Genomic DNA, 57,671 nt, shown 5'->3' with positions numbered 1-57,671 from the left:
AGAGAAAGTGCCGTTCTTTCTGAAGATATAAAAGAAAACCTTCTCGTGGAAATCATGAAGGGGAACATCAACGAATTAAGGAGATAACTGATCTTATCTGTGATTGTACTGTCGTGATTTCTTGTCTGGGGCACAATGTTACCTTCAGAGGCATGTTTGGTAAACCACATCATTTAGTATTTGATGCGATAAAAAGAATTAGTGAGTTGATTAAAGAGATTGATAGCAAAAAGGTTAAACTCATACTTATGAGTACAACAGGTTATACGAACTCTTTGAGCAGAGAGAAAAATGCTTTAGGAGAAAAAATAATCCTTTCATCACTGAAACTTTTGCTTCCTCCACATCGTGATAATATCAAAGCTGCAGATTATCTAATTACCATGTTTGATAAAGAAGACAAGAATATCGCATGGGTTGCAGTTCGACCGGATACATTAGTCAATGATGAAAAAGAAAGTGCATATGACGTTTATGAATCTCCGGTAAGAAGTCCACTATTTAATGCTGGTAAAACTAGTAGAATTAACGTTGCTCATTTTATGGCTGAACTAGCGACAAATGACTCAACATGGAACGAGTGGAAATGTAAAACTCCGGTTATATATAATAAATAAAGGTAGAATATGGATTTTCCATGAATTTCAACCATTTGGAGAGCTGCAGTACAAGAAGCACCAGACTTTTAAGATACACAGATGCAAAAGATAGAGCTCACTCTTTATTGAATGAGCCCCTTCTAACTTACACGTTAAAAATTAGTTATTCAGTTTCCTTTTTAATTGATTGTACTCTTCTTATGTTATTTCACCTGTAGCAAATTGTTGTTTTAGCGTTACTGTTGAATCTTTTGTTGATTTATTACTCTCTGGTGTTCGCATCTAGAAGGCAACAACAATTGCTATAATAATAAGAATAAAGAGGATGCTGAAACCAAGAAAACGCCCCACCGTTCATCATTTTAATTAACTTTCTTAAAGTTCTTAACGCTCTACTCCTCTTCTTGTCTGTATTTCAAGAAAAAATGTTCTCCAACAAAAATAAATACGATAAAAATAATTGATACGACTACAATCAACCAGTCAGTAGTAGCTTTCATCCACATGAAAGCGAGCAATACAATGGCATCGAGGATCAAAGCAGTCCAGACAATACCAGCTTTCGCATTTACCTTTTCACGAAGATGTTTTAAGACTCCCCAGTGAACAATCATATCCATCACGAGATATAGAATAGCCCCGACTGAAGCAATTCTACTTAGGTCAAATACGACTGCTAACACCATTGCGAGTACGACTGTATAGACCAGAGTGTGCTTTTGAATACGTCCTGGCATTCCGAAATGCTTATGTGGAATAAGCTTCATGTCTGTTAACATCGCCAGCATTCGAGAGACTGCAAAAACGCTTGCGATAATACCAGAAATCGTTGCAATAATGGCGATTGCAACTGTAAACCAAACACCATATTCCCCAAAAGCTGGTCTCGCTGCTTCTGCTAAGGAGTAGTCTTTCGCTTTAATAATGTCACTCAACGGAAGGTTGCTCGATACAGCCCATGCAATGATCAGATAAACTAGTAAACTGATCAGGATTGAAGCGATGATTGCTCGTCCCACGTTTTTCTTAGGCTTTACGATTTCAGACCCACTATTGGTAATAGTAGTAAAGCCTTTAAAAGAAAGAATTGTTAAGGCCACGGCAGCGATTAAGCTTGCAATCGTTGAATCGGGAGTACTGGTTCCGCCCTCTGCTGGAGTGATTGAAAACCCCGCGACCCATAATCCACCCATCGCAAAAATAACTAAACCAATGATCTTAAGTAGAGAAACGATCGATGTAAATGTTTGAATAAAGCTATTCCCTAAAATGTTCACAAGGAAAGCGGAAAGCAATAATCCGACACCTAGCAATGGTACGAGATAACTTGATTGATCAACGTTAAAAATTTGTAGCGTATACGTACCAAATGTTCGTGCAACAAGGCTCTGATTAATAACCATAGAAACAGCCATCAGCATAGCAGCCGATGCAGTTAACGTTCCTTTTCCGTAGGCTTTAACGAGAAACATTCCTATTCCACCTGCTGAAGGGTACTCATTACTCATCTTGACGTAAGAGTAAGCGCTGAATCCCGTCACAATTCCTCCTGCGATAAAGATTAAAGGGAACCACATACCAGCAAGTTCAGCAACTTGACCAAGCAATGCAAATATACCGGCACTAATCATCACGCCAGTACCTAAACCAATTGCTCCAATTAAGGAAAGACTATTTTCTTTGTAATCACTCATATCAACTCACCTCTGCAACATGTTATTAACACTGTCCCCGTACTTTATGCAGATTTCATGCATTTCCTTAAGAACATATAAGAACAATTTATTCCAAACACAAATCGGTACTAAAAACCGCTACCTTTTTCTAAAAAGAAAGGGTAGCGGTATGAGTATTTCACCAGTTATTATCCTAAAAGCTCTACCCAAATTTTAATAGCAGTACCTAATATCAATAGGGCTAATATAATTTGGAGAACCTTCGTATTTACTTTCTTCCCGAAGTTCGCTCCTAGTGGTGATGCGATTAAACTTGCGACGATCATCACGACTGCCGGGATAAACAGGACCTGTCCTGTAAAAACCTTACCTGCCGTCGAACCTATGGAAGAAATAAATGTAATCGCAAGAGATGATGCAATTGTCATTCGAGTTGGGATCTTTAAAACCAACAACATGATCGGTACAAGAATAAACGCACCGGCTGCACCGACGATTCCAGCTCCAATACCAACTAGAAATGCAAAGGTAGCAGCTAACCATTTGTTAAAAGTCACTTGATCCATCGGTATATCATCGATATCTTTTTTCGGAATGAACATCATAATAGCAGCAATTGTAGCCAATATCCCATATACGAGATTTACTCCGCCATCTGTCATGAATTTGGAGCCAAATCCACCGATAAAGCTACCGATCAGAATACTAACACCCATATAGAGTATTAATGTTTTGTTTAAATAACCGCCTTTTCGATATGCCCATACACCACCGATTGTAGCGAATAGGACTTGCACCGCACTAATACCTGCAACTTCATGGGCAGTGAACGCTGATAATCCTAGGAAAGCTGGAATATAGAGGAGCATTGGATATTTGATGATCGATCCGCCAATTCCCACCATTCCTGAGACGAATGAACCGACGAAACCGATTAGAAAGATGACGGTTAAGAAATAAATACTATAGTCCATTTCCATCATTTTCACCTTCTTATCATTTAAATAAGGACCCTGTGGGCCCTTATTTTTTATTTATTTATGCTTTTTTAATCCAGAATTTTAGTACGCCATCTTCTTCTGTATCTTGAAGAAGTTCATGACCACCAGATTTCACCCAAGCTGCGATGTCACTTTTTGCACCTTTATCTGTTGCATGCACCTCAAGTACTTCTCCTGAGTTTAATTCCTGAATTGATTTCTTTGTTTTCACGATTGGCATCGGGCATGCCAGACCTTTTGCGTCTAATACTTTAGTTGATTCCATGATTATCCTCCTTATTATCCGTGAACCGCACAGCGGTTTGGTCCAATTTCCATCTCACGTTGTTCTTCATTATCAGGGGTAACTTTCCCCATGTTCGTTTTTCTAATTTCTTCATAAGCATTTGGCTGTGGCGGAAGATTGTCTGTTACCATGCTTCTAAATTCCTCTTCATCATCTACTTGAAGACCTGAATTTTTCTCATAAAGATCTCCTAATCGCGCAGATACTTGTCCACCTTCACCTAACTCACTAGAAAATGAGAAGTGAGCAGGTAATACGATTAAGTCATTTGAAAGCTCTTTGTAACAATTGTATAACGTATTGCGCAAATCTCCAACCCAGTCTTCAGCCTTACCAGCAAGGTCAGGACGTCCAATTGATTCTACAAATAGAATATCGCCAGTTAGAAGATACTGATCATCGATAATGAGTGACGTGCTCCCAATTGTGTGACCTGGTGAATAGATCGGCTGTACTTTCACAGTTGTATTGCCAACGACAATATCGTTTCCTTCTTCAAGCGGTGTGTAGTCGAACGTAACCTCTGTTGCATCTTTTGGAGGAAGGTTGTACGTTCCATCAACTTTTTCTGCAAGACTACGCCCACCAGAAATATGATCAGCATGTAGGTGGGTATCGATTAAGTGCTTAATCTGCACACCCTTTTCTTCTGCAAATTTTTCATAAATATCAATCATTCTATTTGTATCAACAATCGCGGCTTCGCCATCAGACTCAATAAAGTATGATAGACACCCTTTTCCTAGACGGACGAATTGATAAAGGCTTCCATCACCATTTAGATCTGCAATCTTCGTTGGCTCTAAGTGTTCACTCCAAGCTTTCATTCCGCCCTCAAGAGAATAAACATCTGTAAAGCCAGCTTCATCAAACATTTCCGCCACCATTTGCGATGAACCGCCTTTAGCACAAATTACGATGATTTCCTGATCCTTACCAAGTTTATCTTCTACATCTTCAATACCATCTAGTAAGTTAAAGTATGGTTCGTTAATGACGTGCACATTTCCGCCTTCAATTTTCCAATCATCAAATTCATCGGTGTTTCGAACATCAAGGATTGTGGTCTCTTTGTTATTCACAATTTTATTTGCTATTTCGTTAGTTGTAATCGTCTTTACAGACAAGATAGAATCCTCCTTATACTTAGAATGTTAATGAGATATTAGCATCCTTCGCATAATCGATATACGATGCTGCGCCACCAACTTCAATTCCATCAACGAAGTCTTCTTTTTCAAGATTCATAACGTCCATTGTCATTTGGCAAGCAATTAATTTAATATCTAATTCTTGCGCGATACCAATAAGCTCTTCGATTGATGGTACATTCGTTCTCTCAAAGCCTTCTTGGAAATGCTCTTTTCCTTCAGGAATTGCTAAATTCTTGTGACCTTCTTTATGGATCAAATTAAGACCTTCAAAAGTAAAGAAGATACCTACCTCTGCATCAGACGCTGCAGCGGCTGTTGCCACATTCAATACTTTATATGCGTCAAAAAGACTTCCATTCGCTGCGATAATTGCTACTTTTGTATTAGCCATCTTAAATTCCTCCATTTAAATAAAGTGTAATTAATTACTTTTCTCTGTTGGGCCCTGCCAGTCGGACATGCCCGGTACAACGTTCTTCACATTTTTGTAACCTTTTTCACTTAGTTTTTGAGCAGCTAAATCACTACGGTTACCAGTACGGCATATGACGTGAATATCCCCATCCTGGTTAAGTTCGTTGAAACGTTCTTCTAGTTCCCCCAGGGGTATGTTCACCGCGCCTGGAATGTGTCCGAACGCATATTCAGCAGGTTCACGTACATCCAAGATCGATATATTTTCTTCACCATCTAATTTGCTACGAAGACCGTCTAGATCAAGAACATTTTCATGCTTCTTTTCCTCAGATGTTTCTTCTTCACTTGCTTTTCTTATATAGTGCTTCAGAACTTCTCCGTCTTCTACAGTGCCTAAATACTGATGTCCTGTAGATTCTGACCAAGCTTTAATATCAGCAGTTGATCCTTTATCTGTTGCTTGTACTTCGATGACGTGACCTGGATCCAGATTCTTTATTGCTTTCTTGGTTTTAACGATCGGCATCGGACACGCTAATCCTTTTGCGTCCAAGGTTTCATTTGCTACTAAGCTCATCATGAATCCTCCTTTATTTCTCTACATCGTCTTTCCATTCAAGCATGCCGCCTGTCATATTTCGTACGTTGTAGCCTTTCTCATCTAACAATTGATAAGCCTTACCGCTTCGTCCGCCTGAACGGCATACCATGATATGTTCTTTGGATTGATCAATTTCATCTAATCTGTCTGGCAATTCACCTAAAGGAATATGAGTTGCACCTGAAATCTTACCTTGTGCTACCTCTTCGTCCTCACGCACATCAATAATGCTTAGATTTTCATTATTTTTTACTTTTTTTGCTACATCTTCTGGTTTAATTTCCTTCATGTTCATTACCTCCTTGAGTATTACTTATTCCCCAAATCAATCCATCTCATCATTACCCATGTGGGTATGAGATGAAATAAAAAAATATAATATTTCTTTGTTAACCACATCGTCATTTTATACCCATGGGGGTATCTTGTCAAATAAAGCGTAAAAGGATGAACCATTCATAAACAATCATTTTTTCAATCCTTTTCATAAGTACTATTACCAGTTAACATGAAAAGTTAAACATACTATTCATAAGAAAATTAATATATTTTATTAATTTTTATTAATTCAGCGTTGATTTGCTGCCTTTATGTCCACCAAATAAATTTTTAATTTATTGATAACTCAGAACCGCTAAAACCCGGTAACGAAGCTCTCCAAGTATACTCACCATTTCATATCTCTCAAAACAAATGCAACCTAAACAAAAAACCCCTATTCCTTAAACGTTTAGGAATAGAGGTTCTCTCTCACTCTAGAAAAAGTCCATAAAATTCGTTTCCCTCTCAGGCACAATCTTCTTCAAAAGCTCCAAGTCTTTCTCAGAACCTTCCAACAACCCTGCTTCATATAGAAACTCAGCTTTCTGATACCCAGTTAAAATAGCTGTAAGTGTATTGATTGAACAGCGGAGTCCACGTTTTGGTGGATGTTCACATGACGCGTTAACTTTATCGCCACGGTAAATATCCACTCCATCACTCTTAATATGAAAGCTTCCGTTGTTCCACTCTGCATGGTCATCATTAATATGTAAGAAGAGTGATTCATTTTGATCAAGTGTAAAGGGATAGTCAGTTAGGAAAGATTCTACATCTACGATTCGAGCCATGAAATAGGCTTCTACCTTTGTTTTCACTTTTGGATTGGCAAGGAGAAAAGGGAAAGGATCACCTTCATGCGTAAGGAGCGTACCGTTATCAATCATGGAGTCATGCTGACAAAAGTAATTCCAGAGACCACGTCTAGCTTCGCCGTCTAGACAGACGAATTCCTCTATTTCAAGCGAATGGTCTTTTATTTGATAATATGCGTAGCCAGTTATCTCTCCACTTCTATTTGTATAGCTTGCAAATAAGAAACCTTCAGAATAGACGCGTTCTTTCCACCAGTCCTCCGTTCGAGCGAGCATTCCGTTAAAGCGATTGGCGAACGTTTCGTATACTGGGTTAAGCGTCTCATACACTTGCTCTAGCGGAATTCGGCGCACTTTTCCACTTACGCAAGGTAATGGCTTAAAGTCTTCTTTTTTCAATTTGAGCTTTTTCCAACTACTCAGAACTTCAAAACCAAATTTGCGGTAAAACGAAATATCAAATGGGTGTAGGTAAGAAATGCTTTGTCCTTTGTTTTTCATCTTAGATAAAGCATGACGAAGAAGCTTCGCAACTCGTCCTCCCCTTCTATATTCGGGATATGTAGCAACTGAGGCAATTCCGCCCATTGCAAACTGTTTTCCGGCGATCCACGTCTTAAAGTTAATAAGGTGAAGTTTGGCTGCAAGATCATCGCCATCGAAGTCTCCCCACATCTCATGTTTTAGGTAAGCTGCTTTCCGTTTTTCTAAATCCTTTTCAGGGACATGATATTGAAATGCATATTCGGAAAGTCGAATGGCATCCATTACTTCATGTTTTTCAAGTTTACGCATGGTAGTCCTCCTGTATCGTTTGTTGTTTTTTCATAGTAACAATGAGTGGTCCTATAATTGGAAGGATGCCTGCAAGTCCTGATACTTGATCTCGATCGCGTAACGCGATGATCGAAAGTACTGTTAACACTGCGAAATCAATTGTCATAACATGAACAAAGTTCGATTCAAGAAATGCTTTTTCATAAACACCGGGCTCTCTTGCTACAAGGCCATACACCATTAGTACGATCGTTAGTAGCATAAGAATTACGGCAAGCACTTTGGATGAAAGAAGTCGCTGTACCTTCTCAGGTATTCGATTTGCTCGTTCTACTTTCCTGTTTAGAATAAAATAAGGCAGTAAGCTAAAAGCTCCTAGAGCAAATGAACCAAGAACGAAAGGCCATGCTGGTACAGAGCCTTGATCAGACCGAAGAAGCAGAATACAAAATACAGCTGGCCAAACCCCAAGCAATGAAAACATAGCAAGCAAGCCTGGATCTGGTTCATTCATCGTTAGTAAGTCAGATAAATAGCTACCACTCCCATCTGGTGCTATAAATGCTGAATAGAAAATAAATCCAACCCATATAATAAGTAATATGATCCTTTTCATTGTTCGTCCCACTTTCTATTACATCTACTTACAGCATAAAGTTAGGACGAATAAATCTCAAATATGTGTACAATTTTCAAACAATTGTGGTATACTAATTGTAACAAAACATTCACAAATTATTCTTAGTTTCGACACATAAATAATTTGTAAGCGGTATCAATTAAAGGAGTTGTTCACTTATGGATGTCTATATGGTTTATCTTTTCGTCATTACAGCTACACCGTTGTTTCTGTGGCAGGATTATAGAAAGCTTGCACTTGCTCACATTCCATTCATTGTAACGATTTGGGCTCTGCTAATCTTCTATATCGGTGGCGGTATGACTCCAGCAGCACATACACTCTTTATCTCACTATTTGTCATTAATGTTCTGTTCGCTCACCTTGCTGCATATCTCATCTTTGCACGTCCTTTCCTTAAGGAACGTTCACTTGCGAAGAAGATGTCACCAACTAAAGAATAATACAAAAAAGCTGTCCACCATTTCCAGGTGAACAGCTTTATTTATTTGGCTTTTTTCTAAAAGTTTGTTGTTTTTAATAGATGTATTAAAAGAAACACTTAGCTGATTGGAGCGAAAGGATGCTCGACTCCTGCAGGATTAGCGGGACAGGTTAGACCCCACAGGCGCGCCTTACGCGCCGAGGAGGCTCACCGCCCGCCCCGCGGAAAGCGAGGATCCTGGAGCGAAAATCAGCTACCACTTTTAAAACAGCATATCTTTTGAATAAAGCTTTTTTATTTACATATAATGCATGCCGAATGACATAACCCAGATCGTTCCTGCCACAACCGCAACAGCGATAAAAACGGCGTATAGAATCGTACCAACTTGAACAGTACTATCTTCACTCTCAGTAATGTGCATAAACATTAAGAGTTGAATGGTTGCTTGCACTAGTGCAAGTCCTACGACAATCACCATGATTGTTGTGAGACTAAAACCTGAGTAGAAACCAATCCAGAGAGCTAATAACGTTAATACGATCGATAGACCGAATCCTACGACGTGGCTCCATGGAAAGTGACTATGACTGTTTGTCTGCTCGTTGTTAGAGGCCATCTTACATCACCATCCCATACAAGTAGACTGCCGTGAAGATGAAGATCCACACAACGTCAAGAAAGTGCCAATAAAGACTTGAAATAAAGACCTTTCTTGATGTATCTGGTGTTAATCCACGCTGTTTTAATTGAATGAGAATCAAGATAATCCATCCAATTCCCAATGTCACGTGGGCACCGTGAGTTCCAACAAGAACAAAGAATGCTGACCAGTACGCGCTTGTTGTCAGTGCAGCACCTTCATGGATATAATGCACGAACTCATATATTTCAAAGCCTAGGAATCCTAGACCAAGTGCTAGTGTAATCCCAATCCAGACAAACACGCCTTTAAGCGAGTGGTTTCTCATATAATGAATCGCTAGTCCACAAGTAAAACTACTTGTTAGTAGCAAGAATGTTTCAATTAACACACCTGAGATTTCAAAAAGCTCTGCTGGGCCAGGACCGTCTGCAGTACGTCCTACTAATACTAGGTAGGTCGCAAACAGTGTTGAAAAGAGCGCGATCTCTGCACCGAGGAAAATCCAGAACCCTAGAATATTCAGACGGCCTGTTTCCGTCTGATATTCTAAAGGCGTGTTAGGAGAATGTTCGACTGCTTCCATGCTTCACGCCTCCTTTATTAGGTAGTCTTTTCATGTTCTTCTATCTCTTCTACGCTAACGTAGAATCCTTTATCGTAATCAAATGAGCGAATAACCATTGTTGCAAGAACACCAATTAATCCGAGAATTGACATCCAATTCCATGAGAAGACCATTCCGAACCCTGCGATGAAGAAGAACACACTCATCACAACCGGCACGCCTGAATAGCTTGGCATATGGATCGGTTTATATGGTTTCTTTTCTGGCTTCTTACCTTGTTTAATCTCTTCTTTCATAATCCAGAATGCATCATGACCCTTTGCTTCAGGAAGATGAGCAAAGTTGTAATGCGGTACTGGAGCTGGAGTTGACCATTCAAGTGTTCTAGCATCCCACGGGTCTCCCGTTGTTTCGCGTGGAGAGTAACGGAAGCTGTAGTAGATGTTGTAAACAAGAATCAAGAATCCGATTCCCATTAACAAACCACCGAATGTAGCAAGTACGTTCATGCTCATCCAGCCATCTGCGACACCGTACGTGTAAACACGACGAGGCATTCCTGCAAGACCTAGGAAATACATCGGGAAGAAACATAAGTTGAATCCAGCTACGAAGATCCAGAAACTCCATTTTCCTAGACGCTCGTTCAAACGGTGATTGAACATCTTAGGGTACCAGAAGTATAGACCTGCGAAACAAGCATATACCGTACCTGAGATCAACACGTAGTGGAAGTGAGCGACAAGGAAGTACGTATTGTGATATTGATAGTCAGCTGCAGCCATTGCTAGCATTACACCGGTTACCCCACCGATAACGAAGTTCGGGATAAACGCAAGTGCCCATAGCATCGCTGTCGTAAACCGTATTCGCCCTTTGTAGAGTGTGAAAAGCCAGTTGAAGATTTTCACACCGGTCGGTACGGCTATCAGCATCGTTGTGATGGAGAAGAATGAGTTAACTGCTCCACCTGCACCCATTGTAAAGAAGTGGTGAACCCATACAAGGAAGCTTAATCCAGCAATAATAACCATAGAGTATACCATTGCTTTATAACCGAAAATTGTTTTACGTGCAAAAGTACTAATAATTTCTGAGAACATACCAAATGCCGGAAGAATAACAATGTATACTTCAGGGTGTCCCCAAATCCAGAATAGGTTTGCCCATAGCATCGGCATACCGCCATCCATCATTGTGAAGAAGTGACTTCCGAACAAACGGTCAAATGTCATAAGTGCAAGTGCCACGGTAAGAACCGGGAATGCAAAAATGATAATAACCATTGTAATTAATGAAGACCATGTGAAGATCGGCATTTGCATGAGCTTCATTGATGGTACTCTCATTTTCAAGATTGTAACGAGGAAGTTAATACCCGTTAGCAATGTACCGATACCGGCAATTTGCAAGCCAAGGAGGTAGTAGTTCTGCCCTACTCCAGGGCTCAATTCGAGTCCAGCTAGAGGAACATAGCTTGTCCACCCTGCTGAAGGAGATCCACCAATAACAAATGAAATGTTAAAGAGCATAGCCCCCATGAAGAATGTCCAAAAACTTACTGCGTTTAAGAACGGATATGCAACGTCTCGCGCACCAATTTGTAGTGGTACAACAACGTTTATTAAACCAATTAAAAACGGCATGGCCATGAAAATAATCATGATTGTTCCGTGTGTTGTAAAGATTTCGTTGTAGTGTTTCGCATCCAAGAAGCCTGCATCTGGAACCGTTAACTGCGCTCTCATGAGCATGGCGTCTACACCACCGCGGAATAGCATAAGAACTGCTGCGATGATATACATAATACCGAGTTTCTTGTGGTCAACTGTTGTTAACCATTCAGACCACAACCATTTCCACTTCTTGAAATAGGTTAAGGCGAAGATTGCACCGATCAGTGTTAGCGCAATCGAAACGTCAGCGCCGTATATAAGTGGATCACCGGTAACAAAAAATTCATCCAATCTCATGGTGTCTTCCTCCTTTCTTAATGCGAATGTTCCTCAGATTCTTTGTCATCGTCATCATGGTTCATTTCTGAGTGATCCATTTCTGAAGACTCATCATCAGTTGGTTCGCCGTTACGTACTTTTGTTGCGTATTCGGCATCCATTCCATGGTCAACCCATTGAAGGTGCGTTTCTGAGAATGTCATCTCTTCCACATGACCTTTCATCATGAGTTCATTGTATTTTTCTTGAGTAAGTTCAGGCGCATCTTGTGCTTCTTCTACCCACTCTTCGTAATCTTCTTCTGATTCAGCCGTTACCGTGAACGTCTGCTCTGTAAATCCTTCACCCGTAAAGTTGGCATTACGTCCTCGATATTCACCAGGAACATCTGCTTGTAAGAAGAGCTCATTCATCATACCGGACATTGTATATTCCTGCCCGCCAAGTGATGGGATCCAGAATGAACCCATTGAGTCTGCAGAAGCCAATTTAAATAGAATAGGGTGATCTTCTGGAATATGAAGATAGTTAACCGTCTCAATATTTTCTTCTGGATAACTAAATACCCATTTCCAATCGACTGATGTCGCATGAATGACGATCGGATCTTTGTGTGAAGTTGCTTCTGGAGCTTCCTCTAAAGCAAAGATCGTTTGAACAGTTGGAATTGCTAGAACAACTAGAATTATGATCGGAATAACAGTCCATACGATTTCAAGGAATACATTACCCTCAATATGTGGAGGCTCGTATTCAGGACCGCTTTTACGCTCGCGATATTTTACTAGAATTAGAGTAAATAGAACAAATACGACAACAACAATAAAAAGCATAAACCCAATCGAGAATAGAATTAGATTTGCTTGTTGTTCCGCTACAGGTCCTTTTGGATCAAGCACTGTTAAGTTACTACAGCCACTCAGCACCATAACCGCAAAAAACATACTAAGTGCAAGCATCGACTTCATTCGCTTCACCGCCAGGCCACCTTCCTTTCTTTCTCTATATTAGATAACTAGATTTAAACAAAAAATGACAGTAAACACCTGTTAACACTGGTTATTGTAGCAGGTTCTTACATAGAATGTGACATATGTCACAAAGTGTCAAAAGTTGCTCATGTTTTTATCACTTTTTCGACACAATTCATACATAAATTGTTCATATTTGTGGAATCTTTTAACCTTAATGGATAAAAAAGCGTTTGCTTCTAAGTCGTTTCTATTATTAAGGCAGGTTTATTGTAATACTAATCTTTTATTTGCTACAGTTTGAATGTGCTAAAAATGTCGAAGGAGTGATTTTGATGGACTTACAATTGTCAAATAAATTAGCCCTTGTTACTGGTTCCACTTCTGGAATTGGTAAAGGAATTGCTGAAACACTACTAAAAGAAGGTGCAGAAGTTATCGTTAATGGACGCACTGAGGAACGAGTTAACAATCTAGTCGAAGAGCTTTCTTCTCTCGGTAAAGTTCATGGTATTGTTGCTGACCTTTCGAAAGCTGATGAAAGTGAGAAACTTGTCGACGAAGTTAAGAACCTAGGAAATTTAGATATTCTCATTAACAATATGGGCATGTTTGAAGTAAAAGCATTTGAAGAAGTAACGGACGAGGAATGGATGACGTATTTCCAAACAAATGTTGTTAGTGCAGTTCGCCTTTCACGTCAATTCCTACCAGAAATGCTAGCTCGTGACACAGGACGCGTCTTAAACATCGCGAGTGAAGCTGGAGTTAAACCACTTGCTCAGATGATTCCGTACTCAGTAACAAAAAGCTCGCTCATCAGTTTGTCACGCGGACTGGCTGAAATGACAAAAGGAACGAATGTGACAGTAAACTCTGTTCTACCAGGACCTACATGGACTGACGGTGTAGCAGCATTTATGAAAGGTGCTGCAGCTGAAGAAGGTAAAGATCTAGAGAAGTTCACGGAAGATTACTTTAAAGACAACGAACCTACTTCTCTTATTCAACGCTTTGCGACAGTTGAGGAAGTTGCTAGCACAGTCACTTTCCTTGCATCACCACTATCATCAGCCATTAATGGTTCTGCACAGCGTGTAGAAGGCGGAATTATTCGCTCTATTTAACTATGAAATCCCCGGCAATGGATGCCGGGGATTTACTATATAACATTTTAATGGAGGTTCCATTTGATTGCTTCGAATTGAACTTCACCAACTGCCTTGAAAACAAGACTCTCCTCATTTTCACTTGGGAAAATTCTTGACGTGAAGACTTCTTCTCCACCATTTACAAACACTTCGATTGAGGATGCATCTACATAGAATCGAAGCTCCCTTACTTCTGCAATTGAACAACTACGAGATTCCTCTTTGCCATCAATAAAGCTCACTCGCTTAAATGTGAGTTTCTGTTCTTCTGAATCAAAAATCATCGAGGCATGATTTCGGAAATGAATAGAGAAAGATCCATCTATTTTTTTAAGGTGTAAAAGTAATTCATAAACAGTACCGTTCATTTCTGTCCATTCTATTTTTTCATTTGAAAGACTCGCCGTTTTCTCTACTCTTTCATGACGCAATGCTTGTAATTCTGGCACAGGGCGTTGAATTAGCTTGTCATTCACATAGTGCAACTCACGTGGAATGGTTAACATATGAATCCACTTGTGCTCTCTTGTTGGATGATGGTCTTCTCCCTGCTCAGGCACGCCCATCCAGCCGATTAACAAGCGTCGTCCATTTTCATCAAGCGTCGTTTGAGGAGCATAGAATTCAAATCCACGATCAAGTTCCCTAAACGAACCGTGAGATAACTTGCCTTCTTTATAATCAAGCTGACCCGTTAGGTAGCCGGTTTGGTAAACATTCTGATACAAGTCACCCTCAGGCTCAAGTCCTTGCGGAGAAAAGAGTAGAACGTCTGTCCCATCTAATTCAAATAAATCAGGGCACTCCCACATATAACCGAACGATCCTACTTCTTGATGACCTGAGGCAGTTACATCCCCTTTTAGTTCCCAGTTCTTTAGATCACTCGATTCAAGAAGGACAACTCTACCTTCTTCAGCAAGATTCTGCGTTCCGATTACCATATACCATTTATCTAAATGCTGCCATACTTTCGGATCTCGAAAATGTGCCGTATATCCTTCAGGTAGATCAAGTATAACGCCTTTCTTGTCGAAATGAATGCCATCCGTTGACTCCGCAAGACACTGATACGTTTCACGATTGCCCGCCTCATCTTTCACATTACCTGTGTAGAAAAGGAGCATTTTATCTTCATGGCTAATCGCACTACCAGAATAACAGCCGTTCTTATCGTACCAATCTCCTGGAGTTAATGCGGTAGGAGCGAGCTCCCAATGAACTAAGTCAGTTGACGTATAGTGACCCCAGAATTTGGCGCCGTGTTCAGTACTGAATGGCATCCACTGGAAGAATACATGATAGACACCTTTCCACTGAATGAATCCATTTGGATCATTTAATAGACCTACAGGTGGCATAAGGTGATAACGAGAACGGTAATGATCACCCTCCACGGTCTCACGGTGTGCTTCCATTTCTTTTATCGCTAATTCTTTTAATTCCTCATTTCGCTCAAGCATCATTCTCACCCTTTTCCTCTCTATTTTGAAAAGGGGCCCGCTCGATGAGGCCCCCTTTGTTTATTTCTATTTATCAAGCATGCCGTCTTTGTAACCGAACGCCCATGTTAAACCAAACGCGATACCAATTGAGATGATATTTACGAGAAGGTACAAGAAAATCTGGCTATTTAAGAATAGAAGTGTTCCTGGTATAACCGTTACAGCAAGACCCGTTGCTTTCAATTTGAATAAAGAGGCAAGGAATCCACCAACCGCGCCACCGATAAGTCCCATAACAAATGGCTTCATGTAGCGAAGGTTAACACCAAAGATCGCTGGCTCTGTAATTCCAAGGAATGCAGAAAGTGATGACGGAAGCGCAAGTGCCTTTAGCTTTTTCGACTTCGTTTTGAGACCTACAGCAAGTGCAGCTCCACCCTGTGCAGCGATTGCAGCAGAGATGATCGGGTTAAACGGGTTGAAACCTAGGTTTTCAAATAACTGAATCTCAAGGAAATTGAAGATATGGTGTACACCAGTAATAACGATAATCTGGTGGAAGAATCCGATAATCAATCCACTTAAGCCGAATGGAAGATCAAGAATGTAGATTGTTCCTGCCATAATATACTCTTCAACCGTATGGAAAATTGGTCCGATTGCAAATAGAGACAGTGTAATCATAATAAGCAGTACTAGAAATGGAGTAAGAATCAGATCGAGCGACTCTGGAACCATTTTACGAATCCGCTTCTCAAGCTTGGCACCTAAGAAACCTGCGACGAAGGCTGGAATAACGGAGCCCTGATACCCAACAACCGGTATAAATCCTAGAAATTTAAGCGGCTCTGCATTTCCTGCAGCTACTTCCCATGCGTTTGGAAGTGCTGGGGTAACAAGCATTAAACCGAGCACTAACCCTATGGTTGGATTTCCTCCGAATACTCGGAATGTTGACCACGCTACAAGTGCTGGTAGAAAGATAAACGCTGTATCTGTTAATACTTGTGTAAACAGAATGAAGTTATCTGAGATATCTCCTGGTGTTAGTCCGAAGAACGCTAGGATCTGCTCTTGAAGAACAAGACCACGTAGCCCCATAAATAGTCCAGTTGCAACTAAGGCCGGTATAATTGGAACAAATACGTCACCAAACGAACGGACCGCACGTTGGAAGGCATTGCCTTGTTTAGCGGACTCTTCTTTTTGATCTGCTTTCGTTGAACCTGTTGCACCTAGTGCTGTTACCTCATCATAAATGCGGTTAACCGTCCCTGTTCCAAAGATCACTTGATACTGACCAGAGTTATAGAAAGCACCTTTTACTTTCTCAACTCCTTCTACTCTTTCTTGATCGATCTTCTCTTTATCATGAACCATAATGCGAAGCCTTGTTGCACAGTGTGCAACTGATTGAATATTCTCTTGTCCACCAATTGCTTCAATGACTTCTTGTGCAATTTCACGATTTGTCGCCATTTTGATTTCTCCCTCCGATATGTTTCTTCGTGTGGTATCGATTCCACATTACTTAAAAGAATGAATGCGAGCGTTTACATTTCCTGAAATCTATTCCCTGTTTTGACGATTAAAACGTTTACTATTTTGTGTGAACGATTCCACATCGTGTAAAAAAGAAGTGATATCGCTTTCAGAAGCTACTATACACTATCTCTTTTTATAAGTCTATAGTTAAGTTTGATTTTTTCTTTTTCTATTATTTTTCCTGTTAACTGTTCCAAAATAAGTTGAGCTGTTTTTTGGCCTGCATCTTCATTGAAATAGTCAACGGTGGATAGCGGTGGTGTTACATGCTTTGACAAATCAGATGCTCCTATACCAAACAAGGCTACCTCACTAGGAACGTTAATTTGGTTTTCTTTTAGATAACCTAATGCACCAATAGCCATTCGATCAGTTACAGCAAAAACAGCTGTCGGCTTGACCTGTGCTTGTTCCATTAACTGCTTCGCTGCTTGATACCCTGATTCAAAACTGAAATTCCCATCCTGAATCCACTCTTCTTTAACAGGAAGATTGTGCTTTGCCATTGCATCTAGATATCCTTGCTTACGAAGGAATCCAACGGCATGATCGGTTTCAGGTACCCCGATAAACCCTATCTGTTGATGTCCCTCCGAAATGAAAGACTCCGTTACGTCAAACGCTGAATGATAATCATCATAAACAACAGATGTGACACCCGTAAGTTCTTGGCCAAGTGCTACAAAAGGGATTGATAGATCAGCAATTGTTTCAAGCAAATCCTGGTTTCGATTTGTAGCAAGTAAAATAATGCCGTCTACCTGACGACTTTTCAATAGTTTAATATTTTGAATTTCCTTCTCAGGTTTCAATTGAGTATTTGTTAGAAGAATTTGATAGCCGTTAGCTGCCAATTCCTCTTCAATTCCATTTACAACTCTACTAGCTGTTTCAGTGCTAATTCTTGGTAGAATAACACCGATAACGCCCGATCGCTTCGTTCGCATCGTTTTGGCATGAGCACTAGGAATATACCCCATCTCTTTAACCGCTTCGACGACACGCGTTCTCGCCTCATGACTAACATAACCGTTGTCATTAAGTACTCGTGATACTGTTGTTCGTGAAACGCCTGCGCGCTTCGCAACATCTTTAATAGTTGGCATAGCCGTTCCTCCACTTAAGCAGTTTCTCCCACCTCATCATAATCGAAAAGCACACGGTTGTCTATAACTGGAAATAAGAGGCATCCTTTCAAAGCAACTTATTTTACATTACTTTTGTTAGCCTCTATGATAAATAGGTCTATGCATTATTTCGTGTTACTAAATAAAGAGACGCTAGAGAAAAATAACCTCTTCCGCCTTTATACAGGCGGCAGTATAAATTGAAAGAAGGGTAACAATGACTCCACCAAATAAACATGAACACGCAACATTAGACGCGTCTGACAAAAAGAGGCTTATTATCCTTGTTTGTACAATTCTAGCCTTCGCAGTTATGAATGGGACAATGTTTAATGTAGCTATTCCCGATATCGCAGCCTCGTTTAACCTAAGTCCTTCAGAAGTAAGCTGGGTGTTAACTTCATATATCTTAGTCTTTGCCATCGGCTCGTTAATGTACGGAAAGCTTGCTGATATCTATCCGATTAAGACGCTATTCACTATTGGAATTAGTATTTTCTCGCTTGGTGCTTTTATTGGGTTCCTATCACCCAACTATCCAACGCTGCTAGCAGCCCGCATTCTCCAAGCAGTTGGAGGAGCTACCATTCCAGCACTTGCTTTCATCGTCCCAATTCGTTTCCTTCCTAAAGAAAAAGGCCGGGTTTTTGGATTGATTTCTTCAACCGTTGCCTTTGCATCTGGTGTAGGGCCAATTATTGGTGGCGTAGTCGGCGGAACATTGAACTGGCGCTTCCTCTTTCTATTCTCAGTAGCAACAGCGCTCGCGATTCCACTGTTCCGAAAATGGCTTCCAGATGAAGAAAAACGTGAAGGTTCTATCGATTTACCCGGAGCGGCTCTCATGGCCATTTCCGTTGCCTCACTGCTGTTTTATATTACACTGTTGAGTTGGTATTTACTTGTAAGCTTTATCGTCTTCTTTATTCTCTTCCTATGGAGAACATTTACCATTAAGCAGCCGTTTATTGATCCAGTTATCCTAAAGAACACCAAATACACAATTACCGTTCTGACTAGTTTTCTCGGAACATCCGCATTGTTTGGACTAATCTTTGTTATCCCAATTATGCTTCGAGATCTGAATGAATTATCTACATTAAACATTGGACTTGTGCTCTTCCCCGGAGCAATGGCAGCTGGCTTAATTGGTCAGTTTGGCGGGAAGATTATCGAGCAAAAAGGTGCTACTGTTGTCGTTAAACTCGCTCTTATTCTTATTGCGAGTGGAACATTCTTTATTTCAACTTTCTCAGGCTACAACGCATGGGTCATCGCACCCTGTCTATTAATAGCTTATCTCGGCTTCCCACTTATCCAAAGTTCAACGGCAGACTTGCTTTCAACGATCCTGCCAGATAATCAGAACGGAGTTGGAATGGGGATTTTTAACTTACTGAACTTCATGGCAGGCGCATTTAGCTCAGCTATTTTTGGACGTCTTCTTGATATGAAAAACGTTTCCTTTGTTATGAACCCTTTGTCGAGAACAAACGATAATCTTATATATAGTAACCTCTATCTCGGATTATCTCTCATAGCGATTATTGCGTTGGTCATTTTCACACTAAAGTTTCTTTCCAAAAGGGAAAAGTCATTATCTGAGTCCCCTGTTTCATAAGGGTTTCAAACGAAAGATCGGCCATGAGCCGATCTTTTTTTCATATGCTCTTTTCTAAAGACTCTTTTCTAAAAGATTGTTGCTGTTGATACAGATGTTGAAAAAACCACACTTATTGATTGGAGCGGAAGGGTGCTCGACTCCTGCGGGATTAGCGGGACAGGTGAGACCCCGCAGGTACGCCCAAGCGTGCCGAGGAGGCTCACCGCCCGCCCCGCGGAAAGCGAGCATCCTGGAGCGGAAATTCACCCACTCAACTAGCAACAATGTATACGAAAAGAGTCTTTTCATATGCTCTCTCCCACGTATAGCCCGCTCGCAGCAGCTTGAGATAACGAATGAGTTTCTCCAGAACAATCCCCAATTAAATATAATCCTGGCACTTCCGTTTCGAATTGCTCACTCGTTTTGATTTTAGGTTCGTAGAATTTCCCATCCATTCCATATACTAACGTATCGTCATCGATCGACTCCCCCAGCACATTTTGAAGCGCATCTAGAAATTCAAGAAGAGCTTTCACAAATTTCTCAGGTACTTCATCTACTAAATTCCCGCCTTCAGCTTCTAAAGAGGATTGGATTGGATTTTCGGCAATGCTGGAATCGTTCGTGTGTCTTCCATTTCTTAAGTCCTGAAGGCGCTGAACTACGATCCGTCCCCTTTGCTGATTAATGTCACCAATCACTTTCTCAGCAAATTGATCGGCTTCTTTCTTCGTAGCAAAGAACGAAGGAACAAATAATGTGAAATTCAAATTACTCCCTGGTGAGTCTTCTTCACGTTTATTCTGGCCATCCGCCATAACTAAACCACGCTGATACTTTCGAATAATCCTTCCATTTGGATTCATGCAGTAGGTCGTTCCTTCATAACCTTCCCCTTCGATATGGAGCTTTGTCTCAAATGCTTCTTGCAGAATCTGATCAAGCTGATTTCCACGCATTTCAACTCGTAAACCCAAATCAACGCGCGAAGGACCTGGTTTGAGTCCTAATTGATTACACTGACTATGCAACCATTCGCCGCCGCTATTACCAGTAGAAATCACAACTTTTTTCGTTTTAACCGTTCCGTGGTTTGTATCGAGAATAAAGGATTCGTTCTTACTAATAGAGGAAACATCCGTTTCAAACCACATTTCAATTCGGTTTAAAAGATAGTCATATACGTTCTGTAAAACGGTTGTAGCGAGTGCTGTCCCAAGATGTCTTACAGAAGTTGATAAGACATCTAATCCGTGCCCTTTTGTTCGTTGTTGTAAGATCGGGCTATGAGTATGGTAAAGCTCTGCAGTACTACCCCCAAACGAGCAAATCACATCATCCACCTGAGACATGAGGTTCTCAGCTTTCTGATTGCCTATCTTCCTTCCAAGACTTCCACCAAAATCATTCGTGTAATTAAATTTACCTTCCGATTTACCAAGTCCGCCAAAGCCTATGTATTGATCACAAACCTCACACGTGCAGCTACTTTTGGACTCAGCTCCACACGTTCTTTCCGAAAGCTTTTTTCCTTTATCTATCATAATAATTTTGTATTCCGGATGCTGAAGCGTTAGTTTGTAAGCGAGGAAAATCCCACTTACTCCAGCGCCAATAATGGCTATATCATACATATAGAAGCCTCCATGAGTGTTATTGAATTGGTTATTGTAATGAACAATATGAGCTAACAAAGTCTTTGAATAAAGCTGTTCATAGACATTTTTGCTATATCGAGTTTATTTCCGCTCAAAAAACAACAATCTTTTAGAAAGGCTCTTTTACATTGTTGCTNCTATAAGCGTGGGTTAATTTCCGCTGCAGGATGCTCGCTTTCCGCGGGGCGGGCGGTGAGCCTCCTCGGCTTCGCCTGTGGGGTCTCACCTGTCCCGCTAGTCCCGCAGGAGTCGAGCATCCTTCCGCTCCAATTAGCGTAGTCAGGTTCTTTTACGAAAATACTTTCAAAAACAACAATCTTTTAGAAAAAAGCCTTGAATTAAGAATATCATAGTAACATGGTGCGTTAGTGCAAATAGAAATGACTTTCGCAAAAACAAAAAGCTCCCGAACTGGGAGCTTTACTCATCTTTCGTTTTGCCATTTTTATCACCATTACGTTGTTTCTCTAACTTTTCTCGAATTCGATTAAACTCTTTACTTGGTGGCATGAGACTAACGATTACATCTCCTGCTTCAGCTCTTGTTTGGGAATCATGCGCAAAGAATTCAAGACTTCCAGAAGGCTTCTTAAGAAAGAGCATAATTATTTCTTCGTCACTTTCATCAAGGTATTTATCAAACGTATATTGCTGTGTGATATTCGTCTTGCGGAAAACATACCCGCTCTCAACTTTACGATTAAGACTTTCCCATGTCGCTCCTTCTTTAAAGGCAACACGACCGCCGATTGTATGCACAAGCTCTTCTAAATCGTCTCCGCGATCGTTCCTGAGACTTAACTGAAACAGGTTATTACGACCTATTTCAGGAACAAATGTCGTACATACCAGAGCATTATAAGAATCTAGCTCCGTTGCTGCAAGCATGTATTCGTAAGGTGTTAAATCCAAGTGGTATTCCGTTTGTTCTGAAAGAATTTCACCTCTATAGAAAGGAACACCTGCTTTTCGGGTTGTTATTAACCTTTGCCATGATGAGTCGGTTACGAGAACTGGGATTTTCAGCTCTGTCAGTGTTTTAGATAGCGCTGTTGAGAAAGTGCTACCTCCTACAATAACAACCCCAGGTTGCCCTTCACTTGCAAGCCCAAGCTTTTCAGCAGTCCAGCGAATGGAGAACCCGTGAACAACTACCGTTGCGAATACGAGTGCAAAAGTTAGCGACATTAGAATCTTTGCATCTTCAAACCCTGCATCAAGTAATACGCTCGCAAAATAACTTGCTACAGTTAACGCAACAATTCCGCGAGGAGCAATCCACCCTACAAGCGTCTTCTCTTGCCAAGAAAGATCCGTTCCGATCGTAGAGAGCCAAATCGATAGTGGTCTAACTACAAATAGCATAAGGAGAACAAAGGCAAGAATTTGCCAATGGAATATTTCAAGCAACGTATCAACAGAAAGTGATGCTGTTAACATAATAAAGATCGTTGATATGAGCAGAACCGAAATGTTTTCTTTAAAGTGTCTCATGTCGTCAATAGATGAAATGTGCATATTCGCAAGAGTAATACCCATGGCAGTAACGGCTAATAGCCCTGTTTCATGAGTGATTTCATCTGCTACTGTGAAACACATAATGACGACAGCAAAAACAACTGGAGACTTTAGAAATTCTGGTACATAGCCCTTCTCGAACATCCAACCAATTCCTCGTCCACATAGGAAGCCAAAAAGTGTAGCAAAGAGTGAACCAAGGAAGAAGATGAGTAGTGCAGTTGAAGTTGCTTCCTCTACTTTTAAGAATTTGATAATTTCAAAAGCGAATACGGCAAGAAGCGCGCCTAAAGGATCAACTATAATCCCTTCCCACTTCAAAATTTTTGCTGGCCTTGGCTTTAGCTTAGCCTGTCTTAACAGTGGGAGAATAACCGTTGGCCCAGTTACGATAAATAGTCCGCCTATAACAAACGCTACGCCCCAGGAAAGACCTGCTACATAATGAGCTGATAGCGAACCAAGAAGCCATGCTAGAAAAGCTCCTATTGTTACAATTCTTCCGACGGGTCGTCCAAGTCCTTTAATCTCACGAAAATCAAGATTTAAACTTCCTTCAAAAAGAATAATAGCTACAGCGATTGATACAAATGGATCAAATAATCCTCCAAACACCTCTTCAGGGTGTATCAACCCAAAGACCGGACCGACCAAAAGCCCAATTATGGACATAACAACAATGGCGGGCAAATGGAAACGCCAGGCAATCCACTGCGAAAAGATGCCAAGAGCACCAACAAGCATAATATTGAATAAGATTGAATCGACCATGGACAGCCTCCTTTTTGAAACGAATCCTCGTTTCTTAAGTTTCTTCATATTTTTAGTTTAAGTATTACTTTACTATAATTGAAACAAACGGAAATGTTTGAAAATATGCTCAATACTACTAATATTAGTAAAATATGCTCCTATGACAATGACGCACAACCTGCTTAATTTTACATGGTTAGATACCCAAACGGCAACTTTAGACTCTCTTTATGCATTTTATTGAACAATTGGTATATTAGGATTTGTATGTATGAAGGGAGCAGGTTTCCCTGCTCCCTGTTACTTGTCCTGATCGAGTTTTAATTTAGCCAGAGCATCAGCTAGTGCAGTATTAACTGGTTCATCATTTCCCTGTTTTTTCATATAGCTTGATACGTCTCTTTTCGATGCTTTGTTATTCTTTTCCTTTTTTCGTCGCTCGTTAAACGATGAAAGCTTTTCTTTATGGCCACATTTGCAGACAAATGTTTGAGCGTCACCCTGACCATGAAGCTCAAGTTTCTTTTTACATTTCGGACAACGAGCATTTGTTACTTTGCTTTTCCCTTTGCGATAACCACACTCACGATCCTGACAGACAAGCATTTTGCCTTTTTTGTTTTTTACTTCTAACATTAAATTACCACAATCGGGACATTTCGTTCCTGTTAGGTTATCATGCTTATATTTCTTCGTACTCGATTTGATTTTCTTCACTGTTTCATCCGCATATGCTTTCATTTCTTCAATGAACGCCTGCTTCGTTAGACTACCTTTGCCTATTGCTTCAAGCTTTTGCTCCCACTCGGCTGTAAGGGCAGGTGATTGAAGTTCATCAGGAACAAGATCTAGCAACTGCTTGCCTTTAGATGTAATAGACAAATCCTTACCATTTTTTTCAATTAGAAAGCTGTTGAAAAGCTTTTCGATAATATCAGCACGAGTTGCGACGGTTCCGAGACCACCTGTTTCCCCTAACGTTTTGGCAAGCTTTCTATCCTCGTTACTAAGGAATTGAGCCGGCTTTTCCATGGCCGTTAAGAGCGTTCCTTCATTGAATCGTGCAGGTGGGTTCGTTGTACCTTCTGTTCTCGTTAATGATAAAACGCGAAGCTCCTGCCCCTCCGTAAGTTCAGGAAGTATCTCATCTGCTTCATCCGTTTGGTAAACCTCTTTCCATCCTGAAGACAAAACCCGCTTGCCTTTTGCGTCAAACCGCTCATCACCAATTGTTGCCGTAACCGTTACCTGCTCGTATTCAAACGGAGGATAAAGAGCTGCTACAAAACGCTTTACAATCAATTCATACACTTTGCGATCCTTATCACTTAACTCGCGAATAACCGGCGTTTGTTCCGTTGGAATGATGGCATGGTGATCTGATACTTTCGCATCATCGATTAAATGCTTACCAGTTTGTAGTGGCTTGCCAAGAACTTTTCTTGCCATTTTTTCATAAGGAGCGATTGCTTCGAGTCGTTCTTTCAACGTATCTTTCATATCAGAAGAAAGGAAACGAGAATCTGTTCTTGGGTAAGTCACTAGCTTATGCTGCTCGTAAAGTCGTTGCGTTGCAGAAAGCGTATCTTTAGCAGAAAAACCGAACCGCTTATGTGCATCCCTCTGAAGCTCGGTTAGATCATATAACCCCGGGGCGAACGTTTTCTTATTCGTTTTTTTCACTTCATCAATTCGCGCAGACTTCTCGGATAGGCTTTTCAAATAAGAATCTATTTTATCTTTATTAAAGACTCGTGATTCATTTGTTTTAGCATCTCGCCATGTTAGTTTAAAACCATCAACAACTGCCGCTAAACCATAATAATGCTCAGGCTTAAACGATTTAATCTCTTCTTCTCTCTTTGCAATCATCGCAAGAGTTGGTGTTTGAACCCTTCCACTCGAAAGCTGCGCATTGTATTTCGTCGTCAACGCTCGAGTAGCATTAAGCCCAACATACCAATCTGCTTCCGAACGTGCTGCTGCAGCATAGTATAAATTCTTGTATTGTGAAGCATCTTTTAATTGCTTAAATCCTTCCCGTATCGCTTTATCTGTCACGGAAGAAATCCAAAGACGCTTTAATGGTTTATTCGCTCGAGCCTTTTCAATAATCCAACGAGCTACAAGTTCCCCTTCTCGACCAGCATCCGTTGCAATGATAATTTCGCTCACGTCCTGGCGATTCATTTGCGTTTTGACAACACTGAATTGCTTTCCACTCCTCTTAATCACAACGAGCTTTAGCGGTGAGGGGAGCATCGGCAGTGCTTCTAGATCCCATGTTTTATATGCCGTATCATAAACCTCCGGATCAGCAAGCGTAACAAGATGTCCAAGCGCCCATGTTACGATGTACCGATCTCCTTCAAGAAATCCATTTCCACCTTTTGTACAATTTAAGACCCTCGCAATATCCCGTCCTACTGAAGGTTTTTCCGCAAGAATTAACTGTTTACCCACGTTACCAATCTCCTCATTTTCGTTACATTAGTTTGTTCAATCATACCAGTTTCCTTGTTGCACGTGAAACAATGCAAACAAAAAAGAAGATGTAGTCCATCTTCCTTGATTTGTTCCTTATTCAAGTACCCCGTCTTCTAATAAAACCTGCTCCAGGGCATGAACAACTTCTGGTTCATACAAAACGCCTGATAGTCGCTTTAACTCATCCATAGCATATTCAGGCGTATACGCTTTCCGATAAGAGCGGTCATCTGTCATTGCATCATAAGAATCACTTACACCGATAATCTTAGCACCGATCGTGATTTGATCACCTTTTAGTCCATTAGGATAACCAGAACCGTTAACACGCTCATGATGCTGATGAATGATTGTACTTATATCAGCGTAATATGTATCTTTCACCATCTCTGCCCCATCAGCAGGATGTTTTTTCATTAAGTCATATTCTTCATCTGAGAGACTCCCAGGTTTGTTTAAGATTTCCTCAGGAACATTTATTTTCCCTACATCGTGAAGGATGGAGGCAACAATGAGATTATCTAATTCTTCAACAGATAAGTTAAGTTCTTTCCCAATTTTAATACTCATTCTTTGAACCCGTTCACTATGTTCTTTCGTATAACGGTCTTTCTCACCAACACTTTTTACCTTGCCAATAAGTTTATTTACTTTTTCACTTATAAATCTAAATGTCGGTTCATTCGTTACCCATAATAGCTGAACTTCGGTTTCAGCTTGAAAAAACAAAAGATCTGAGATATCTTTTATAGAAAAATAATCTCCCTCACTAAGAGTTATATCATGATCATCGCACTTTATTACACCTTCAAATATGTGAAAAAATTCAAACGTACTAGAATTTGTGCTTGGGTAGATATAAAAAGCAGTACCCTTATGAATTGTGTGCTTCATTATCTCTATTCCGGAGCCTTTTGCAAGTAAACTCAATGAAGCAGATTCCTGATCAACGTTTTCAAGATAATCATTTTTTCTGCCTACTTTAAAGCCATGCATCTCCTAACCCCCCTTTACAAGAACAAAGATATATCTTATATATATTTTATTATATAGCACGCACAAAACGAAAAAAAGATACATCTATAAAATAGATGTATCTTTTTCAAGTCATGGTCCAATAATTTGAATCGGGTCAACCCAAACCCAACGATCTGCTATTTGAACATATACCCATGAGCATTCTGCTTTAATACCAGATTTAGCGGCTTCTTCAATCATGTCGGCCGTCATTTTGTTTGTTTTTTCAATAAGGTCACCAATTAATTTATCAAGCTCTTCATTGTATTTAGAAGTAAGCTCGACTTTCTTCGTTTTCACTTCTTTTTCAAGCTCTGCAAGTTCTGCATCTGATTTTCCATCTTGACGAGCTACTTCTAGCATTGCATCAAGCTTTGCAGTTTCAAGAGAAAGCTTAGCAAGAAGTTCATCACCTTTTTCTTGAGCAGATTGAATCTCTTCTTCAATTTTAACATTCGTTTCTTCAATTTTATGTAAAACCTCATCGTTAGTGCTTTCTGCTGCGAACGCTCCAGTACCCATGAACATGAATAGAGCCATTACAGAGAATAATGCTACGATTAACTTTTTCATCTTATATCCTCCTACCATTCTAGTATGTAGTGAGTAAATGTAATCAGGTCATTTCTCCCACCAATCAACACTATACGGTAAATTTTTCAAAAAATCTATTCTTTTTCCATTGTTTTCTACAATATTTGTATATTCTTTAGCCTTATTCTTTTAAGTGTGAAAGAAGCAGCCGGCATTCCGGCTGCTTCTTACTATGCGCGATTAAGTCGATAAACTCTCGCTTCATATGGTTTTAAAACAATTGATTCATTTGATACGTGATTCACTTCATAATTGTTTAATAGAAGCTGATCTTCGTCGATAATGAACTCTGATTTAAATACAGCAGGCTCCGTTGATAGGTTGGTTACAACTAGCACCCTGTCATCTTTGGTTGTTCTTGTGTAAGCGTAAATTTGCTTATCCTCTTCAAGAAGTAAATCATAGCTTCCGTAAGTAAACACTAAGTTATTCTTCTTCAGATCAATCATTTTTTTATAGAATGATAGAATGGATTCCTCATCCTGTTCCTGCTTCTTTACATTAATGTCAACGTAGTTCGGGTTCACCTTCATCCACGGGTTTCCAGTAGTAAATCCTGCATTGGAATCATTATTCCACTGCATTGGCGTTCTGCTGTTATCACGTGATGATGCCCAAATGACTTTCATAATTTGATCATGAGGAACGCCTGCGGCGCGCTGAATACGATAGCGATTCTTATCCGCAACATCGTCGTAATCCTCAATAGAAGGAAACTGAACATTCGTCATTCCAATTTCTTGACCTTGATAAATAAAAGGTGTTCCCTGCATTAGGAAATACATCGCTCCCATTGAAGTAGCGCTTTCTCTCCAATACTCTTTATCATTCCCCCATGTAGAAACAACTCGTGGCTTATCGTGGTTTTCAACGAAAAGTGCATTCCAGCCCTTGTTTTCGAGTCCTTTTTGCCAGCGTGTTAAGACTTTCTTCAATGAAACGATATCAAGATCTGGATTTTCTTCTGCATCCCACAAACCAAGATGTTCAAATTGGAAAATCATATCCATCTTACCGTCTTTTTCATCTACCCACTGATCCGCTTCATCGATGCTAACTCCATTGGCTTCTCCAACTGTCATCACATCGTATTTAGCATATGTTTCATCTTTAAACTCTTGTAAGAATTCTTGAATGCCATTTTGATTCATATGCATATCAAAGGAAGAAACATAATCCTTTTTATACGGATTAGGCATATCCGGAAGACCAGGACGTTTCTTAATATGGCTAATGGCATCAATACGGAAACCATCAATGCCCTTATCAAGCCACCAGTTAACCGTGTCATACAACGCAACTCGAACATCAGGATTTTCCCAGTTCACATCCGGTTGTTTCGTTGAAAAGACGTGAAGATAGTATTGATCTGTTTTCTTATCATATTCCCATGCTGATCCGCCAAAAATACTTTCCCAGTTATTTGGCTCACGACCATCTTTGCCGTCGCGCCAAATGTACCAGTCGCGCTTAGGATCTTCTTTAGACGAACGAGATTCAATAAACCATTCATGCTCATCACTTGTATGATTTAGAACTAGATCAATGATTAACTTCATATCACGTTTATGAACTTCCTTAAGAAGTGCATCAAAGTCCTTCATCGTCCCAAAGTCTTCCATAATGTCTTGATAATCTGAGATATCGTATCCATTATCATCGTTTGGAGATTTGTACATCGGACAAATCCAAATGACATCTACCCCTAGGTCCTTGATATAATCAAGTCTTTGAATGATTCCTTGAAGATCACCAACGCCATCTCCATTGGAATCTTGAAAGCTACGAGGATAGATTTGATAACCTACAGCTTCTTTCCACCAAATTTTTTTCATTTCACTACACCCTTATCTATTAGTTAAGTAAACTATCAAAGTGCAAACGTTTGCTCAATCGCTGATAAAAAAAGCGCTTTCTTTTTACTATTAAATTACTCCTACTTGTAGTTTACTTGTAAATAACTTTTTTATCAATATCCTTCTTCAAGTATTTTTGGAACCCTATACGTCGATGCTATTGACGTATAGGAAAGATCACTATAAAATACGCTAAAAACATACCAGGTTTCGTATATCTTTGGAGATATGGTCCAAAAGTTTCTACCAAACTACCACAAATGGTTTGACTACGATGACAATTCTGGAAATATTAAATGATTATGTCATCCTCTGTCAGGCGTTATCGTCTTTAAGGAGAGGAGAAGAGAATGGATAAATTAGTTACTAGAATTCAAACGGCAGCAGGTGCACGCCTTGCTGATACCGTTATCAAAAACGGATATGTACTAGATAGCTATAACCTTGAACTAGTTAAAGCAGACGTGGCAATCGTGAACGGTGTTATTGCTGGAATTGGAACGTTTGAAGGAGTTGAAATCATCGACGCAGAGGGAAAATACGTTGTCCCCTCTCTTATTGACGCGCACGTTCATATTGAATCTGCCATGGTCACACCAACCGAGTTTGCGAAAGCAGTTCTTCCCCATGGTGTAACAACAGTTATAACCGATCCTCATGAGATTGCAAATGTTTGTGGTACAGAAGGCCTCTCTTTTATGCTAGAAGACTCTGAGACTGTCCCAATGGATATCTTTTTTATGCTTCCTTCATGCGTCCCCTCTACTTCGTTCGAGAACTCTGGAGCTATATTAACTGCTAAAGATCTTAAACCTTTCTATAAACACAACCGTGTACTTGGCCTTGCAGAAGTGATGGATTATCCTTCTGTTGCCGAAACATCAGATTCCATGATGCAAAAACTCAATGATGCTCACCTGCACAATAAAAAGATTGATGGCCATGCTGCAGGTCTAGACTCACGCGCTATAAACATCTACAAAGCTGCAGGAATTGATACAGATCATGAATGTATCACAGCTGATGAAGCATTAGAGAGAATTCAAAGAGGGATGTACGTCTTGATTCGTGAAGGATCTGTTGCGAAGAATCTTAAACAACTTCTTCCAGCGATAACAGAGCGAAATGCCAGGCGGTTTATGTTCTGTACGGACGATAAACACATGAATGATCTTCTTAACGAAGGTAGCGTTGATCATAATATTAGACTTTCAATTGAGCACGGTTTGAATCCACTTCTCGCGATACAAATGGCTACACTCAATGCAGCAGAATGTTATGGACTGAAAACAAAAGGGGCTCTTGTACCAGGTAATGATGCCGACTTCCTACTACTGGACGACCTAGAATCTTTCTCAATCGCTCACGTGTACCGAGGTGGAAAACTTGTCGCTGAAAATGGGTCAACAGAAGGGAAGAAACGGCCAGCTGACGCCGTAATGAATTCCGTTCATATTCCTGAACTGACGGAAGATCATCTCAGACTATCTGTAGGTGAAGGGAAAGCTAATGTTATTGAAATTATTCCAAACCAACTTGTAACGAATAAACTTAACATTGAAGTAGATCGAGACCCTAATCATGCGTTTATGCCATCCGCGAAAAATGATTTAATGAAGCTCGCTGTCATTGAGCGCCATCACCATACTGGAAATATTGGACTCGGTATCGTAAAAGGACTTCAATTTAAGCAAGGTGCTATTGCTTCCACTGTCGGTCACGATTCACATAACCTCATTATTGCAGGTACAAATGACCTCGATATGATTAAAGCAGCTGAGATGATTGAAGACATGCAAGGCGGATTGGTTGTCATTAAAGACCAGAAAGTAATTGGAAAGCTCCCGCTCCCCATCGCAGGTCTATTATCCGATAAAGACTATCGCACTGTAGAGAAAGAGTTAGAAAATCTTGATCAAGCACTCGAGTTAATTGAAGCGCCAACTCATTTCAATCCGTTTTTAACGTTATCCTTTTTAAGTCTCCCGGTTATTCCAGATCTTAAATTAACAGATCTTGGACTGTTCGATGTAAAGGCATTTCGACATATCTCCATAACGGAATAGCACATATAAATAAGCAGCATGGCAAATTCGCCATGCTGCTTATTTATTATAGAGATCGTTTCAGAATATCTTTTACACTCTCTCGATCTAGCTCTTTATATGTGCCAACACCAGGTTTAATAAACGTTTTATCAATCATAGCCTCAAACTCAGAATCATCGATGTCGTAATCAGCGAGGCGAGACGGTGCTCCAAGCGAATTCCAGAACTGGCGAAGAGCTTCAGCTCCTTCTAAAGCAATGTCATAATCGCTTTTCCCTTCAGCAGAAACACCTAACACATTAACAGCAAGCTGTTTCACACGTGAAGGATCTTCCTCCAACACATGCAGAAGCCAATTAGGGAATAGAATCGCTAATCCACCACCATGGGGAATGTCATAGACAGCTGATACAGCATGTTCAATGCGGTGTGTTGCCCAGTCGCCCCCATCCGTTCCATTACTTAACGTTCCGTTGAATGCTGTCGTACTAATATACATCATCGTTTCGCGATGTTCATAAGATTCAAGGTTAGCTAGTAACTTAGGTCCAGTTTGAATAGCTGTACGCAGTAAGGACTCCATAAATCCGTCGATCATTGGTGTATTTGGTGTACGGTGAAAATAGTGTTCAAGTGCATGAGACATGCTGTCTACAATGCCATATACAGTCTGATCTTCAGGTACAGAGAATGTATACGTTGGATCTAATACAGAAAACACTGGGAACACATGTGGGGATCCCCAGCCGAGCTTTTCTTTCGTTTCCCAATTTGTAATAACAGATACCGAATTCATCTCTGAACCGGTAGCAGCAAGTGTAAGAACGGTTCCAAAAGGAAGGGCAGATTCAATTGGTTCTTTTTGTGTAATCAAGTCCCATGCTGATCCTTCATAATGTGCCCCAGCTGCAATAGCTTTCGTACAGTCAATAACGCTTCCTCCACCAACAGCTAATAGAAAATCAATGCCTTCTTTCTTACAAAGCGCCGACCCCTTTTCTACTGTCGTAAGACGCGGGTTCGGTTCTACACCAGAAAGTTCAAATACATCAGCATTCACTTTCTCAAGTTCCGCTATCACGGCATCATAAACGCCGTTTCGTTTAATGCTTCCTCCACCATATACAACAAGAACTTTTGCTTCTTGTTTAATTTCTTGAGTTAGTTGAGATACTTGGTCTTTCCCGAAATAAAGACGAGTTGGGTTATATTGTAAGAACGTATTCATAAGACACCTCATTATCATTAGTCGAAGTTAGTGTAACACAATCCCCTCACCGACATGTAGAATAGCTTATCGACCGCCGATTTCCACTTCACGTTTTTGTTCTTCAGCTTTGTAAGCCGCTTCCATAAGAACAGTTAATTCGAGCGCAAGTGCATTGTTTTCATCTGTACCTTGATCTTTTTGAATATGTTCAACCCATTGTGAGAATGGTGAAGGACGATCCGAAGGAATAGCCACCTCTTCCCACTCACTACCAATTTTTTTGAGAAGGGTTTTATCTGGAGTTCCGTATAAAGCTGTACCCTTTGTTCCGTGTACCTCGATCGTAAAAGGAGAATGCGCTGTTACAAACCCTGTTTCTGCAATACCATAAGAACCGTTGTCATAACCAAATGTAACTACAGCTTGATCTTCAACGGCTTTTCTGGTTACGTAACCAAATTGTGCTGTAACTCGATTTGGCATGCCTTGAAACAATCGTGTTAAATAGACTGGGTGACATCCAAGATCAATAAGGGCTCCACCCTGACACTCCTCTTTATTATAGAAATGCTGTGGTAGCCAATCTGCAGTAGCCCCATTATGAGCAAGACGGACCCTCGTTTGAGTAATATCCCCAAGCTCACCTGAATGAATCAGGTCCTGAATGGCTTCAGTGTAACCATCATATACACGAGGTAGCGAAACAAATAATTTAACACCCGCTTCTTTAACAGCATCTAGAATTTCTAGTGCTTCCTTTTCTGTTGCGGCAAGCACCTTTTCAGTGAAAATATGTTTCCCCGCTCTTGCTGCTTTCAAGATAACGTCTTTATGGGTGTTTGTAGGGGAATCGACAACGACCGCATCGATTTCTTCCATGCCTAGAAGCTGATCAAGCTCACTTATGTATTCTACCTGACGAACCTTCGCCTCTTCCCTTCCTCGATTCTCATCTTCATCCCAAATCGCTTTAATCGACGTATCACGATGCAACTCCGCTTCCTTCGCATAATCTTTTGCGTGAACATGCCAGAAACTAATCATACCAAGATTCATTTTGTAACCGCCTCCATTACTGTTATCAAGACCCTTATCCTTTTATTGTAATAGAGGTTAGATCAATCAATCAAACATATGAACCGATTGAAAAAAAGTTTAATTCGTACAAATTAAAGGTTTATGTTATAATAGGAGATGTGCTATAATTTATAAATTTGGGGGTGGGCGCTTGTTTGAAGTAGGCGATAAAATATTTTATCCCATGTACGGTGCAGGTATAGTCGAAGCAATCGAGGAAAAAGAAATACTGGGCGAAACACAGCTCTATTATATTCTTAATATGCCTTTTCGAGATATTCAAGTGATGATTCCAAAAGGTAAGACGGAAAACTTGAAGATTCGTGAGGTATCGGATGCAAGCACGATGGACCAAGTTCTGACTTCTTTTAATGAAGAAGTTGAAGTTGAAGAGCCAAGTGCAAACAGAAACCAGCGTTATCGGGATAATATGAACAAGCTTAAAACCGGAGACATTCACAATCATGTGGAAGTAATCCGTGAGCTCGTTGCCCTAAACAAGAAACGACCTCTAGGTACAGACGATAAAAAACTACTGGAGAATGCCCAGCAGTTTCTCATAAGTGAGATTGTTCTAACGAAAGATGTTGAGTTAGATCAAGCTACGGTTATTTTGAAAGAAGCGATTAAACATTAATGAATGCATAACAAAGACAGCCCAACGCGGACTGTCTTTTTTGTTTTTATTTAAGCACAGAAAAGGAATATGAGTAAAAAATGTAAAAACATTCCGGAAACAACGAAACGTATGACGTGACTTTTTAATTACTAAGATTTAGAATCACCCTTATAGGCAAAAATAATCAGTATTCGAAAGGAGCTATAAATCATGACTTTTCAAACTAAAACATTAAACAACAATATTGAAATGCCGGAACTGGGTTACGGGGTATTTAGAGTAGATGAAGGCCCTGAATTGGTCGGAGCAGTAAAAACGGCGATTAAAAAAGGCTATCGTAGCATTGATACAGCAGCAATCTACGGGAACGAGGAAAGCGTTGGACAAGGTGTTAAGGAAGCGATTGAGGAAGGTCTCGTAACAAGAGATGAGCTCTTTATTACTTCAAAAGTGTGGAACGCTGGACTATCTTACGATGAAACGATTCAAGCTTATGAAACGAGCCTATCTAAGCTAGGTCTTGAATATCTAGATCTTTACCTTATTCACTGGCCGGGAGATAATAAATATCAGGAACCATGGAAAGCACTTGAAACACTATACAAAGAAAAGCGTGTACGCTCCATTGGTGTAAGTAACTTCCATGTGAAGCATCTTGAAGATCTTCGTAACAACTTCGAAGTTACGCCTGTCATTAACCAAATCGAGTTCCACCCGCGTCTTACACAAGAAGAAGTAAGAACGTATTGTGAGCAGCACAACATTCAAGTGGAAGCTTGGTCTCCACTAATGGCTGGTGAATTGTTAGATAATGAAACAATTTCAAGCATTGCTGAAAAGCACAACAAGTCAGTGGCACAGGTTATTCTTCGCTGGGACTTGCAACATAACGTTATTACCATTCCAAAATCAATGAACGAAAAACGCATTGAAGCGAATATCGATCTCTTTGACTTCGAACTCACTTCAGAAGAAATGAAGCAGCTCGATGCCTTGAATGACAACGCTCGTAGCGGCCCAAACCCTGATGAATTTGATTTCAAAATGTAATTATTCTGCATCAACAATAACCGCATCTCAATCGAGATGCGGTTTTTTGTTTCTTTTAGAAGGCGCCAGTGCTTGTCTGGTAGCTCCCTTTTTTTGTTTGGCTAATATAATTTGGTTTTGGCTAATATATTCTAAATTTGGCTAATAAAACTCAATTTTAGCTAATATACTTGAATTTCGGACAATAAATCCGCTTTTGAAAGCCTCCAGTGCCTGCCGGGTTTAAACGGGGCGCTTTCGCTTTACTTTGTTCCAGCTACTGCGCCCCAAACCCTCGGTCACTTCACCTTTCAATCTGAACACATAAACCGTGTTCATTTTGAAAGCCTCCAGTGCCTGCCGGGTTTAAACGGGGCGCTTTCGCTTTACTTTCTCCTCTGGAATTTTGCTATTTCTGTGTATTCTTCGGTTAGTTTTCTAGATATTCTGATGTAGATTGGTAGTAGTTCTGAGTAGATTTGGACGTTTTCTTTGTTTGGTTGGTGGCTGTGTGTGTCTCCTACTAGGTCAGATACGACGTTTAGGGAGTCGATTTCGCCGAGTGCTTCCATGCCGAGGACGATTGCGCCTAAGCATGAGCTTTCATAGCTTTCTGGAACGGTTACTTCTTGATTGAAGATATCCGCCATCATTTGACGCCAAAGAGCTGATCGTGCAAAGCCACCTGTTGCTTTAATTTGCTTTGGAACACCAATTAGTTCTTCAAGAGCTAAGAGAACGCTATATAGGTTGTAAATAACACCTTCTAGAACGGAACGGATCATATGCTCTTTTTTGTGGTGCATGGCGAGCCCAAAGAAGCTTCCGCGTGCATCTGCGTTCCAAATTGGTGCACGTTCTCCAGCAAGGTACGGATGGAAAATAAGACCTTCAGATCCTGGTTTTACTTGCTCAGCGATTCTTGTCAGAATTTCGTATGTATCGATGCCAAGTCGTTTAGCTGTTTCTGTTTCGGAAGCTGCAAATTGATCACGAACCCAGCGGAACGTAATTCCACCGTTATTTACAGGTCCACCAATTACCCACTTGTCTTCAGTTAGGGCATAGCAGAAGATCCGTCCTTTTGGATCAGTAACTGGTCGATCGGTAACGGCTCTAATCGCGCCACTTGTTCCAATCGTGACAGCTACCACACCAGGTTCAATAGCATTTACACCAAGATTAGAAAGAACTCCATCACTTGCTCCAAGGATAAATTTTGTTGATTCATTTAGACCCATTTCTTCACAATAAGGTTCTTTTAAACCTTCTACACTATGAGTTGTCGATACCGGCTTTGATAGATGATCTGCTGTTACACCTGCTATTTCAAGGGCTTTACCATCCCAATCAAGCTGTTCGAGATTAAATAAGCCAGTTGCTGAAGCGATTGAATAGTCAACAACATACTCTCCAAAGAAGCGGTAGAAAACGTACTCCTTAATGGAGATGAACTTTGACGATGCTTGGAATAGATCGATTTCTTCATTTTTCAGCCAAACGAGCTTAGAAAGTGGCGACATTGGATGGATCGGTGTTCCTGTTCGAAGGTAGATCTCATGTCCATCCATCTCATCTTTAATCTTTTCTGCCCATTTTGCACTTCGATTGTCTGCCCACGTTATACATTTTGTTAATGGTTTACCTGCTTTATCGACAGCAATTAAACTATGCATCGCTGAGCTAAAGGAGACGAATTTCACCTGATTCGCTTTTATCTGATTATCAAGCAACACCGTTCGAATAGACTCGACAACTGCTAATAGAATTTCTTCAGGATCTTGCTCAGCTGTGGCTGGTGTTGGAGTATATAATGGATACTCAACATTATGTTTTGATACTGGCTTACCATTTTCTTTATATAGAACAGCTTTCGTACTCGTTGTACCGATATCTACACCAATCATAAAGAGCTCGTTGGTCATCATAAGGCACTCCTCCATTATTTCATTATCATGAGCAAAAGAAGCGAACATCATGATGATGTTCGCACTTTCTTTTTAGCTTAGCTGATAAAAAAGCTTAATACAAAGACGACTAAGAATCCGACAACACCGATTAACGTCTCCATTACTGTCCACGATTTCAAGGTGTCTTTTTCACTTAACCCTAAGAATCTGTTAACAAGCCAGAAACCAGAGTCGTTTACGTGTGAAAGGACCGTTGCACCTGCAGCGATTGCAATAACCATTAAACCAAGTACTGGTCCTTCCATGCTCATGCTCGTAATGAGAGGAGACATTAGACCTGCAGCTGTTACCATTGAAACCGTTGCTGACCCCTGAGCTACGCGAACGGCAGCTGCAATCAAGAAAGCGAGAAGAATTGGTGGAAGCGCTGATGATGCCATTTTATCACCAAGAACTTCCCCAACACCTGAATCAATTAGGACTTGTTTAAATACACCACCAGCACCAGTTACTAGAATAATAATACCAGCTGGTTCAAGTGCTTTATTCGCAATACCCTGTACATCTTCCTTCGTATACCCTCGCAACGTACCAAGTAGAATGAATGCGAGAAGTGTTGCGATTGTTAAAGCGACGAATGGGTGCCCCATAAAGGATAAGAACGCGCGCAACGGATTACCCTCAGGCAACATTACATCTGAAAGGGTGTTAAAAAGAATAAGAACAAGTGGAATAAGTATTAAACTTGTAACTAGTCCGAAACTAGGAAGCTCTTTGTCATACTCTTTCTCTTCAAGGTCCATGTAATCAGGAACCGTTACATGAATTTTTTTACCTATGTAGCGACCGAACAATGGTCCAGCAATAATCATTGCTGGAATACCTGCTAAAGAACCAAACAAAATAACCCAACCAAGATCTGCACCAATTAAATCAGCAACCGCGATTGGTCCGGGAGTTGGTGGTATAAAACTATGCGTAACAGCAAGACCCGCTAGTAATGGGATTGCATAGTGTAAGAGAGACTTTCCTGTCTTTTTTGCAAGACTGTAAACAAGCGGTACGAGAATAATGAAACCAACATCGAAGAAAACGGGAACGGCGACGATGAAACCCGTTAAACCAAGTGCCCACTGTGCTTTATCTTCACCGAATTTCTTAATCAATGTTTGAGCAAGACGTTCAGCCCCGCCTGATACTTCAAGCATTTGACCAAACATAGCACCTAGACCAACAACAACTGCAACGAAACCAAGTGTTCCGCCCATTCCGGCTGTGATCGATTCTATTACGCCTTCAAGTGGCATACCAGCAGCAATACCAACTAGTAAACTAACAAGTAATAATGCAACGAACGCGTGCAGTTTTGTACGAATAACGAGAAATAAAAGAGCAAAAATCGCAAGCACCGCGATTAAAATCAACATATTTCCTGACATATAATCTCCTCCTTAATTAGCTTTTTCTGTCGCGTGGCCGCCAAATTCATTGCGGAGTGCTGCGACAACTTTTCCTGTGAATGTATCATCCTCAAGTGAGCGATATCTCATCATAAGAGCTAGTGCAATTACCGGTGTAGCCGTTTGTAAATCTAGCGCTGTTTCTACGGTCCATTTTCCTTCCCCAGAAGAATTCATCACACCACGAATCTCATCAAGGTTGGCATCTTTCGAAAAAGCCTGCTCTGTTAATTCCATTAACCACGAACGAATGACTGATCCATTGTTCCAAACCCGTGCTACCTTCTCATAATCAAAGTCATATTCACTCTTACTAAGTAGATCAAATCCTTCTGCAATGGACTGCATCATCCCGTATTCAACACCATTGTGAACCATTTTAAGAAAGTGACCACTTCCAGAAGGCCCAGCATAAAGGTAACCGTTTTCAATGCAAATATCTTTAAAGAGCGGTTCGATCGTTTCAAATGTGTTAGCGTTTCCACCAATCATTGTACAAGCTCCGTTCCGTGCTCCAGACTTACCACCACTTGTACCAACGTCAAAAAAAGATATGCTCCGTTCAGAAAACTTAGTTGCTCTTCTCTTCGAATCGTTATAATGGGAGTTACCACCATCAATTACGATGTCACCGCTTTCAAGAAGTTCAGAAAGTTCATTTGTTACTCCTTCAGTTACCTCTCCAGCTGGAACCATCATCCAAAGAATTCTTGGTGTTTCAAGAGCATCAACAACCTCTTTAAGTGAAGATTTCCCACTAAAACCTTCGTCCTTCATTTTCTGAAGCTGTTCGTCATTTGCATCATGGACAACAACGTTGTGGTTATGATCACGTAAATTTAAAGCGAGATTATAACCCATCTTTCCAAGACCAATTAAACCAACATTCATAGTAAAACTCCTCATCCAGAAGAAATATTTTTTCTCATATGGAAATTATACAATAAATATTTTTTATTACAAGCGCTTTCACGAAATCTATTTTCATCTTGTTTGTAATCGGTTACACTATTACAATCAGAGTAAATAGAGAGGAGAATATCATGTCCGACAACGAAACACGTCACTGCCTTCCTAGAATTCGCTCAGCATACTCACAGTTTAGTGAGAAGGAGCGTCAGGTTGCGGATTATATCCTAGAACATTCTAATAAAATCATCCATAGCACGATTAACCAAGTAGCAGATGATCTGAACGTCGCTGATGCTACCGTCTTTCGTTTCTGTAAACGTATAGGGTTTAAAGGCTTCCAGGCAATGAAAATTGCTCTAGCCGCTGAGATTGTTAATCCCATCCAAGATATTCATGAGACCATTTCTGAGTCTGATTCTTCCAAAGAAATTGCAGAGAAAGTCCTTCGTTCAAATATTCGAACCCTTGAGGATACGTACCATATTCTTAATAACCAAACGATTGAGCAGGCCGTTCTAGCATTATTAGACGCTGAGCGTATTGAATTCTATGGAAACGGTGGATCTGGCATTATCGCAATGGACGCGCAGCATAAGTTCATTCGAACTGGCTTACGAACAACAGCCTACAGTGATGCACACTTGCAGATCATGTCAGCTTCCCAGTTATCAAGCGCTGATGTAGCCGTTCTCATCTCACATTCAGGAACAAATAAGGATATGTTACGCGTTGCGGATATTGCGAGGCAAACCGGCGCAACCACAATTGGCATTACAAATCTTGCAACATCGCCATTAAGCAAGAAGGTTGACATCCCTCTCTATACTGTTTCACAAGAAACAGAATTTCGCTCGGAGGCGCTTGCTTCAAGAATTGCTCAATTAAGTCTTGTTGATGCACTTTATGTGAACATTATGATTGCTAGAAAAGACAAATCAAAGCAATCACTACAGCGCATGCGTGAAGCCATTTCATCAAAACGTATTTAGCAATACACACCAAAAAATCCGCCAGCGCGGATTTTTTAAATGGCTCTTTTCTAAAAGATTGTTGATTTTAAAACAATTATTGAATAAAATCCACCTTTTATTAGAGCAGAATTTAACCCCTCCTATAGAAACATTGTCTACGAAGAGAGCCTTTCTAAAAGACTTTTGGTTTTGAACTAGTTTTTGTATAAAAACCAAACTTCGCTAATTGGAGCGGAAGGAGGCTCCTGCGGGANGCGGGACTAGCGGGACAGGTGAGACCCCACAGGAGCGTTAGCGACGAGGAGGCTCAAGTGTCCCGCCCCGCGGAAAGCGAGCATCCTGGAGCGGAAATTAACTTGCTATTGCAACAATGTCTTTTTCAAAAAGAGCCTTCTAAAGTGAGCTATAACCTCTCTTCTTACCATTAAGAACTACACAGGCATTTTAAAAGACATGAAAAGTCCTGCCATGCTAAACTGTAAGAGTTGAAATTACAGTACGTTTACTAAAGGAGGATAACAATGTCTACTAATTTTAAAATGCTACAGCCTTTTACTCTGCCCTCTGGTGTTGCACTCAAAAACAGAATTATGCTTGCACCTATGACAAATTTCTTATCACATGATGATGGAACAGTATCGGATAAGGAGATATCTTATTACAAAGAGCGCTCTGGTGGTGTTGGTACCGTGATAACAGCGTGTGCAAACGTTCTTGCACATGGTAAAGGATTTGCTGGTGAAATCGGAGTTGACCGCGACGAACAGATTCCAGGCCTTAAGAAACTAGCTGATACAATTCATGCTGAAGGCGCAAAAGCGATTCTACAAATCTTCCACGGTGGCAGAATGTGTCCTCCAGAGCTTGTGCCAAATGAGGAAATTCTTAGTGCAAGTGCCGTTCCAGCTGAACGAGAAGGATCTAAGACACCACGTGCTATGACGGATCAAGAAATCCAAGATACCATTCATGCATTTGGAGAAGCTACTAGACGTGCCATTGAAGCTGGATTCGACGGTGTAGAGCTTCACGGAGCAAACACGTACCTGCTTCAACAATTCTTCTCGCCACATTCTAACCGCAGAGAAGACGGTTGGGGTGGAAGTCTTGAGAACCGTATGAAATTTCCACTCGCCGTTATTGAATCTACACAAGCTGCAGTGAAGAAACATGCCAGCGAACCATTTATCGTAGGGTACCGCGTTTCTCCTGAAGAACGTGAAAATCCTGGTATTACGATGGATGACACACTTCAACTTGTTGATGAGCTTGCGAAGCGTAACCTCGATTATGTTCACGTATCGCTTTCTGATTTCTATCAGGGCTCTATGCGTGATGAAGAGCCAACGCCTCGTATGGAAATGATTAAAGAGCGAATTGGCCACCTCGTCCCTGTTATTGGTGTTGGCTCACTTCATACACCTGATGAAGTTGAGAAAGCACTCGAAACTGGCGTACCACTAATCGCACTTGGACGTGAAATGATTATGGAGCCTCGTTGGGTCGAGAAAGTCCAAAATGGGGATACTGCAAGCATTCGTACAACCTTGAAAAAAGGAACGCAAGATGAACTTGTTGTTCCAGAACCACTTTGGAGCACTATTTTCAACGTACCTGGTTGGTTCCCTATTGAAGATTAATCAGAACAGCCTCCGCAAGCGGAGGCTGTTTCTATTTCAACACTGGTCTCAAGTCTTCTATTTTCTCAAAAAGGTGCCAGACAAAATCATCAACACCCAGTTCGCGATGAGGATGTAGGTCTTCAAGTTCTGGATCATTCACATACTGATAGATACCTTTTTTTGATTGCCACTCGACAAGCATCATTACCTGTCTTGGTGCGATATCTCCTTCAGGGTAGGAATCGAGCTTACCCATAGCAATAACCTTGCCCCCGTATTTACGAACAGGCTCTTCCGCCCTTCTTGCATACTCCGCATATTCTTCTCCATCTTTAACGTTAAACAAATTCAGAGCGTACATTGTCACGTTCGTTCCTCCCTTGTGTTACGTTTCTCACTGCAATTGGGATACCGTTTAGCACAGCCGTTCCTGACACAGCATCTAACCTTTTTTCATAACTTAAAAGATTTGTATTTACACCGGCGTTTTGTTCTGCCACTTCCATTTTCGTTCCTTTCAATCCGTGTCCGTATCCATGTGGAATGCTTGCTACTCCCGGCATAATTTCATCCGTTATCTCGACGACTACATGAAGTCGCCCTGCTTCAGACGCTACCTCTGCCGTACCACCATCCTCCAATTTAAATCTGTTAGCATCAGTAGGATGAAGCAGCATCGTACAGCGGTTCTTTCCTTTCATCAAGACCGGAAGATTGTGTAACCATGAGTTATTAGATCGTAAATGTCGTCTGCCTATTAACATCATATCCGGCTGGTTCGCCATCTCATCCTTCAGTCTCTGCACATCATTTACAATTAGTTCAGGTGCTAGCTCAATTTTGCCTGTATGTGTTAAAAGGATTTCAGGAATTCTTGACTGTAGTGGACCAAGATCTAATCCGTGTGGGTTCTGTTCTAGTTTAGAAAGGCTTAACCCTTCTCCATTAGTAAATTGGTCACCGTAAGGACCTGTTCGTAGCATATAATCAAGCATTCGTTCAGGTCCTTTTCGATCTTGAAGAGCTGACATGATCTCTTCAGACTTTCGTCCATAAACCGATGACTGATCGTTCTTCACATCTTTAGCGATGAGAAACTGGATTGTAGCATCGTCCAATTGAGTTACTGCATCTTCATTAGGTTCCTCATCTCCAATTAAGGAAGCAAGCTTCAACAGAATCTCCCACTCGTCAAGCTCGTCTTTCTTCTCAAATACCGGGCTTGAATAGTGAGAAATATTTCTCACCGAAAGCTGATAGAATGAGAGGTCATAGTGAGATCGCTCAAGTGGTGAAGGGGCTGGAAGTATGACATTCGCATGACGCGTCGTTTCATTTAAATAGCAGTCTACACTTACCATGAAATCAAGATTACTCACAGCATCTTCTAATCGATTACTATTCCGAGTAGATACCATCGGATTGCCAGCCACGGTTACAAAAGCACGCACTTGCCCATCTCCAGGCGTCTCCATCTCTTCAGCTAGACATGCTACGGGAAGCTCACCAAGAACCTCTGGCATTTCGCTCACCCTGCTTTTAAACCGCCCAAATCGATAGCCTTTCTTTTTGGTCCTTTTCCCTCCAGCTGCTGGTGTTGTGAACATTACGCCCCCTTCACGATCGAGGTTGCCCGTAACATAATTGATAACGTCGATGAGCCAGCTGTTCATTGTGCCGAATGATTGTGTGCAAGTCCCCATACGTCCGTAAACTGCTGCACAAGAGGCAGATGAAATATCTCGTGCGATCATTCGAATTGCTTCAGAATCAATGCCGCATACACTCGCCATGCTCTCAGGTGAGAATGCCTTTGCTAGCTCCTTCACTTCTTCCAAACCATTAACATGATCGGCAAGATAGTCCTCTTTCGTTAATTTCTCCTCGAACAACGTGTGAAGTATACTAAACAGAAAATAAGCATCCGTGCCGGGCTTAATGAAATGATGGTCATCTGCCAATTTTGCAGTCGCTGTTCGTACCGGATCAACAACAACAAGACGACCACCGCGTTTCTTCAAGTCTTGAAGTCTCCCTCTCATATTCGGTCCAGTCATTAAGCTACCGTTCGAAACAACTGGATTTGCTCCAATACAGAGAAAATACTTCGTACGATCGATATCAGGAATAGGAATACTAAAGTCACCACCATACATCAACTCAGCGGCTAATTGTTTAGGAATCTGATCTACTGTACTTGCTGAATATTGATTTCGACTGCCAAGTGCTCTTAGAAAAATTGGCAGGTAAAGCATGCCAGATAAGTTATGAACGTTCGGATTACCAAGATAAACGGCTACCGCATCTTTCCCATACGCTTCAATTACTCCTCTTAGACCTTTCCGAACTTCTTTAAAAGCTTCTTCATAACTAACAGTAAACCACTCTTCCCCTTTTCGGATCATCGGTTCTCGAATGCGGTCAGGATCGTGGTGAAGTTCTTTTAGGCTAAACCCTTTTGGGCATAAATAACCCTTACTAAATGGATCTTTCTTGTCCCCTTCAATGTGCGTAACTTTGCCATTAACCGTATGAATTTCAAGCCCACATGTCGCTTCACATAGCGGACATGTTCGGTAGTGAACGCTTTCCGCTTCACTGTTCTTCACATTATCCCTCCTTCTTTTCGCATAATACCAACCAGTCAGTATTTTAAGTTTACTGAAAATTTAGTTTTTACACAAGGGCTTTTAAATCCTGCCCTCATTACAAAGGATTAATGAATCCACCTCTCTCTTAATGCGTTCGCAACTGCCTCAGCGCGATTATTTGCATTTAACTTCCGAATCGCTGAAGTAATGTAATCTCTTGCTGTAAAATCACTAATTTGCAATCGTTGAGCAATTTCTTTCGTGCTGTAGCCGTCTGCAGCATGCTGAAGAACTTCTGTTTCTCGTGGACTTAACGGATTTGGGGACTTTGAGGTTATTGGTAGCATAAAGCCGAGAGCTTGCCTGAAATACACCATCACATCATCAATTAATCCTTGGTGGATTGTACTTCCTTCCTCTTTCTCATCTATAAGAACACAGCCAATCGCAATACGCTCAATGCATAACGGAATAATGAGAACGGATGTTAAATTGTAAGCTTGAATATATTCTTCGGGGAAAAGCTGATGATGTTGATCCATCATCAACAGAGCAGGTTTATTAGTTAATAAGGCGCGTTGAATTGGCGGAATACGCCGTATATCCTCTCGTATTTCATTCATGGAAAATACGCCGCTACGGTCTACACGGAGAACACCTTCTCCGATGCCCGTAAAATAAGAAAAAGTAAAGATACTTGCACGTCTGAATGGGAAGTGAGAAAGAAACTTTTGAAGGATTACTTCACAACGGTGGATAGGTTCTTTCACTTCTAGCAACTGATGAAAAGATCGCATCCACGTTTCTTCATGCATCGACATGATTCACCCCTATCTTTTCAGGAATCGAATGTTCAGACATAAATCGTTACACTAAATATGTAAGCGCTTTTTATGATAGCCCTTTTATTATAGAAGCTGACAGATTAATTCGCAAGCAATGAAAGGTGGTCTTATATGCGGAGGGAAATGAAAACGACAAGTGAACGAGGTCTACAAGAGGATTTACTTCCATTTCGACTTTATCAAAAAGCGAAGAAATTTGGAGGGTGGGATCCAAAAGAGATTGATTTCACACAGGATGTGAAAGACTGGCAGTTTCTTTCAGGAGCTCAGCAGGAGGAGATTCTTAGGCTTGTTTCGCAATTTCAAGCTGGTGAAGAAGCCGTAACACTAGATCTCTTACCACTCATCATGGTGATTGCAAAAGAAGGCAGAATTGAAGAAGAAATGTATCTAACGACTTTTCTCTTTGAAGAAGCGAAACATACCGAGTTTTTTAGACTTTTTCTTAACGAAATTGGTCAAAAAGACAATCTCTCACGTTATCACTCTGACACCTATCAGAAAATCTTCTATCATATTTTGCCCGAAGCAATGGGCAAGCTTCAGCACGATCATTCAAGGGAAGCACTTGCTGAAGCATCGACAGTCTACAACATGTTTGTTGAAGGTGTACTTGCTGAAACAGGCTACTTTTCTTTCTATGAATCACTAGAAAAAGCTCAAATAATGCCTGGATTAATGAAAGGTGTAGGTCTGCTTAAAAGAGATGAATCACGTCATATTGGCTATGGCACGTTTTTGCTACAGCGTTTGATTGCAGAGAAACCATCTCTATTTGAACTTGTACAGAACAAAATGGATGAACTTGCACCACTTGCCCAACAGCTAACTCACGAAGGAATGGGTGGAAAAGCTCAAAATGCGTTTGGAAACACATTGGATGCAACGATGGCCTTTTCTATGAAACAGCTATCCGTGCGCATGGAAATCCTTGCACGTGCAAAAGGCAAAAGCGTTAAAGATATTCAAGAAACGCTTGAAGCTGATGTCGGCGTCATTTAAAGCAAAAGGAGGATAAAAAATGTCAGTTAACATAGATATCAAGTCGTATCCGCTATTCATTAATGGTAAATGGATCGCCTCAGAAGCGAATCGTACATTCGATGTCGTCAATCCAGCAAACGGGGAACTTGTTGCAAAGGTAGCAAGTGGAACAAAGAAAGATGTCGATCGTGCTGTGGAAGCCGCAACCGCTGCATTTGAACAAGATGAATGGCGCGAAATGGCACCTAAAGAGCGTTCGAAAATTCTTTATGCGATCGCACAAAAGATTATGGAAAATGCTGAAGAGCTCGTCGGATTAGAAGCGATCTCATCAGGCGGAACAGTTCGAAGGCTTGGTTCAAATGACGTGCTTCAGATGGTAGATTTATTCCAAACGCTCGGGAAATTTGTACTCGACTACACGTATTCTGAAACACTCCCTTCCCCACCGTTCCCTGGACCTGCTCACAATTTCATTTGGCGTGAACCAATCGGAGTGTGTGCAGCGATTACGCCTTGGAACATGCCTATGTTGATTGCATCTTGGAAGATTGCCCCTGCCCTCGCCATGGGTAATACGATCGTTATAAAACCAGCAAGCTACACACCTCTCACAACGCTAAGGCTCGCTGAAATAATATCTGAAGTCGTACCGCCTGGTGTCATAAACGTCGTTACCGGAAGCGGTAAAGAAGTGGGTGAAGCGCTCGCCACTCATCCGAAAGTCGAGAAAATCGCCTTCACAGGTTCAACCGAGGTAGGTCGCCACATTATGAGTCTTGCTTCTAATACAATCAAAAACACGACACTTGAACTAGGAGGCAAATCACCTTCTATTCTACTAGAAGATGCGGATCTTTCTCTGGCTCTTCCAGGAAGCCTATTCGGCGTCTTCCTCCACTCTGGACAGCTTTGTGAATCTGGCACAAGATTGTTTGTCCCAGATAAAATCTATGATCAGGTTATTGATGGATTAAAAGAGCTTTCAGAGAAGCTAGTTCTAGGTAATCCGCTTGATCTCGCTACAGATATGGGACCTGTCATTTCAGAAACTCAAAAAGAATCGATTTTATCTTATATCGAGAAAGGAAAACAAGAAGGTGCTCGCCTCGTGTGCGGTGGACAAGAAGTGAAGGTTGAAGGATGTGAGAATGGACATTTCATCGCTCCTACGATTTTTGCAGATGTGACAAACGATATGACAATCGCAAGAGAAGAGATCTTTGGACCTGTTCTTTCCGTTATCCGCTATAGCGAAGTTGAAGATGCGGTACGTATGGCAAACGACACGATTTATGGACTTGCTGCAGGTGTATGGACGGCAGATGTGAATAAAGCATATAAAGTCGTTAGAAAGCTTCGTGCTGGCGTTGTGTGGATCAATGACTGGCATATGCTTCGGAATGATGCTCCTTTCGGTGGCTACAAACAAAGTGGCATCGGCAGAGAGATGGGCAGGCATTCACTTGATGCCTATACGCAGGTTAAGCACGTCCACACATCAATGGTTCCAGAAGCAGAACGTAGAACATGGTACAGTCTTCTCTTTTCAAACCAATCTTAAAGATGGAGGTGAGCAGTATGTCATTAACTTATTCTCAATACATGCTTCGAACTGCAATTCATAGTGGTGCAGGAACTCGCGCGCTCGTCCCTGATTTATTTAGAGGACTCCAAGCTAAGCGAATCGTCCTTTTCAGTGATCGTGGTCTTGAGCAGGCCGGAATTGTCGAGAAGATTAAAGAAATCTTTGCCTTAACACCGCATGGTACAGGACCAGAGCTTGCAGGAGTGTTCCTTGATATTAAGCAAGATGCAGGCAGTAAAGACGTGAATGCAGCGCTACGATACGCACGAGAAATAAGTGCTGACGGTCTACTTGCAGTTGGTGGTGGGAGCGTTATGGACACAGTAAAAGGAGTTAAATACTGTCTTCATCACGGCTTAACAGATATTAAAGAAGCCATCCCTGGAGGCCTGCTTTATTTATCTTGGCCTGAAGCAAACTATATGCCAATCCCCCATATTTCTATTCCAACGACAGCCGGAACGGGATCAGAAGTTTCTCCTATTGCTGTTATTTATAACGAAGACATCAAAATGAAAACGAACATTATCCACCCGTTCATTAATGCGGATATGGCCATTCTTGATCCTGAATTAACAACTGGCCTTCCTGCTTCTATCACGGCGTTTACTGGGTTTGATGCCCTCACTCACGCTATTGAAGCTCTCGCGTCACCAACCGCAACAGCTTTGACCGATGCCTATGCACTGCAGTCTATTCGATTAATCGAAACTCATCTTCCAACCGCAGTGAAACACGGAGACAATCTAACCGCAAGAATGGAAATGCTGCAAGCAAGCATGATGGGGATTACCGCTTTTAGCTTTGCACTCAATGCCATTCCTGTACACAATTTTGCCCATGCATATGGAGCGCTTTTCCGCATTCCACATGGTCTTGCAAATGCTGTCTTCCTTCCTATTGTTATGGAAATGATTCCTACTCTGTATTTGCCAAAAATACAACAGCTTGCTCAAGCATTGAATCTAGATACGAAAGGAAAAGATAAAGAAACGTTGTTGCAGGACGTTATCGAGAAGATCAAAAACATGCAGCAGGACGTCGGTCTTCCTGCAGACTTTAAGGACTACGATATAAAAAGTGAAGCACTAGAGGCAACCATAACGGCCGTCAAAATGGACCCTGCAGCACTTAACTTCCCGCTATCACCTGAACTTATTACCGCTGTAGGTAACCGAGTGATTCATTCTCAGAAAGTATCTATTTAACTCTATATAAAGAACCGTGAAGCGATTGCTTCACGGTTCTTTTCAATTAGCGAGCCCGATGGAGTGACGAATATAAAGATGGTCAGAAGCTGTTTTCAGAATAAAATCCGCTACGTCTTCTCTTGAAATTCGCCGCCCTCCTTTTGGAACGCCACTCGTGGTCTTTCGATAATCACTTGTTCTCTCATCATTCGTTAATCCCATTGGTCGGACAACTGTCCACTCCATTTCACTTGCTGCTAGCAGGTCGACTGCTCTTCGGTGATCTGCAAGAACGTTTTGCAGCAGTTTGCCAGCAACAAAACCTGTAACGCCAGGTATTTCTTTGTTAATGCCTGCAGAAGCCATATAAATAATGCGCTTCACATCATGGAGACTCATTGCATCCAGAATGTTCGTCGTCATTGTAGAAAGGTCAGTCGTTTTACCAAGACCATTCGCACCGAGGCATGATATTACCGCATCAAATTCAGAACTCATTGCTTGTTTGACATCAGCTGCTTGCATCGCATCCCCTAGCTCAACGGATAAGTTTTTGTGAGAAGTCTCAAGCTTAGAAGGGGTTCGAACAAAAGCTGTTACGTGATGACCTGCTGCAATTGCTTGTCTTACGAATGCATTTCCAGTTCCACCTGAAGCCCCAAATACAATTATATTCATACTAACAACCTCTCCCCCTTATCCAGATTCATATCGTTCCGCTAGCAATCACTTTATTTTTTTAATGAAGACTACTTTTAGGTAGTTACCTTCACGGAATTCTTTAATCGTTCTAAAATCCTCCGGTAGTGTAAACTCTTCAAGCAACTCATACTTTCCGTTCGTCTCTTTAAATGCCTGGTCAATAAATCCTTTAAATTTCTTCATGTCATAACCACTATAATTGGTTGAGGCAACAATAATCCCATCATCTTCTGTAATTGAAATAGCATCTTTAATAAGGTCCTTATAATCTTTTGCTGCGCTAAACGTATGTTTCTTAGAGCGAGCAAAGCTTGGTGGATCGAGAATCACCATATCGAAGGAAAGATTCTTTTTCACAGCATACTTAAAGTATTTAAATACATCCATCACAAGAATGGTTTGTTCTTCATAATCAATTTCGTTCACGCTAAATTGCTCAATTGTTTTGTTCAGACTTCGATTCGCAAGGTCAACACTCGTCGTTTTGCTTGCTCCTCCCTTAACCGCAAAGACGGAAAAAGCTCCAGTGTAGGAAAAAGTATTCAAAACTGTTTTCCCACTAGCGTATTGATCACGAATTAGCTTACGAACGGGACGCTGATCAAGAAACACGCCAACCATTGCACCTTCATTTAAGTAAACAGCAAAGTCCACACCATTCTCTTTAACGATTAAAGGAAATTCACCGCGTTCGCCTGTTACAAAGTCATCATCTTCAACATACTGACCTTTTGCATCAAAACGCTTTTTCTCGTAAATACCTTTGAAGTCCACAAGGCGCTTTAACGCTTCGACGACAAAGTTTTTAAAAGAATAAACGCCTTCACTGTACCAATTAATCAAATAATATCCGTCGAAATAATCAATGGTTAACCCACCAAGTCCGTCTCCTTCGCCATTTACAACTCGAAAGGCCGTCGTACTCGCATCTTCAAAGAAGGAATTACGGTAGTGAAGCGCTGTTTGAATCTTTCTTACAAAAAACTCCTGATTAATCGATTCGTTCTCTTGTTGAGTCAGCACCCAGCCATATCCCTTATTCTGTCTGCCATAATATCCTTTGCCGATAAAACGACCCTGCTCATCTTCAAGGTTAAGAATGGTTCCTTCTTCTGTTAGACGCTCGCTGTTTACGATCGCTTCTTTGAAAATAAGGGGATATCCATTCTCAAATTTCTTTTTGTGCTTAGCATAAATCTGCACGCTTATTTCGTTTGTCATCATGTCATCCTATCTGTTCATGTTTTTATTATGGTTGCATTATATCATGTTCAACAGCGACTACATAAAGGCATAAATCGGTGTGTCCTGCAAAAACTAATGAGTAAAAGGTGGTGAGATCGCTTGAAAACAAAATCAGGTACAGATATTGAAGAAGTGAGGCGCCGAAATGCCAACTCTGGCTTAACTTACAACCAGGCTAAAGAGCAACTGGCTCGTCAAATGCAAAAGAACTCAGAAAGAACGTGAGATGAGACAGATGAAGCCCGTATCGTTTACAATAACCTGGTGCTTCATGATTCAAAAGTAGCATCAGGAGGTTTGTGATGAGCGACAAACAAACATCAAGCTATTTCCGTACCATTCTTATTCTTAGCGTAGCGGTGTGGCTTGTTGTCATGAATACAACAATGTTTAACGTAGCACTTCCAAACGTGCTAACCGAATTTAACCTTAGTCCAGCAGAAGGCGCATGGATTGTGTCAGGCTATTCGATTATCCTTGCAATCTTTACAATTACGTATACCCGTCTGTCTGACTATCTTCCAATAAAAAGTCTGCTTATAACTGGCATCACGATCTTCGGGCTTGGTTCAGTGCTCGGGTTCTTTGCAGTAAGTTTTCCCTTACTACTTGCCGCAAGACTTCTACAAGCAACCGGAGCAGCCGCTATTCCAGGCTTATCGATGGTATTTGCAGGTCGCTTTATACCCCTTGAAAGACGGGGCAGAGCCATGGCGATGATTGCCTCTGCTTCCTCATTGGGCTTTGGACTTGGTCCAGTTGTCGGTGGGGTTGTTACAGAATACCTCGACTGGAATTATCTTTTCACTGTGACTCTCTTTGTTGTCCTGTTAATCCCAATCCTGTTTCGCCGTCTCCCAGATGAGAGTGTTCGAAAAGGAAGCTTAGATTTTCTAGGGGCTCTTTTAACAGGAGCTACTGTAACAAGTTTCCTAATCTATATCTCAACATTTAATTGGCTGTATTTAGCGCTTGGAATCATTGTAGGTGCTCTTCTCTGGCTAAGAATTACTAGAACTAACGCCCCTTTTATTCAGCCTAGCCTATTTAAAAACAAAGAATATCGACTGTTGCTATATATGAGTTACCTTGGCTTCACAACTCATTTCGCTATCTTGTTGCTGATGCCGCTTATGCTTCAAAATGTCTACGAAAAGGGTCCTTCTGTCGTTGGGTACATTATCTTCCCTGGTGCCATGCTTTCAGCCGTTGCCGCGATCTATGTAGGAAGACTTCTTGATCGGTATGGCAATATGAAGGTCATTTACCTTGCACATGGGCTACTTCTCTTTTCAACGGTGGTCTTTTATTTCTTATCACCACTAAATGAGTACATGATTATGATCGGGTACATGTTCACAAGCTTTGGCTTCTCAAGTCTTTCTTCTAGTACGACAAATGAAGTATCGCGAATCCTTCCTTCTGAACAAATCGGAACAGGAATTGGTATGAAACAGCTCATCCAATTCGTTGGAAGTGCTTCTGGATCAGTAGCTGGAGGTATTCTACTTGAACTGAACGGATTAACCTATAGTACGGAATCTTTTCAAGTTACCTACTTGTTCTTATTCATCCTGATGGGGCTCTCTTTAGCCATCATGTTCCTCTATGCTAAGGTTAGTAAAAAAGAATAGCAAACATACCAAAACCTCCCGGCTCATCGAGCCGGGAGGTTTGCTATGACACCATTCGACATAAAGCGGGTGGTGCCTGTCACTCGCTAATTTCCAATAAACCCCTTGCCTTATCAGTTTTTGCATAACCTTTTGAGAGTTTCTTTAACAATTCATCTTTCTCAAGCTGTTTAATTACTTTAACCACATGCTTTTCTTCCCAATCTTCAAGCATCCCAAAAGCATTGTTCTCATGTAAACCTTGTGCTCTTATTGCATTTGTAGCCTGTCCGGTCAACACTTTTGTTACCACATGAAGTGGATCATTTTCATTCGAAGCGACGAATGAGATTAAAGACTTCACTTGACCATAATTCACGGGCTTCTGCTTAATTTCTACATATACGTCCTCATCAGCATAATCATTCTGTTGCAAAGTTCTTAATGTCTCAAGGTAACGTCTAACGTGCGTGATTTCGGCTTCATTAAGCTCCGGTAACCTTTTCCGAGGCTTAAATGGCTCGATTGTATCTGTAGATACATTTGATAACCAGATTAAGGGTGATTCTACTCTTTTTTCAGGTAACACGACATGCCGAATTTGGTTATAGGTCGTTACAAGCTGTGGCTGTTCAATTGAATCAAGTTCTGCGTCAGTTAAATACCCTTCAAGTTTGAGTGCTTCTCCAAATAGTGAGTCATAAGGTTCTAATTGATGAATTAAGCTAGCTAAATCTTCAATCTTCTCGATTAAACGAGGCGTCTTCTCTATCATTTCATTAAATTGGCGCTCGATCGTAACAATTCTTTTGCGCGCTCGATCCATATTCACTTCTTCGTTAAGATAGACCTTCTTTTCATCTACTTGATAATAAATCGAATATGCACACTCTTCACAATGATACTCGATCTGACTTTCTGAAGAATGAAAGATCATTTCCTTTTCATGATGACACGCAAAGTTACCCCAAAGCCACTCGGATGGAATGTCACGATAGGATCTCAACACAACTCCCACTCGATGACGCCAGTAGGAAAGGTCTTCTGGTGTATTTAAGAGAGAAATAAGTGGAGATCGATTCATTCTCTCTACCGCTTCAATTACCTCTCTCTTTTTCCTAGCTAATTGAATAAAAGGATGACGTTGAAACGCCTCAATGATCTCACTTTCCCATTCATCACGGGATTTTTGTGCAAGTTCTGCACAGAATAAGTAATCCTGAATCACCTGATCAAGATGGTGATCTAACTTCTCGCTAGAAAGTTGTAGATAATGCTCCGGATAAATAAGTGTCTGGTGAATCGGTAAACCGTGCATGGATGAAAAGGAATTCCATAGTAGTAGTTCAGGCTTAATCAATTGTGGATATAATTCATCTTCCCGATCCAAAGGAATTGGTAGAACCGCTTCGCTATCTTGATCTAAGAACGTCTGCAACTTAGTTATGTTCTCTGAAGACAGAGCAGCCACTTTCCGCTTTATTTGCTCATGAACGCGGTGAATGATTCCTTTCTGCACTTTTTGTCCTAAAGTTCTTATTCGTTTATTTTTCTTACCCATTGGTACAAATGCCAACAAAGGGTATGCTTCAAAATGATAAACATGATGTTCTACGCTCATAATGCAAAACCCGCTTTCTGAATTCCGATTCGTTACCATTCAGTATAAAGCGACCCTCTGAAGTGGAACAACTGATATACTCTCTATAAAGCACATTGAGATATGGTCTAGATGAATGCTCGCAAGGGTATAGAAAAGAAAATAGAATTAGAGGAGCGCACAACATGAAAAAGAGGCAATGGTTTAAGAAGAAGCGTTGGATTGTACTAAGTGTCTTACTTATTATTTATGTAGGGGTGATGACCTATCATCGATTTAAACCGTTGCCAGAAGGTGTATCTTATGCAGGAGATGTACATAATCTGAACAATAATGACATTGAATTTCTTTATGACTTAACATACGACAAGGATGGAAAAGAAGTCTATGATCATAGTATTTTCGATGAGATCAATCAAACAATCAAGGATGCAGATGATTTCTTAATTCTAGATCTTTTTTTATTTAACGGCTACACAGATGATAAACGGGATTATCCTAAAATTAGTGAGAACTTATCCAAAACAGTTGTAAATAAGATGAAGGATAACCCAGACCTTGAAGTCGTCCTAATTACTGATGAGGTAAATACAACGTATGGATCCCATCAAGCGAAACAAATTCAGCAAATTAAAGAAATGGGAGCAGAAGTCATTTTCACAGATTTAAACCGGCTCCGTGATCCGAATTTGTTCTATTCAGGACTGTGGCGTATGACACTTTCATGGTTTGGTCAAGACGGATTTGGTTGGCTTCCTAACCCTATGGCTCCTTCCGCACCGAAAGTTACGATGAGGTCGTATTTAGAACTTCTAAATGTGAAAGCTAACCATCGAAAAACGGTTGTAACGGAAGATGCAGGTATTATTATGTCAGCCAACCCACACGACGCAAGTGGATTTCACTCGAACATTGCTTTTAAGGTAAAAGGAACAATCCTAAATGATCTCATTCGATCCGAAAAAGCAGTTGCATCTTATTCTGGTGGTGATTTATCTCATTTTCCAGACAAAACCATTACTGAAAAAGAATCAGATAAGAACCCCACCATACAGGCCCAAATCGTAACGGAAAGTAAAATTCAAGATAGCGTTGTAACAGCAATTGATGATGCTCAAAAAGGACAACTGGTCTATATTGGCATGTTCTACCTTGCCGATCGAGACATTGTTGATGCCCTGGTCGATGCAGCTGAACGAGAGGTCGACGTGCGTCTAGTTCTGGATCCGAACCAAAATGCATTTGGACAGCAAAAGATCGGCTTACCGAACCTACCCGTTACAGCGGAGCTCCATAAACAAGACAAAGAAAACCTTTCCATTCGCTGGTACGACACGAATAAAGAGCAATTCCACACGAAGCTCCTCTATATTAAAGGAGAGAATAATAGCACTATTATCGGTGGGTCAGGCAACTATACCTCAAGAAACATGGATGATTACAACATGGAAACGAATATTCATTTGAAAGCACCGAATGAAAGTGAAGTTGTTCAAAATGTTGATGACTACTTTGAGCGGGTTTGGACTAATGAGGATGGAGTATATACAGTAAGCTATGAAGAGTATCAGGATACGCTCCCCGCCTTTAAGTACGTTATGTATATTCTACAAAAAATCTTTCAGGTTACAACATACTAGCAACAAGGAAATCCCCGAGAATGTCTCGGGGATTTATTCTGCATTATCTTGTTTTTTGTTTATTTCGCAATTTCTTCACTATCGGATAGATGATCGGACCATATTTAATAGCACGTTTAATTAATTTTTTCATAAAAGGATAACCTCCTCCTGATAGTAAGGGTATTCCCGATATTCCACATAATAAACGAATAGAAAACAGGAAATGTATGATTCTGGAGAGAAGTACAAGTTAATCTACTTTTTAGGAGGTTCTTCTCTTACATGATTAATAGAGTGAGTCAGATTGGCATTCCAGTTCAAAAAATGGAACGTGCTGTTCAGTTTTACAAAGAATTTCTAGAGCTCCAACTTCTATTTGAAACAAACACAATGGCCTTTTTCAACTGTGATGGCCTACGGCTTCTCCTTTCAGTTTCAGAGAACGAGACGTTTGCCAACAAAAGCTCCATCGTTTACTTTGAGGTAGATGAAATCAAAACCACTTACACTAGACTACAAAAGAATGGGGTGCAATTTTTAAGTAAGCCCCATGTCGTCGCAAAAATGGATGATACGGAAACGTGGATGGCCTTTTTTCAAGATAGTGAGCAGAATACTCACGCGATCATAAGTGAAGTTGCATTTAAATAAGGCTCTTTTCGTAAACATTGTTGCTATAGGAGTGGGTTAATTCCCGCTTCAATCACTAAGTGTGATTTTTCAATATTTGTATCAAAAGCAACAATCTTTTAGAAAAGAGCCTTAAATAAAGAAAGGATGCCAGTCATCTCAGGCATCCTTTCTTACTGTGCAATGAGAACCTTAATCCTCGTCCTTCACATCAGGATCTTCAGGTAGAGGCTCATTTGCTTCTTCTTCCATTCTCTTCTTCATCTTTTCAAGCTGTTCAAAATGCGTATTGAACTGCTCTTTATAAAGTAAATACTGCTCGCCATCGAATAGCGTACGAACTCGCTTTTCGCGTATTAACGTTTCGATATAGGATTCTGGTAGAGAAAGGTACTCCGCCGTCTCTTTAACCGTGAGGTACATAGGTATGCCTCCAATTGGGTTGATTACGTCTTAAGTCTTATAGTGAATTACTACTCAAGCTAATGTTATCATTCATTTTTTTCGTATAAGATTACTATAGCATAAAGGATGACACTGAATAAGTGGAGGGATACAAGATGAAAAGTGGTTTTTATGTAATCGTTTCAATACTTGC

51 protein-coding genes and 1 riboswitch (2 of these 52 cut by a window edge) are annotated in these 57,671 nt (G+C 40.8%); of the genes, 17 read left to right on the top strand and 34 right to left on the bottom strand.

Annotated elements, in window-relative coordinates; genetic code table 11:
• Together AB986_RS22730 and AB986_RS10985 are read left to right on the top strand one after the other, a co-directional pair.
• Window positions 1–87 carry the final stretch of an NmrA family NAD(P)-binding protein gene (locus AB986_RS22730; protein WP_236690371.1) on the top strand. Its footprint begins 93 nt before the window's first position, so only the last 87 of its 180 coding nucleotides appear in the window; its start codon lies off the left edge, out of view; the stop codon is at window positions 85–87.
• Between the two features lie 26 nt (window positions 88–113).
• The gene (locus AB986_RS10985) at window positions 114–617 is read left to right on the top strand and encodes an NAD(P)H-binding protein (RefSeq protein WP_236690370.1); all 504 of its coding nucleotides are present in this window, start codon (window positions 114–116) and stop codon (window positions 615–617) included.
• A gap of 374 nt (window positions 618–991) precedes the next feature.
• Here the strand turns inward: AB986_RS10985 and AB986_RS10980 are convergent, their stop codons facing one another.
• The 9 genes from AB986_RS10980 to AB986_RS10940 form a co-directional block, all read right to left on the bottom strand.
• Window positions 992–2,293 carry an APC family permease gene (locus tag AB986_RS10980; RefSeq protein ID WP_048311207.1) on the bottom strand — a complete coding sequence of 434 codons (1,302 nt, stop codon included), beginning with the start codon at window positions 2,291–2,293 and terminating at the stop codon, window positions 992–994.
• Between the two features lie 170 nt (window positions 2,294–2,463).
• On the bottom strand, window positions 2,464–3,249 hold the full coding sequence (locus AB986_RS10975) for a sulfite exporter TauE/SafE family protein (RefSeq protein WP_048312804.1): 786 nt from the start codon (window positions 3,247–3,249) through the stop codon (window positions 2,464–2,466).
• A gap of 64 nt (window positions 3,250–3,313) precedes the next feature.
• A complete protein-coding gene (locus AB986_RS10970) occupies window positions 3,314–3,541 on the bottom strand; it encodes a sulfurtransferase TusA family protein (protein ID WP_048311206.1) in 228 nt (75 codons plus the stop codon).
• A 14-nt stretch (window positions 3,542–3,555) separates the two neighbouring features.
• Window positions 3,556–4,689, bottom strand: a complete 1,134-nt coding sequence (locus AB986_RS10965; RefSeq protein ID WP_048311205.1) for an MBL fold metallo-hydrolase — start codon at window positions 4,687–4,689, stop codon at window positions 3,556–3,558.
• A gap of 19 nt (window positions 4,690–4,708) precedes the next feature.
• Window positions 4,709–5,107: a DsrE/DsrF/DrsH-like family protein gene (locus tag AB986_RS10960; RefSeq protein WP_048311204.1), complete on the bottom strand. Its 399-nt coding sequence runs from the start codon at window positions 5,105–5,107 to the stop codon at window positions 4,709–4,711.
• Between the two features lie 30 nt (window positions 5,108–5,137).
• The gene (locus AB986_RS10955) at window positions 5,138–5,710 is read right to left on the bottom strand and encodes a sulfurtransferase TusA family protein (RefSeq protein ID WP_048311203.1); all 573 of its coding nucleotides are present in this window, start codon (window positions 5,708–5,710) and stop codon (window positions 5,138–5,140) included.
• A gap of 13 nt (window positions 5,711–5,723) precedes the next feature.
• Complete coding sequence (locus AB986_RS10950; protein ID WP_201779278.1) at window positions 5,724–6,023, bottom strand: rhodanese-like domain-containing protein; 300 nt, start codon at window positions 6,021–6,023, stop codon at window positions 5,724–5,726.
• A 466-nt stretch (window positions 6,024–6,489) separates the two neighbouring features.
• Window positions 6,490–7,665, bottom strand: a complete 1,176-nt coding sequence (locus AB986_RS10945) for a GNAT family N-acetyltransferase (protein WP_048311201.1) — start codon at window positions 7,663–7,665, stop codon at window positions 6,490–6,492.
• Window positions 7,658–8,263, bottom strand: a complete 606-nt coding sequence (locus AB986_RS10940; protein ID WP_048311200.1) for a hypothetical protein — start codon at window positions 8,261–8,263, stop codon at window positions 7,658–7,660. Before AB986_RS10940 ends, AB986_RS10945 begins: the two co-directional genes overlap by 8 nt.
• 182 nt (window positions 8,264–8,445) lie before the next feature.
• On the opposite strand from AB986_RS10940, the gene AB986_RS10935 reads away from it, so the two are divergent.
• Entirely contained in the window at window positions 8,446–8,730 is a 285-nt protein-coding gene (locus AB986_RS10935; RefSeq protein ID WP_048311199.1) for a spore morphogenesis/germination protein YwcE, read from the top strand.
• Between the two features lie 279 nt (window positions 8,731–9,009).
• Here the strand turns inward: AB986_RS10935 and qoxD are convergent, their stop codons facing one another.
• Genes qoxD through qoxA form a run of 4 tightly spaced genes read right to left on the bottom strand, consistent with a single transcriptional unit; the run spans window position 9,010 to window position 12,845 of the window.
• Complete coding sequence (gene qoxD, locus AB986_RS10930; protein WP_048311198.1) at window positions 9,010–9,330, bottom strand: cytochrome aa3 quinol oxidase subunit IV; 321 nt, start codon at window positions 9,328–9,330, stop codon at window positions 9,010–9,012.
• A 1-nt stretch (window position 9,331) separates the two neighbouring features.
• Window positions 9,332–9,940, bottom strand: coding sequence for a cytochrome aa3 quinol oxidase subunit III (gene qoxC, locus AB986_RS10925; RefSeq protein ID WP_048311197.1), 609 nt, complete (start codon window positions 9,938–9,940; stop codon window positions 9,332–9,334).
• A 17-nt stretch (window positions 9,941–9,957) separates the two neighbouring features.
• Window positions 9,958–11,895: a cytochrome aa3 quinol oxidase subunit I gene (gene qoxB / locus AB986_RS10920; protein WP_048311196.1), complete on the bottom strand. Its 1,938-nt coding sequence runs from the start codon at window positions 11,893–11,895 to the stop codon at window positions 9,958–9,960.
• A gap of 17 nt (window positions 11,896–11,912) precedes the next feature.
• Window positions 11,913–12,845 carry a cytochrome aa3 quinol oxidase subunit II gene (gene qoxA / locus AB986_RS10915; RefSeq protein WP_048312803.1) on the bottom strand — a complete coding sequence of 311 codons (933 nt, stop codon included), beginning with the start codon at window positions 12,843–12,845 and terminating at the stop codon, window positions 11,913–11,915.
• A 338-nt stretch (window positions 12,846–13,183) separates the two neighbouring features.
• On the opposite strand from qoxA, the gene AB986_RS10910 reads away from it, so the two are divergent.
• Entirely contained in the window at window positions 13,184–13,975 is a 792-nt protein-coding gene (locus AB986_RS10910) for an SDR family NAD(P)-dependent oxidoreductase (protein WP_048311195.1), read from the top strand.
• 47 nt (window positions 13,976–14,022) lie between these two features.
• Here AB986_RS10910 and AB986_RS10905 read toward each other — a convergent pair whose 3' ends face one another.
• The 3 genes from AB986_RS10905 to AB986_RS10895 all read right to left on the bottom strand — a co-directional run bounded on the left by AB986_RS10905 (window position 14,023) and on the right by AB986_RS10895 (window position 18,095).
• Entirely contained in the window at window positions 14,023–15,465 is a 1,443-nt protein-coding gene (locus AB986_RS10905) for a glycoside hydrolase family 32 protein (RefSeq protein WP_048311194.1), read from the bottom strand.
• Between the two features lie 63 nt (window positions 15,466–15,528).
• On the bottom strand, window positions 15,529–16,923 hold the full coding sequence (locus AB986_RS10900) for a sucrose-specific PTS transporter subunit IIBC (RefSeq protein WP_048311193.1): 1,395 nt from the start codon (window positions 16,921–16,923) through the stop codon (window positions 15,529–15,531).
• Between the two features lie 182 nt (window positions 16,924–17,105).
• Window positions 17,106–18,095 (bottom strand): LacI family DNA-binding transcriptional regulator, encoded by a 990-nt coding sequence (locus AB986_RS10895; RefSeq protein ID WP_048311192.1) that lies wholly within the window; start codon window positions 18,093–18,095, stop codon window positions 17,106–17,108.
• A 238-nt stretch (window positions 18,096–18,333) separates the two neighbouring features.
• Between AB986_RS10895 and AB986_RS10890 the strand changes: the two genes are divergently transcribed.
• Window positions 18,334–19,737, top strand: a complete 1,404-nt coding sequence (locus AB986_RS10890) for an MFS transporter (protein WP_048311191.1) — start codon at window positions 18,334–18,336, stop codon at window positions 19,735–19,737.
• A 287-nt stretch (window positions 19,738–20,024) separates the two neighbouring features.
• Here the strand turns inward: AB986_RS10890 and AB986_RS10880 are convergent, their stop codons facing one another.
• From AB986_RS10880 to AB986_RS10855, 6 genes are all read right to left on the bottom strand, one after another.
• On the bottom strand, window positions 20,025–21,356 hold the full coding sequence (locus AB986_RS10880) for an NAD(P)/FAD-dependent oxidoreductase (RefSeq protein ID WP_048311189.1): 1,332 nt from the start codon (window positions 21,354–21,356) through the stop codon (window positions 20,025–20,027).
• Window positions 21,357–21,800: 444 nt separating this feature from the next.
• A complete protein-coding gene (locus AB986_RS10875; RefSeq protein ID WP_048311188.1) occupies window positions 21,801–23,669 on the bottom strand; it encodes a cation:proton antiporter in 1,869 nt (622 codons plus the stop codon).
• Between the two features lie 282 nt (window positions 23,670–23,951).
• Window positions 23,952–26,114 carry a DNA topoisomerase III gene (locus AB986_RS10870; RefSeq protein ID WP_048311187.1) on the bottom strand — a complete coding sequence of 721 codons (2,163 nt, stop codon included), beginning with the start codon at window positions 26,112–26,114 and terminating at the stop codon, window positions 23,952–23,954.
• 117 nt (window positions 26,115–26,231) lie between these two features.
• On the bottom strand, window positions 26,232–27,134 hold the full coding sequence (locus AB986_RS10865; protein WP_048311186.1) for an HD-GYP domain-containing protein: 903 nt from the start codon (window positions 27,132–27,134) through the stop codon (window positions 26,232–26,234).
• A 111-nt stretch (window positions 27,135–27,245) separates the two neighbouring features.
• Entirely contained in the window at window positions 27,246–27,728 is a 483-nt protein-coding gene (locus tag AB986_RS10860; RefSeq protein WP_048311185.1) for a hypothetical protein, read from the bottom strand.
• Between the two features lie 191 nt (window positions 27,729–27,919).
• Window positions 27,920–29,584: a glycoside hydrolase family 13 protein gene (locus AB986_RS10855; protein WP_048311184.1), complete on the bottom strand. Its 1,665-nt coding sequence runs from the start codon at window positions 29,582–29,584 to the stop codon at window positions 27,920–27,922.
• A gap of 211 nt (window positions 29,585–29,795) precedes the next feature.
• Window positions 29,796–29,897, top strand: a riboswitch (purine riboswitch).
• A 58-nt stretch (window positions 29,898–29,955) separates the two neighbouring features.
• Here AB986_RS10855 and ade point away from each other — a divergent pair.
• Complete coding sequence (gene ade, locus AB986_RS10850; protein ID WP_048311183.1) at window positions 29,956–31,671, top strand: adenine deaminase; 1,716 nt, start codon at window positions 29,956–29,958, stop codon at window positions 31,669–31,671.
• Window positions 31,672–31,717: 46 nt separating this feature from the next.
• On the opposite strand, the gene AB986_RS10845 is transcribed toward ade, so the two are convergent.
• Window positions 31,718–32,881, bottom strand: a complete 1,164-nt coding sequence (locus AB986_RS10845; RefSeq protein WP_048311182.1) for an iron-containing alcohol dehydrogenase — start codon at window positions 32,879–32,881, stop codon at window positions 31,718–31,720.
• Between the two features lie 66 nt (window positions 32,882–32,947).
• Window positions 32,948–33,919 carry a Gfo/Idh/MocA family protein gene (locus AB986_RS10840; protein ID WP_048311181.1) on the bottom strand — a complete coding sequence of 324 codons (972 nt, stop codon included), beginning with the start codon at window positions 33,917–33,919 and terminating at the stop codon, window positions 32,948–32,950.
• 172 nt (window positions 33,920–34,091) lie between these two features.
• On the opposite strand from AB986_RS10840, the gene AB986_RS10835 reads away from it, so the two are divergent.
• Both AB986_RS10835 and AB986_RS10830 read left to right on the top strand, forming a co-directional pair.
• Window positions 34,092–34,577 (top strand): CarD family transcriptional regulator, encoded by a 486-nt coding sequence (locus AB986_RS10835; RefSeq protein ID WP_048311180.1) that lies wholly within the window; start codon window positions 34,092–34,094, stop codon window positions 34,575–34,577.
• A 192-nt stretch (window positions 34,578–34,769) separates the two neighbouring features.
• Window positions 34,770–35,609: an aldo/keto reductase gene (locus tag AB986_RS10830; RefSeq protein ID WP_048311179.1), complete on the top strand. Its 840-nt coding sequence runs from the start codon at window positions 34,770–34,772 to the stop codon at window positions 35,607–35,609.
• 365 nt (window positions 35,610–35,974) lie between these two features.
• Here AB986_RS10830 and gntK read toward each other — a convergent pair whose 3' ends face one another.
• The 3 genes from gntK to gnd form a co-directional block, all read right to left on the bottom strand.
• On the bottom strand, window positions 35,975–37,513 hold the full coding sequence (gntK, locus tag AB986_RS10825) for a gluconokinase (RefSeq protein ID WP_048312802.1): 1,539 nt from the start codon (window positions 37,511–37,513) through the stop codon (window positions 35,975–35,977).
• Between the two features lie 80 nt (window positions 37,514–37,593).
• The gene (locus AB986_RS10820) at window positions 37,594–38,937 is read right to left on the bottom strand and encodes a GntP family permease (RefSeq protein ID WP_048311178.1); all 1,344 of its coding nucleotides are present in this window, start codon (window positions 38,935–38,937) and stop codon (window positions 37,594–37,596) included.
• A 12-nt stretch (window positions 38,938–38,949) separates the two neighbouring features.
• Complete coding sequence (gene gnd, locus AB986_RS10815) at window positions 38,950–39,849, bottom strand: phosphogluconate dehydrogenase (NAD(+)-dependent, decarboxylating) (protein ID WP_048311177.1); 900 nt, start codon at window positions 39,847–39,849, stop codon at window positions 38,950–38,952.
• A gap of 152 nt (window positions 39,850–40,001) precedes the next feature.
• On the opposite strand from gnd, the gene AB986_RS10810 reads away from it, so the two are divergent.
• On the top strand, window positions 40,002–40,859 hold the full coding sequence (locus AB986_RS10810) for a MurR/RpiR family transcriptional regulator (protein ID WP_048311176.1): 858 nt from the start codon (window positions 40,002–40,004) through the stop codon (window positions 40,857–40,859).
• 503 nt (window positions 40,860–41,362) lie between these two features.
• A complete protein-coding gene (locus tag AB986_RS10805) occupies window positions 41,363–42,481 on the top strand; it encodes an NADH-dependent flavin oxidoreductase (protein WP_048311175.1) in 1,119 nt (372 codons plus the stop codon).
• A gap of 31 nt (window positions 42,482–42,512) precedes the next feature.
• On the opposite strand, the gene AB986_RS10800 is transcribed toward AB986_RS10805, so the two are convergent.
• The 3 genes from AB986_RS10800 to AB986_RS10790 form a co-directional block, all read right to left on the bottom strand.
• Window positions 42,513–42,824 carry a DUF1330 domain-containing protein gene (locus AB986_RS10800; RefSeq protein WP_048312801.1) on the bottom strand — a complete coding sequence of 104 codons (312 nt, stop codon included), beginning with the start codon at window positions 42,822–42,824 and terminating at the stop codon, window positions 42,513–42,515.
• Window positions 42,802–45,072, bottom strand: coding sequence for a molybdopterin-dependent oxidoreductase (locus tag AB986_RS10795; protein ID WP_048311174.1), 2,271 nt, complete (start codon window positions 45,070–45,072; stop codon window positions 42,802–42,804). Before AB986_RS10795 ends, AB986_RS10800 begins: the two co-directional genes overlap by 23 nt.
• Before the next feature lie 107 nt (window positions 45,073–45,179).
• The gene (locus AB986_RS10790) at window positions 45,180–45,875 is read right to left on the bottom strand and encodes a response regulator transcription factor (protein ID WP_048311173.1); all 696 of its coding nucleotides are present in this window, start codon (window positions 45,873–45,875) and stop codon (window positions 45,180–45,182) included.
• 135 nt (window positions 45,876–46,010) lie between these two features.
• On the opposite strand from AB986_RS10790, the gene AB986_RS10785 reads away from it, so the two are divergent.
• From AB986_RS10785 to AB986_RS10775, 3 genes are read left to right on the top strand one after another with little or no spacing between them, the layout of a single operon-like run.
• Complete coding sequence (locus AB986_RS10785; RefSeq protein ID WP_048311172.1) at window positions 46,011–46,901, top strand: R2-like ligand-binding oxidase; 891 nt, start codon at window positions 46,011–46,013, stop codon at window positions 46,899–46,901.
• Between the two features lie 19 nt (window positions 46,902–46,920).
• Window positions 46,921–48,447 (top strand): aldehyde dehydrogenase family protein, encoded by a 1,527-nt coding sequence (locus AB986_RS10780; protein ID WP_048311171.1) that lies wholly within the window; start codon window positions 46,921–46,923, stop codon window positions 48,445–48,447.
• A gap of 17 nt (window positions 48,448–48,464) precedes the next feature.
• The gene (locus AB986_RS10775; RefSeq protein ID WP_048311170.1) at window positions 48,465–49,679 is read left to right on the top strand and encodes an iron-containing alcohol dehydrogenase; all 1,215 of its coding nucleotides are present in this window, start codon (window positions 48,465–48,467) and stop codon (window positions 49,677–49,679) included.
• A 42-nt stretch (window positions 49,680–49,721) separates the two neighbouring features.
• Here the strand turns inward: AB986_RS10775 and AB986_RS10770 are convergent, their stop codons facing one another.
• Both AB986_RS10770 and AB986_RS10765 read right to left on the bottom strand, forming a co-directional pair.
• Window positions 49,722–50,339: an NAD(P)-dependent oxidoreductase gene (locus AB986_RS10770; RefSeq protein ID WP_048311169.1), complete on the bottom strand. Its 618-nt coding sequence runs from the start codon at window positions 50,337–50,339 to the stop codon at window positions 49,722–49,724.
• Between the two features lie 48 nt (window positions 50,340–50,387).
• Complete coding sequence (locus tag AB986_RS10765) at window positions 50,388–51,584, bottom strand: class I SAM-dependent rRNA methyltransferase (RefSeq protein WP_048311168.1); 1,197 nt, start codon at window positions 51,582–51,584, stop codon at window positions 50,388–50,390.
• A 326-nt stretch (window positions 51,585–51,910) separates the two neighbouring features.
• Here AB986_RS10765 and AB986_RS10755 point away from each other — a divergent pair, with 326 nt between their 5' ends.
• On the top strand, window positions 51,911–53,242 hold the full coding sequence (locus AB986_RS10755) for an MFS transporter (protein ID WP_048311166.1): 1,332 nt from the start codon (window positions 51,911–51,913) through the stop codon (window positions 53,240–53,242).
• Window positions 53,243–53,321: 79 nt separating this feature from the next.
• Here AB986_RS10755 and AB986_RS10750 read toward each other — a convergent pair whose 3' ends face one another.
• Window positions 53,322–54,842 carry an RQC-minor-2 family DNA-binding protein gene (locus tag AB986_RS10750; protein WP_161797363.1) on the bottom strand — a complete coding sequence of 507 codons (1,521 nt, stop codon included), beginning with the start codon at window positions 54,840–54,842 and terminating at the stop codon, window positions 53,322–53,324.
• A 164-nt stretch (window positions 54,843–55,006) separates the two neighbouring features.
• Here AB986_RS10750 and AB986_RS10745 point away from each other — a divergent pair, with 164 nt between their 5' ends.
• Window positions 55,007–56,461: a phospholipase D family protein gene (locus AB986_RS10745; RefSeq protein ID WP_048311164.1), complete on the top strand. Its 1,455-nt coding sequence runs from the start codon at window positions 55,007–55,009 to the stop codon at window positions 56,459–56,461.
• 264 nt (window positions 56,462–56,725) lie between these two features.
• Entirely contained in the window at window positions 56,726–57,094 is a 369-nt protein-coding gene (locus AB986_RS10740) for a VOC family protein (protein ID WP_048311163.1), read from the top strand.
• 171 nt (window positions 57,095–57,265) lie between these two features.
• Here AB986_RS10740 and AB986_RS10735 read toward each other — a convergent pair whose 3' ends face one another.
• Entirely contained in the window at window positions 57,266–57,496 is a 231-nt protein-coding gene (locus tag AB986_RS10735; protein ID WP_048311162.1) for an excisionase family DNA-binding protein, read from the bottom strand.
• Between the two features lie 137 nt (window positions 57,497–57,633).
• Between AB986_RS10735 and liaG the strand changes: the two genes are divergently transcribed.
• On the top strand, window positions 57,634–57,671 hold the 5' portion of the coding sequence (gene liaG, locus AB986_RS10730; protein ID WP_048311161.1) for a LiaG family protein. Its footprint extends 817 nt past the window's final position; 38 of the gene's 855 nt are visible here — the first part of the coding sequence; it begins with the start codon at window positions 57,634–57,636; its stop codon lies off the right edge, out of view.

Origin of the sequence: Guptibacillus hwajinpoensis, from assembly GCF_001039475.1 — a bacterium.
In the GTDB taxonomy this organism is placed as follows: domain Bacteria; phylum Bacillota; class Bacilli; order Bacillales; family Guptibacillaceae; genus Guptibacillus; species Guptibacillus hwajinpoensis.
Note: the sequence above shows the minus strand (reverse complement) of the source record. Positions and strands in the feature narration are given on the sequence as shown.

Bases quoted from the DNA above. Each gene is read 5' to 3' on its own strand.
- AB986_RS10790 (WP_048311173.1), bottom strand. From the start codon at position 45,875: ATGTCGATGCATGAAGAAACGTGGATGCGATCTTTTCATCAGTTGCTA.
- AB986_RS10765 (WP_048311168.1), bottom strand. From the start codon at position 51,584: ATGACAAACGAAATAAGCGTGCAGATTTATGCTAAGCACAAAAAGAAA.
- AB986_RS10970 (WP_048311206.1), bottom strand. From the start codon at position 3,541: ATGGAATCAACTAAAGTATTAGACGCAAAAGGTCTGGCATGCCCGATG.
- AB986_RS10820 (WP_048311178.1), bottom strand. From the start codon at position 38,937: ATGTCAGGAAATATGTTGATTTTAATCGCGGTGCTTGCGATTTTTGCT.
- gntK (WP_048312802.1), bottom strand. From the start codon at position 37,513: ATGACCAACGAGCTCTTTATGATTGGTGTAGATATCGGTACAACGAGT.
- AB986_RS10780 (WP_048311171.1), top strand. From the start codon at position 46,921: ATGTCAGTTAACATAGATATCAAGTCGTATCCGCTATTCATTAATGGT.
- AB986_RS10770 (WP_048311169.1), bottom strand. From the start codon at position 50,339: ATGAATATAATTGTATTTGGGGCTTCAGGTGGAACTGGAAATGCATTC.
- AB986_RS10960 (WP_048311204.1), bottom strand. From the start codon at position 5,107: ATGGCTAATACAAAAGTAGCAATTATCGCAGCGAATGGAAGTCTTTTT.
- AB986_RS10755 (WP_048311166.1), top strand. From the start codon at position 51,911: ATGAGCGACAAACAAACATCAAGCTATTTCCGTACCATTCTTATTCTT.
- AB986_RS10785 (WP_048311172.1), top strand. From the start codon at position 46,011: ATGCGGAGGGAAATGAAAACGACAAGTGAACGAGGTCTACAAGAGGAT.
- AB986_RS10830 (WP_048311179.1), top strand. From the start codon at position 34,770: ATGACTTTTCAAACTAAAACATTAAACAACAATATTGAAATGCCGGAA.
- AB986_RS10845 (WP_048311182.1), bottom strand. From the start codon at position 32,881: ATGAATACGTTCTTACAATATAACCCAACTCGTCTTTATTTCGGGAAA.
- AB986_RS10840 (WP_048311181.1), bottom strand. From the start codon at position 33,919: ATGAATCTTGGTATGATTAGTTTCTGGCATGTTCACGCAAAAGATTAT.
- AB986_RS10855 (WP_048311184.1), bottom strand. From the start codon at position 29,584: ATGAAAAAAATTTGGTGGAAAGAAGCTGTAGGTTATCAAATCTATCCT.
- AB986_RS10940 (WP_048311200.1), bottom strand. From the start codon at position 8,263: ATGAAAAGGATCATATTACTTATTATATGGGTTGGATTTATTTTCTAT.
- AB986_RS10740 (WP_048311163.1), top strand. From the start codon at position 56,726: ATGATTAATAGAGTGAGTCAGATTGGCATTCCAGTTCAAAAAATGGAA.
- gnd (WP_048311177.1), bottom strand. From the start codon at position 39,849: ATGAATGTTGGTTTAATTGGTCTTGGAAAGATGGGTTATAATCTCGCT.
- qoxD (WP_048311198.1), bottom strand. From the start codon at position 9,330: ATGGCCTCTAACAACGAGCAGACAAACAGTCATAGTCACTTTCCATGG.
- AB986_RS10975 (WP_048312804.1), bottom strand. From the start codon at position 3,249: ATGGACTATAGTATTTATTTCTTAACCGTCATCTTTCTAATCGGTTTC.
- AB986_RS10935 (WP_048311199.1), top strand. From the start codon at position 8,446: ATGGATGTCTATATGGTTTATCTTTTCGTCATTACAGCTACACCGTTG.
- AB986_RS10950 (WP_201779278.1), bottom strand. From the start codon at position 6,023: ATGAAGGAAATTAAACCAGAAGATGTAGCAAAAAAAGTAAAAAATAAT.
- AB986_RS10805 (WP_048311175.1), top strand. From the start codon at position 41,363: ATGTCTACTAATTTTAAAATGCTACAGCCTTTTACTCTGCCCTCTGGT.
- AB986_RS10880 (WP_048311189.1), bottom strand. From the start codon at position 21,356: ATGTATGATATAGCCATTATTGGCGCTGGAGTAAGTGGGATTTTCCTC.
- AB986_RS10890 (WP_048311191.1), top strand. From the start codon at position 18,334: ATGACTCCACCAAATAAACATGAACACGCAACATTAGACGCGTCTGAC.
- AB986_RS10945 (WP_048311201.1), bottom strand. From the start codon at position 7,665: ATGCGTAAACTTGAAAAACATGAAGTAATGGATGCCATTCGACTTTCC.
- AB986_RS10860 (WP_048311185.1), bottom strand. From the start codon at position 27,728: ATGAAAAAGTTAATCGTAGCATTATTCTCTGTAATGGCTCTATTCATG.
- AB986_RS10865 (WP_048311186.1), bottom strand. From the start codon at position 27,134: ATGCATGGCTTTAAAGTAGGCAGAAAAAATGATTATCTTGAAAACGTT.
- AB986_RS10750 (WP_161797363.1), bottom strand. From the start codon at position 54,842: ATGAGCGTAGAACATCATGTTTATCATTTTGAAGCATACCCTTTGTTG.
- ade (WP_048311183.1), top strand. From the start codon at position 29,956: ATGGATAAATTAGTTACTAGAATTCAAACGGCAGCAGGTGCACGCCTT.
- AB986_RS10895 (WP_048311192.1), bottom strand. From the start codon at position 18,095: ATGCCAACTATTAAAGATGTTGCGAAGCGCGCAGGCGTTTCACGAACA.
- AB986_RS10905 (WP_048311194.1), bottom strand. From the start codon at position 15,465: ATGATGCTTGAGCGAAATGAGGAATTAAAAGAATTAGCGATAAAAGAA.
- qoxA (WP_048312803.1), bottom strand. From the start codon at position 12,845: ATGAAGTCGATGCTTGCACTTAGTATGTTTTTTGCGGTTATGGTGCTG.
- AB986_RS10810 (WP_048311176.1), top strand. From the start codon at position 40,002: ATGTCCGACAACGAAACACGTCACTGCCTTCCTAGAATTCGCTCAGCA.
- AB986_RS10955 (WP_048311203.1), bottom strand. From the start codon at position 5,710: ATGAGCTTAGTAGCAAATGAAACCTTGGACGCAAAAGGATTAGCGTGT.
- AB986_RS10980 (WP_048311207.1), bottom strand. From the start codon at position 2,293: ATGAGTGATTACAAAGAAAATAGTCTTTCCTTAATTGGAGCAATTGGT.
- AB986_RS10735 (WP_048311162.1), bottom strand. From the start codon at position 57,496: ATGTACCTCACGGTTAAAGAGACGGCGGAGTACCTTTCTCTACCAGAA.
- AB986_RS10745 (WP_048311164.1), top strand. From the start codon at position 55,007: ATGAAAAAGAGGCAATGGTTTAAGAAGAAGCGTTGGATTGTACTAAGT.
- AB986_RS10875 (WP_048311188.1), bottom strand. From the start codon at position 23,669: ATGGTCGATTCAATCTTATTCAATATTATGCTTGTTGGTGCTCTTGGC.
- AB986_RS10910 (WP_048311195.1), top strand. From the start codon at position 13,184: ATGGACTTACAATTGTCAAATAAATTAGCCCTTGTTACTGGTTCCACT.
- AB986_RS10800 (WP_048312801.1), bottom strand. From the start codon at position 42,824: ATGTACGCTCTGAATTTGTTTAACGTTAAAGATGGAGAAGAATATGCG.
- qoxC (WP_048311197.1), bottom strand. From the start codon at position 9,940: ATGGAAGCAGTCGAACATTCTCCTAACACGCCTTTAGAATATCAGACG.
- AB986_RS10900 (WP_048311193.1), bottom strand. From the start codon at position 16,923: ATGGCGACAAATCGTGAAATTGCACAAGAAGTCATTGAAGCAATTGGT.
- AB986_RS10775 (WP_048311170.1), top strand. From the start codon at position 48,465: ATGTCATTAACTTATTCTCAATACATGCTTCGAACTGCAATTCATAGT.
- qoxB (WP_048311196.1), bottom strand. From the start codon at position 11,895: ATGAGATTGGATGAATTTTTTGTTACCGGTGATCCACTTATATACGGC.